Here is a 55,044-nt window from a genome sequence, read left to right as displayed (position 1 = left end):
GGAGGCGTTTTCCGTTCGTTCGTTGTGTCTTAACTCTCTCAGCCGTTCAAGTTCCTGTCAAATTGACCGGACTCGCTCGACCTGCGGGAATTAAGTGCCGCCCCCTTTCGGAGACAACCCCTCTAACTTACCAGCCAATCCGAACCGATGCGAAACCATCGGAGGAGCACCCGGAAGGTAGTGGGATTTGCGGGGTATCTTCGAGGCTCCTTGGGAGCCTCTCGTTCGCCCTGCGGGAAGTAACTCTAGCAGCCTGGCACGGCTGCTCAGGCCCACTCGGGTAATCAGGAGGTTCTTCCCTCACCACCAGACGCTCAAACCTCTCCGAGGAACCCCCTGCATGACACCGGCAGGCAAGCCGACGGCAAGTCATCCGCAATCGTCCCTCGGTACGAAGTACCTACGAGCAATCTGCGCTCTCGGAGGTGTCCGCCATGACCAGGTCGGAGTTCGACGACATCCGCGCTTTTCTCGCCGATGAGGCGACGCACGCTGGTGACCTGTTGCGGATCGCCAGGACTCTGATCGACGACCTTGAGCACGCCCGCATGCGTGAGGCCGTTCTGCGCACCCACTACCTGCGTCTGCTGACGGCCGCGCGGGCGACCGTGGCCTCCGATGCCGTGGACGCGGCCGATCCATTGACCTTCCTCAGGCACGAGCTCGCGGAACGCGGGCAGTTGCCGGCGGACGGCGAGGCCGTGCAGCGCATCCTGTCCGACGCCCGTACGGCGGCCGCGCTGCTCGCCTGCCTGGAGCAGCCGGCCCAGAAGCGCCCGCGCGGCATGCGCCTGCGCCGCTGCGTCGGCACCGGCCGCGCACTCCCCCGCTAAGACCTGCACCGTGCACCCTTCTCGGTAGCACCGGCACCCGCGCACCCTTCTCGGTGACACCGCCGTCCACGCGCCCTTCTCAGTGACACCACCGCCTACGCCCCCCCGGTGACTCCGTCACCCGCGCGCTGACACCTCGCACCCGCCAGGAAGCTCCCACGTCCGCCGCAGAACGCGGCTCCAGCGGGGCTCTGAATTCCGCAGCAACACATTTGTGCCAGCCGTGAATCTCCGCCCCGAAAATGAAGCTTCGCATTCCAGCTGCCAAGCCCTCGCGTCCACAGCCGCAACCGTCCTTGCTGACGGGATGGCGACTTCGGGCATACCCGCCCTTGGCGGGCCGCCTGTAAGACTTCCCATATGTGGCAGCGGGGGCTGAACTGGGCGGCAATCGCCATGGTCGGGGTATTCGGCCTGATGTGGGTCGGCATCGTGATCTATGCGGACCAGGGCTCGTCCCTCTGGATGCGCGTCGTGCAGGTCGTCTTCGGGTTCCTGTTGCTGAGCTGGGCCGTACGCAAGACCTTCTGGATGCTCACCAACAAGGTGTGAACCGCCCCTAAGGCTGGAACCGGTAACCCATCCCCGGCTCGGTCAGCAGGTGAACCGGATGCGCCGGGTCGCGTTCGAGTTTGCGGCGCAACTGGGCCATGTACTGGCGCAGGTAGTGAGTCTCCTTCAGGTAGGCGCTGCCCCACACCTCGGTGAGGAGCTGGCGCTGGCTGATCAGCTTGCCGGGGTTGCGCAGCAGGAGCTCCAGGAAGTGCCATTCCGTGGGCGTCAGGCGTACCCCTTCTGAGATCGTCTTGCGGGCGAGGTCGACGACGTGCTCACCCACCTGCACCGTCAGGTTCTCCTCGTCGTGCTGACCCGTGCGCCGGGTCACCGCGCGCACCCGCGCGAGCAGCTCGTCGATGCTGAACGGCTTGGTGACGTAGTCGTCCGCGCCCGCGTCGAGGGCGTCCACCTTGTCGGTGCTGTCCGCGCGCCCGGACAGGACGATGATCGGTATCGAGGTCCACCCGCGCAGTCCCTGGATGACGTCCACGCCATCGAGGTCGGGCAGGCCGAGGTCGAGGATGACCAGGTCGGGATGCCACTCGGCGGCCTGGCGCAGCGCCGAGCCCCCATCGGGCGCGACCTCCACCTCGTACTGCCTGGCCGCCAGGTTGACCCGTAGGGCCCGCAGGATCTGGGGCTCGTCGTCCACCACGAGTACGCGCGTCATGGGGCCCGCCGCAGCGAGATGGTCATGGTGAGTCCTCCTCCGGGTGTGTCCTCTGGGACGAGCGTGCCGCCCATCGCCTCGGTGAGGCCGCGCGAGAGTGCCAGGCCGAGCCCGACGCCGGTGTGGTTGTCGCGGTCGCCGAGCCGCTGGAAGGGCAGGAACACCCTTTCATGTGCTTCTGCCGGAATGCCGGGGCCCCTGTCGATGACGCGGATCTCGACGTGCTCGCCGTAGCGGCTCGCCCTGACGAGTACGCGCTCACCGTCCGGGCTGTGGCGGACCGCGTTGGCCACCAGGTTGACGAGCACCCGTTCCAGCAGCGCGGGGTCGGCCGAGATCTCGGGTAGTTCGGGCGGTATGTCGCTGGCGAGGCGATCACGCAGGGGGCCGAGGTCGTCCAGCGCGTGCGGCAGTACGTCCTCGATCGCCACCGGTTCGAGCTTGACGCCGAGCACGCCGGCCTGCAGACGGCTCATGTCCAGCAGGTTCGAGATGAGGCGGTTCAGCTTGATCAGCGACTCGTCGGCGGTGGCGAGCAGTTCGGTGCGGTCCTGGTCCGACCAGGTGACGTCGGTGCTGCGCAGGCTGTCCACGGCGGCTTTGGCCGAGGCCAGCGGGGTACGCAGGTCGTGGCCCACGGCGGCGAGCAGCGCCGTACGCATCCTGTCGGCCTCCGCCAGCGGTCCGGCCCGGTCAGCGGCCTCCCGCAACCGCTGTTGCCGCAGCGCCACCGCCGCCTCCGCCGCGAACGCCTCCAGCACGCGGCGGTCGCTGGCTTCCAGCAGGCGCCCGCGCGCGGCCAGCACCAGCCGGTCGTCGATCACGACGTCGGTGTCGGCCAGGCCGGGACGTGTGGCTGGCAGCCCACCGGACGTGGCCACAACCCGCCACTCCCCGGCACCGACGGCCCCCCACGACGCGAAGGACTCACCACCGCGCTCGGACGACTCACCGCCGCCCTCCGACGACTCACCGCGGCCCTCCGACGGCTCGCGGCCGCCCTCCGACAACCCGCCGTCCTTCAAAACCTCGCCGTCCTCCGACGACTCGCCGTCCCGGCCAGGTGGCCCCGGCTCTCCGGGTGTCGGGCCGCGTTCGAGCAGTGTCACCGCCGTCAGTCCGAACGTCTCACGCATCCTGGCCAGCAGCGACGGCAGCGCCGACTCACCACGCAGCACATGACCCGCCAGCGTCGCCAGCACCTCGGCGTCGGCCCGCGACCGCGCCGCCTCCCTGCTGCGCCTGGCCGCCAGGTCCACGACCGTGCTGACCATGGCCGCCACGAGCACGAAGATGACCAGCGCGAGCAGGTTCTCCGGCCTGCCGATCGTGAGCGTGTGCACCGGCGGCGTGAAGAACCAGTTGAGCAGCCCGAACCCGGCGACCGCCGCGGTCAGCGCCGGCCACGTGCCGCCCGCCAGCGCGACCGCCACGACGAGCAGCAGGAAGAGCAGGATCTCGCTGGGCAGCGTCAGCCCCGCCGGCCGGAGTACGGCCGTGAGCAGCGGCATTCCGGCCAGTGCCAGCGCCCACCCGGACAAACGCCGCGTACGGGTCAGCGCGGCCCCGGACCGCTGCCGATAGCGCCCGCCCGTCGTCTCGTGCGGAACCATGTGCACGTCGATCGCCCCGGACAGCGCCGTCGTCGTCACGCCCACGCCCCGCATCAGCAGCCGCCTGCGCCGCGACGCCCCGAGCACGAGCTGGGTGGCGTTCACGCCACGGGCGAACTCGAGCAGCGCCCGCGGCACGTCGTCGCCGATCACCTGGTGGTAGGTCCCGCCCAGGTCCTCGACGAGGGCGCGCTGGCGTACCAGGTCGGCGGGGTCGCCGCCCGAGATCAGCCCGTCGGCGCTGGTGATGTGCACGGCCAGCAGGTCCGCGCCCTTGCTTCTGGCCGCGATGCGCGCGGCCCGCCGTACGAGCGTGTCGCCCTCGGGGCCGCCCGCGAGCGCGACCACCACGCGCTCGCGCGCCTCCCAGGTGCCCGCGATCGCGTGGTCGCTGCGGTAGCGGCCGAGTTGTTCGTCCACCTTGTCCGCCGCCCAGAGCAGCGCGAGCTCGCGCAGCGCGGTCAGGTTGCCGACGCGGAAGTAGTTGGCGAGTGCGGCGTCCACCTGCTCGGGCCCGTAGACGTTGCCGTGGGCCAGGCGCCGGCGCAGCGCCTCGGGTGACATGTCCACCAGCTCGATCTGGTCGGCCCGCCGCACCACCTCATCCGGTACGGTCTCCCGCTGCGGCACCCCGGTGATCTCCTCGACGACGTCGTTCAGCGATTCGAGGTGCTGGACATTGACGGTGGAGACGACGTCGATCCCGGCGTGCAGGATCTCCTCGACGTCCTGCCAGCGTTTGGCGTTGCGCGAGCCGGGCGCGTTGGTGTGGGCCAGCTCGTCGATCAGGACCAGCGCGGGCGCTCGTTCGATGACGGCGTCGGAGTCCAGCTCGGTGAGCGTCACGCCCCGGTAGGTGACGGTTCGTCTCGGCAGGAGCTCCAGCCCTTCGAGAAGGGCGGCGGTACGGGCGCGGCCGTGGGTCTCGACGAGGCCCACGACCACGTCCCTGCCTCGCTCGCGGGCCCGGCGGGCCTCGCTGAGCATGGCGTACGTCTTGCCCACCCCGGGGGCCGCCCCCAGGTAGACCCGCAGCCGCCCTCTGGGCCTGCCTCCCATTCCTCCAGGTTACGGCTGGTACGGCGGCGCGACCCCCCACCCCCAGTGCGGCACCGGAGCCTGCTGCGGAGGCGTCGCGCCCGGCTGGGAGTTGTGCCTGGCCAGCCTGGTGCCCCATTCGATGTAGCCGGCGAACGCGGCCCTGAACTCGGGGTCGTCGGGCAGCCCCACTTCGTCGGCCGCGTCCATGAGCAGGTTCACCCATCTGCGGCGCTGAGGTTCGGTGATGGCCCTGTCCAGGTGGTGGCGGAGCATGCCCGCGTAGCCGCCGCGTTCCCTGGTGTAGCGGTCAGGGCCGCCGAAGACCTCGCCGAGCCACATGGCCACGTGTCTGGGGTGGTCCGGGTCCATGTGCGCGAACAGCGGGCCGATCAGGTCGTCCTTGACGACGCTGCGGTAGAACGCCTCGGTCAGGCGCTCTAAAGCCTCCGTGCCGCCCGCCCATTCGTAGAGCGTCGGCGCTGCGTTATCGGTCATGTAATCATGTAATCATCAGCACCCGAGGCGGACAAGGGGCTCGTGGGAAAACGAAAAAGTCCCCGGCCGCCGGATGATCCGGTGGCCGGGGACTTCTCTTTGGTAGCGGGGACAGGATTTGAACCTGCGACCTCTGGGTTATGAGCCCAGCGAGCTACCGAACTGCTCCACCCCGCGTCGGTGTGTTGATAACTACTCTACAGGCTTCCAACGAGTGCTCGAACCACTTTTACTTGCCACTCACACAAAAGCCCGGGTTCCGTTTCCGAACCCCGGGCCTCTGACCTGGTAGCGGGGGCAGGATTTGAACCTGCGACCTCTGGGTTATGAGCCCAGCGAGCTACCGAACTGCTCCACCCCGCGTCGTCCTTGCTTTTAAAGACTATCGGGCGGCGCGGGGTGGACGCAAACTGAATGGACTAAGAAGTGTTCTCCGTCGGCGACCCGGTCGGGGATGCCGTCGGTGGCGTGGTCGGCGTGACAGCCGGCGACGCCGGTGGTGAGGCCGGCGGCGAAGCTGGTGGCGAGGCCGTCGGTGAGGACGTGGGCGTCGCGGACGGTGCCGGTTGCTGCCGGTTGGCCCCCTCCAGCGCCGTCAGCGCCTCGTCCAGCCGCTTCTGCGCGTCGCCGTAGGCGTCCCAGTCCGGCGGGCTGGCCTGCAGGGCCTTCTCCGCGTCCGCATAGGCCTTCTTGGCGTTGGAGATCGCCGTGTTCAGCGCGGAGCTGGACTGGTTGTCCTGCGTCTGCTCCTGTTCCTGGGTCTGTTCTTGTTCCTGTTGTTGCTGCTCGGTGCCGAAGACCTGTTGCAGTGCCTCTTCCAAGGTCCGCGCCACACCGATCTTGCTGCCGAACGACACCAGGATCCGTTGCAGGATCGGGTACGGTTCCTGCCCGCCGCTGCCCGCGGCCACCTGGATGTACACCGGTTCGATGTAGACCAGGCCGCCCGCGTACGGAAGCGTCAGCAGGTTGCCGTAACGGACCGACGAGGCGCCGACCCCCAGCAGGTTCAGCTCACCCGCGAAACGGCTCTGGAACGCGTTCTGGGCCTGGCCTGGACCTGGGATGGGACTGCTCGACGGCATGCGGAGTATTCGCATCCGCCCGTATTCCCCGTCGGCCGAGGAGTCGACCGCCATGAACGCCGCCAGGTTGGGCCCCTGCCGTGGCACGAACGTCGTCGTCAGCGAGAACGTCGGCTGCCCGCCCGGCATCGTGGTGGTCAGGTAGTAGGGCGGCTGCTTGATGTTCTTGTCGCCCTGGGTCGGGTCGCCGGGGACGTTCCAGAAGTCCTGGCCGCTGTAGAAGGCGGCCGGGGTGGTGATGTGGTAGCGCGACAGGGTGTAGCGCTGCACCTTGAACAGGTCTTCCGGGTAACGCACGTGCTGGCGCAGTTGCGCGCTCATCTCGGTGGCCGGGCGGATGGTGCCGGGGAAGGCGTTGCTCCAGGTCTTGAGCACCGGGTCGTTGTTGTCCCAGGCGTAGAGCTTGACCGTGCCGTCGTAGGCGTCGACCGTGGCCTTGACCGAGTTGCGGATGTAGTTGATCTTGTCGATCGGCTGCTGGGCGATCACCCGGCGGTCGGTCGAGGTGTCCCGCGTCATGTCGCCGAGGCTCTCGCTCTGCGAGTACGGGTAGTCGTTGGACGTCGTGTAGCCGTCCACGATCCACTGCACCCGCCCGTCGATGATCGCCGGGTACGGGTTGCCGTCGAGCGTGAGGAAGGGCGCGACCTTCTGGACCCTGTCGCGCGGGTTGCGCACGTACAGGATCTTGGAGTTGTCGTTGATGTCGCCGGACAGGACGATGTTCGCCTCGCCGTACTTGGCGGCGTACAGCAGCCTGTTGAAGAACGAGCCGACGGGCACTCCGCCCTTGCCGGTGTAAGTGGTGTTCTTCTGGCCCGTGCCGCCCGTTTCCGGATAGTCGAGCTCCTGCGGGTTGTTCGGGTTGCCACCGGCGATCACGTACTCGTCGGCCGCCGCGGTCTCGCTCTCACCGAAGTAGATGCGCGATTCCTTCAGCTTCGTACTGTCCACCAGCGGGCCGATGACCGGCATGTCCTTGGCGTCGTAGGCGGGCAGGCCGCTGGAGTCGACCTTGTTGCCCGGCGCGGCGACGAAACCGTAGCCGTGGGTGTAGACCAGGGCCCGGTTGATCCAGTTGTTCTGGTCGACCGGCGGTCCCGTCAGCTCACGTACGCCGACGATGTGGTCGATCAGCTTGCCGTTGGCGTCGGGGTAGCGGTCCACGTCGAGCGGGTCGCCGAAGCTGTAGAAACCCCTGATGCGCTGCGTCTGCTGGAAGGTCGAGGAGAGCAGCGCCGGGTCGAGCAGGCGTACGCCCGAGACCGAGGTGTCGCCGTTGGCCTGGACCTTGGCCGGGTCGGCCTGCGCGTTGTAGTTCTCGACCTCGACCTTGTCGATGTTGTACGCCTCGCGCGTCGCCTGGATGTTGCGATCGATGTAGGAGGCTTCCTTGCCCTGCTGGTTGGGCTTGACCTGGAACTGCTCGACCAGCGCCGGGTAGACGCCGCCGATCAGGATGGCCGAGAGCACGAGCAGGCCGAAGGAGACCCCGGGCAACATCCCGCCCGGCCGCACCACGCCGGCGAAGAACAGCGCGGCGCAGATCAGCGCGATGATCGCGAGGATGGTCTTGGCCGGGAGCACCGCGTTGACGTCGGTGTAGGAGGCGCCGTGCACGAAGCCCCGGTCGGAGAAGACCAGGCCGTAGCGGTCGATCCAGTAGGCCACGGACTTGAGCAGCACGAAGACGCCCAGCAGCACGGACAGGTGTACGCGGGCCGCCCTGGAGGCGTGCACGCCGGGCGACTGCAGGCGGAAGCCGCCGTACAGGTAGTGCGTGATCGCCGCCAGCACGATCGAGATGATCACGGCAGTGAACAGGAAGTTCAGCACCATCCGGATGAACGGGTAGTCGAACATGAAGAACGAGATGTCCATCCCGAACAACTTGTCCGCCTTGCCGAACGCGGCGCCGTTGTTGAACTTCAGCCACGTCTCCCACTGGCCCGAGAACGAGGAGCCGGAGAAGATCGCGAGCAGCCCCATGCCGACGATGAAGATCAGCTTTCGGTGGGGGTCGAGCGCCATGCGGTAGCGGTCGGCGCCGCTGCCACCGCCGAACATCGCCGGCCCGAACATCGGCCGGGTCTTGAAGGCCAGCAACATGTTGCCGCCGGCAATGCCGACCATGAGCACCGCTCCGACCAGGAACAGCACGATCTGGGTCAGCACCATACCGCTGAAGACCGACGTGAAGCCGGTCGAGTCGTACCACAGGTAATCGGTGAAAATACCGGAGAAAAGGAAGAACAGCGCCACGATCGCCACGAGGGCGATCGCCACAGGCAGAAGCAGTCGCGGTCGGCGGGGCAAGCGCATCGCCCTGCCGGCTCCTGGGGTCCGGAAGCTCAAGGCCAACCCCTCGTCGTAATGAAAAACGGTCCGTGTCTGGCAACCTACACCGCTGTGCCAGCCGTACGGCTAACGCACGACGCTCGCCAGAAGTTTCATCCGGCCTCGCACGCGGGCACTTCACCCTTGCCCGTGCGCAGCGCGTCGAGCGAGGACACCGCCGAGTGCAGCGTGTCGGCCCTGACCAACCGCAGCCCCTCGGGTGCGGCCTTCATGGCCTCCGCGCAGTTGTCGGCCGGGGTCAGGAAGACCGTGGCGCCGGCTGACTTGGCGCCCACCATCTTCTGCGCGATCCCGCCGATCGGGCCGACCTCGCCCGTCGGCTGGATCGTCCCGGTGCCGGCGATCTTCTTGCCGCCGGTGATCTCGCCCGGCGTGAGCTTGTCGAGTATGCCGAGAGAGAACATCAGCCCGGCGCTGGGCCCGCCGACGTCACCCACGTTGATGTCGACCTCGAACGGGAACTTGTACTTGGCCTGCATCGACAGGCCGACGATGGTCTGCTTCTGTGGCCCGGCCACGGTCTGCAGAGGGACGTCGAGCTTCTCCTTGCCGCGCATGATGGTGAGCACGACCTCGTCACCCGGTTTGTGCGCCTTGACCGCGCTCTGCACGGCGGTGACGTCCTTGGTCTCCTTGCCGTCGACCGCGGTGATCTCGTCGTCCTTGCGCACCTTGCCGTCGGCGGGCTTGCCCTTCTCCGTGGACACCACGCCCACGGCCATGGTGTAAGGGATCTTGAGCTCGTTGAGCGCGGCGGCGGTCGCGGAGTCCTGGGAGTTGGTCATCTCCACGACGTTCTCCTCCTCGACCTCCTGGGGTTCGCGGCCGGGAGCGAAGATCGTCTCCTCCGGGACCACCGCCACCGTCGGGTCGAGCCAGCCGCGCAACGCGGTCAGCAGGTCGATCTGCGCGGCGGGGCCGCCCTGGTAGGCCACCGTGACCAGGTGGAGCGCGCCGCTGGTCGGGTAGGTCTGCCTGCCCTTGATCGCGATCACGGGCTTCTTGTCGACCTCGCCGATGGTGTTCTCCGTCGGGCCCGGGCTGAGCACGACGTACGGGACCGGGCGGAACGCGCCGACCACCCCCAGCGCGAGCACGAGGAATCCCGCGAGCAGCAGGGTCAGGGCACGTCGTGACATGTCAATGAGCTTATTCGCCGGCGCCGACCCACTCGGTCTCGCCATCGGCGAACACCTGATGCTTCCAGATGGGGACCTGGGCCTTGAGATCGTCGATCAGGCGGCGTGACGCCCCGAACGCCTCGTCCCTGTGCGGGGCGGCCACCGCGACGATGACGGCTATGTCACCCAGCTCCAGGTCGCCCACCCGGTGCACGGCGGCCAGCGCGGTCACGGGGAAGTCGCCGGCGATCTTCTCCGCCACCTGCCGCAGTTCGGCCTCGGCAGAAGGGTGCGCAGAATAGGACAGCCTGGTCACGGGCTTGCCGTGGTCCTGCTCGCGGACGGTGCCCACGAAGAACGTGGTGCCGCCGGCGGCATGGTCGCCCACGGCGGCCAGCACCTCGTCCACGGAGAGCGGCGTGTCGCGAATGCCGAGCAAACGGATGACGTCCACGGAAAGAGCCTAACCGTTCACCCGCGCCGCTTCTTACGTACCTGACGGACGATCGCGGCGGTGCCGATGACGGCCACCGTGGCGCCGGCGGCGGTGAGCGTGGCCTCCTTGACGGGCAGGCGCCTGCCGACCACGGTCGTCCTGTTCTCGCGCAGTTCGATGAGCTGCTCCAAGGCTGCCTCGTTGGTCCAGGACGGCTTCCAGCCCACCTCGCGCAGCGCCGCGCAGTCGACGACCCAGGGATAGACGACGTAGTGCAGGTCGGTGGCGGGAGCCGGGGTGATGCCGAGCCGGTGCAGGCGCTGGGCCGTGCCGAACGTCAGCCCCGCCGGGAGCTCCAGGCTGCGGATGCCGGACAGCTCCTCGACGTGCTCCTGCTCCAGCCAGCCGTCGGAGCCGACCGCCACGACGCCGCTGACCAGGCCGCGGGCCGCCAGCTCCAGCGCCGAGAGCAGGTCGTCGATGTGGCAGAACTGCCAGTGCGGGCTGCAGCCCTTGACGGTCAGGAGCCTGGGCGACTCGAAATGGCGGGTTATCACCGTGTCCACGCCGGGGCCGACGACCGCGGCCGGGCGCAGCACAGTCACCTCAAGGCCGGGGTGGCTGCGCAGGGACCTGCGTACGAGGGACTCGATCTCCAGGAAGTCACCCACCACGCCGGTGTCGGGCTCGGCCGCCACCGGGGCGTCCTCGGGCAACGGCACCTCGTTGTCGGGCGCGGCGCCGTACACCATCGCGCTTGTGACCAGCACCACACGGCGCACGCGCGCGGCGGCGCAGGCCGTCAGCACCGTCTGGGCGGCGCGCAGGTTGTACGCCCGCCGCTCCCCGGGGTCGGAGTCGACGGCGTAGTCACCGGCCAGATGGACCAGAACGTCGATGTCGGAGATCCGGTTCGCCAAGAGCGGATCTCGTACGTCGATCACTCTCCACGTGGCTTCCTGGACGTCGCCGCGCTCCTCATCGATGGCCACCACTCTGCGGAAATCCGCGGAGGTTACGAGCCTTGCGAGCACTTCGCGGCCCAGGCCGGAGGCTGCGCCCGTTACGGCTACGACGGTTTGGCGCGGGCGTTTCGAGGTAGGCACCAGGTCCTCACTTTGCACTGATCCGCCGTAGGACGACTAACGTGGCGGATGTGGACTCCTCCATCCTGCACGAGGTAGAGCGGTGACTGACCTGCCAGGTCGCGAAAACGACCCCAACGAGAACCCGTTCGCCATGTTCGGCAACCCTGAGCAGATGGCTCAGGCGATGCGCCAGTTCGCCGACATGCTGTCGGCGCCCCAGGGTTCAGGCCCTGTCAACTGGGACATGGCGAAGAACATCGCCAGGCACGCCGTGGTCGCCGAGGGCGACCCGAGCGTCATGGAAGGCGAGCGCCGCCAGATCATCGAGGCGCTCAGCCTGGCCGACCTGTGGCTGAACGAGGCGGCGACGCTGCCCAGCGGCGTGTCGAACCCGGAGGCCTGGAGCCGGTCTGAGTGGATCGAGAACACGATCCCGATCTGGCGCAAGCTGTGCGAGCCGATCGCCGAGCGCATGGTCGACACCATGGGCGGCGCCCTCGGCGGCGCCGGGCTGCCCGCCGAGGCCCAGCAGATGGCCGGGCCGCTGATGGGCATGCTGAAACAGATGGGCGGCATGATGGTCGGCCAGCAGATCGGGCAGGCGCTCGGCTCGCTGGCCCGCGAGGTCATCGGCACCACCGACATCGGGTTGCCGCTGTCCGACACGGCCGCGCTGCTGCCCGGCGGCATCTCCTCCTTCAGCGAGGGCCTGGAGATCCCGGCCGACGAGATCCGGCTCTATCTGGCGCTGCGCGAGGCCGCGCACCACCGGCTGTTCCAGCACGTGCCGTGGTTGCGGTCGAACCTGCTGGGGGCGGTCGAGGAATACGCCAAGGGCATAACGGTCGACACCTCGGCGCTCGAAGAGCAGATCCGCGGGCTCGACATCAACAATCCCCAGGCCATCCAGGAGGCGCTGAGCGGGGGCAACCTGCTCAAGCCCGAGGAGACCGAGCGGCAGAAGGCCGCGCTGGCCCGGCTGGAGACGATGCTCGCCCTGGTCGAGGGGTGGGTGGCCACCGTGGTCGACCGCGCCGCCGAGGGCAAGCTGCCGTCGGCCGTGGCGCTGGCGGAGACCGTACGCCGGCGGCGGGCCACTGGCGGGCCGGCCGAGCTGACGTTCGGCACGCTGGTGGGGCTGGAGTTGCGGCCCAGGAGGCTGCGCGAGGCCGCGGCGTTGTGGCGGGCGCTGGAGAACGAGCGCGGCGTCGAAGGGCGCGACGCGCTGTGGGGTCACCCCGACCTCATGCCGACGGCCGAGGATCTTGAGGATCCCGAGGCGTTCGTACGCGGCGAGGCTGCCTGGGACATCTCCCAGCTGGAGGCCAAGCCGAAGGATCCCGGGCAGGACGGCGAAGGCGAGGGCGGCGAAGGCGAGGGCGGCCGGAGTTGACGCTGCACCGCGACGCGGTGGCGGTGTTGTCCGCCTGGACCGCGCCGACGCCGGAAGAAGAGGCGCTGCGTACGGAGTTCCTCGAGCATCTGCGCGAGCACGACGACGCGATGCTGCGCGAATGCGTGCCCGGGCATCTGACGGCGACCACGGCGGTGTTGTCGCACGACGGCGCCAAAGTGCTGCTCACCCTGCATCCGAAGGCCAAGATGTGGCTGCCCATGGGCGGTCATTGCGAAATTTCCGACACGTCCCTGGCGGCGGTGGCCTGGCGCGAGGCCTGGGAGGAGTCGGGAATTTCCGGCCTTGAGCTGCTGCCCGGGCCGCTCGCGGTCGACAAGCACCAGGTGTGGTGCCATCCTCCGCACAGCTGGCATCTCGACATCGAATACGCCGCCGTGGCGCCTCCCGGCGCGGAGGCCGTGATGAGCGAGGAGTCCCTCGACCTCCGCTGGTTCCCCGTGGACGAGATCCCGGAGCCGTCCGACGAGGCCACCCGGCGACTGGCCGCACGTGGCCAGGCCGCGCTTACCTCATACTCACGCGCGCTTGGCTAGAGTCCAGTTGCGTCGTTCCAAAAGGGGGCTTGCGTGGAGACTTCCGCCGTCGGCGGCACGATTGTGACACCGGTACGCAAGCGCAGGAAGTTCCCCGCCACGGCGCTGACGTGGGCCGCGGTGACCCCGTTCGCCGCGTGGGCGCTGGCCAGGGTGGCCGGGCTTGAGCGGGGGTCGCTGCCCACGCAGCTCATGACCGCCACGCCGTACGCGGCGGCCGGCTCGCTGGTCCCGCTCCTGATCGCCGCGCTCGGGCGCAGGCGCGCCGCCACCGCCGTGGCGCTGCTCTCGGCGGCGGCGCTCGGCGCCAGCGTGCTGCCCAGGGCGCTGGGCACGGCGGAGGCCACGACCGGCAGGCCGTTGAAGGTCATGACGCTCAACATGCTGTTCGGCAGGGCCGACGTCGCGACGGTCATGAAGCTGGTACGCGAGTTCGACCCCGACGTGCTGAGCACCCAGGAGCTGACACCCGGCGCGGTCGCCGACATGGACGCGGCCGGGCTGAAGACGCTGATGCCGCACCGCGTGCTCGAGGACGAGTGGAGCGCCGGCGGGAGCGGAATCTACTCCAAACATCCGGTGCGACCGCTGTGGGACCTGATGCCGGCCGTCGGGCACAAGATGCCGGCCGCGATGATCTCGGTCCCCGGCGGCGAGCCGATCGAGTTCATCGACGCGCATCCGTTCCCGCCGCTGGGACCGCAGGTCAGCGACTGGAACGAGGCCATGGCGGCCTTCCCGTCGGCCTCACCTGACCGCGTACGCATCATCGCGGGCGACTTCAACGCCTCACTCGACCACGCCGCCCTGCGCGGGCTGCTGTCGCGAGGTTACAAGGACGCGGCCGATCAGGTGGGGGCCGGGCTTATCCCGACATGGCCGGCGAACAAGCGGGTGCCGCCGCTCATCACGATCGACCACGTGCTGGTCGATCAGCGGGTGGGGGTGCAGGAGGTCAGCGTGCGCGACGTGCCGGGCACCGACCACCGGGCCGTGCTGGCCCAGCTCACCGTGCCCTGATCAGGTCTCTGGTGTTGTCCCAGCCTTCGAGGCCGGGATCGAGGCGTTCGAGGTCGGCGGGGGTGCGCAGGCGGTGCCAGCCCGGGGTGGTGGCCACCTTGCGGGGGCCGGGCGCCTGGGCGCGCAGGTCCTTGACCACGTCGTGGGCGTTGAGGTCGGGGTCCGCCCAGGCCGGCGCGGGCAGGGCGCAGGCCATCGCCACGGCGCCGCCGTTCGCCGCGGGACAGACCGTGATCTCGGCCCGGCCCAGCTCCCTGAACAGCTTGCCGATCAGGAGCGGGGGCAGGTCCGGGGCGTCGGCGCCGATCACGGCGGCCTGGTCGGCGTGGAGACGTCCGAGCGTGGTCCTCAGGGGTTCGCCCTCGGCGATGGTGATCACTTCGGTGCCCGGCCAGACGATGTCCTCAAGGCCGGGAACGCTGGTGATCAGGACCGGGGTGACGAGCTCCAGGCCCGCGACGATCTCGTACGTGTCCTCCGCCATCGCCTCCAGGAACTTCCCAGGATCGACGCCCGGTGGCGCGGCCCGCGCCATGTGCTGTCGTACCAGGACCGCGGCGATGCGCGTCAACACTCCTCCGGTGCCGTGTGGGCCGCCGCGGAGAAGCCCTCCAGAAACCCGCGGGCCCGCTCCGCCTTCGGATACTGTTCTACCAGCGCCCAGAACTGGGGCCCATGGCTGGGCACCAGCAGGTGCACCAACTCGTGGATGATCACGTAGTTGATGACCCACTCCGGCAGCCCTTTGAGCCTGGTGGAGATCCGGATCGTGCCGGTCTCGGGGGTGCACGAGCCCCAGCGGTGGTGCTGGTTGTCGACCCAGCGCACGCTCACGGGGTCAGGCTCGCCGTCCAGGTATTTCGCCGACAGCTCCTTGGCCCGCTCCAGCAGAGCCTCGTCGGTCGGCCTTCGTTTGCGTTCCTTCGCGGCCAGCCGATCCAGCATGCGGCTCACCCATTCATCCGCGTCTTCGCCGCTCAGCCAGGCGGGCAGGAGCACGATCGTCTTGTCGCCGTCGCGGTAAGCAGAAACCGTACGCCGGCGACGAGAACTGCGACGAACCTCGACTGTCTCGGGGGGCACATATGCACGTTAGCCGAGACTGGCGAAATTCCACAGAGGGTGCACCTTGTTTCTGCTGGTCAGATGATTAAGAGCCGGTGAATTTGGGCATGCGCCTTTCCCGATGTGCGGTCAGGCCCTCCAGCATGTCGGCCGAGGCCATGGTCACGGGCTGAGCCAAGGATTCCCATCTCAGAGCGGCTTTCAGGTCTTGATGGTCTTGGTTCAGCGCCACTTTGGTGAGCCTTGTGGCAATGGGAGCGTTCTGCCCGATCTTCGTCGCGATGCCCCCCACTTCCGACATAAGGTCATTTTTCGGGAATGATTGATTTACTAGCCCTTTAGCCGCCGCTTCCGTCCCGGACACGCTGCGGCCCGCCAGCAGCATCTCCCGTGCGAGCCCCGGCGCCCTTCTGGGGAGCAGGTACGTGGCCGCCATGCCCGGATGCAGTCCCAACGAGGTGAACGGGGCCAGCAGCTTGGCGTCGTCGGCGGCGTACACCAGGTCACAGGCCAGCGCCACGCACAGCCCCGCTCCCACCGCGGGCCCATTGATGGCGGCGATCGTGGGGATTTCGAGCTCTGTGATCAGCAGCCAGGTGCGGTAGAAGGCCAGCATGCGGTCGCGCAGCTGGGGCACCGCCTCCGAGCCGCGCTCGCCGAGCCACGACAGGTCGCCGCCTGAGGAGAACGCCGTTCCCGCGCCCGTGACGACGAGGCAGCGGGCCTCCCGGTCGTTGGCCAGGGCGGACATGGTCTCGCGCCATTCGGAGGTCATGGTGTCGGTCATGGCGTTGCGTAGGTCGGGGCGGTTGAGGGTGATGAATACGACTCCGTCGTCTCTGCGATCAACCAAGAGCTCGTTCATGCGGGGAAGCGTAACGCGACCTTGGAGGGTCAGCTCGGTCGACGGACGGACGATCAGCGTGGAGTCGCAGCCGTTGAAGCGGCAGCCGTTGAAGGGACGGCGGTTGAAGGGACGGCGGTTGAACGGGCACTTGTTGAACGGCGGCTGTTGAACGGACGGCTGTTGAACGGGCAGCACCCTCGCGCTCGCGCCATCTCGGCGCGTCTCATTCCGACATTGCGATCAATCAATCAGCCCAGGACAACCGCAAGTCGCGATCTTCTCGGGCCGCTGAACGTGCCGTCGATGCCACCAACACAGCCGACCCCGATATCCACAGGCGATGCCGATTGCCCGCAGTTATCCACAGCCGACGCGGAACCCTCTCGGGATCTTGCTCCGGCATGGAAACCTTCCGGCCATGAGGCCACGCGTAAAGCCCACTCTCCGCCGCATCCTCCGCGACGAACACACCTTGCAATACGGCGTGCACCCCCTCCGGGCGGTCATGCTGGGCGGCCTGACCGAACCCGTCCGGCGGTGGCTGGAGGGTCTCGACGGCACGCGGGACCTGGAGAGTGTTCTGCACGACGCAGCCCAGGCAGGTCTCGACGAGATCCGTGCCCACTCCTTGCTCAATCAGCTCGCCGCCCAGGGCGCGCTCCACGATGCCGCCATCGGCCCGGGGTCCCTCCGCGACCTCTCACTGGCCGAGAGAGACCGCATGAAACCGGACCTCGACGCCCTCGACCTCGCCTCCACCGACCTTGACGGCATGATGGCCCTCTTCGAACGCCGCCGTCGAGCGCGGGTGCGCGTCTACGGCGCGGGCCGGGTCGGGGCCCAGGTCGTGGCCCTGCTCGCCGCCGGAGGAGTGGGCAACATCCGGGTGCTCGACCCTGGCAAGACTCGGCCGGCTGACATCACACCTGGGGGCCTGACGTGGATGGAGCTGGGCAAGCCCCGCGAGGCCGGAGCCGTGGCCATCGTCAGAAGGCTCACCTCCGGCGGCCTGCCACCGACCGAACCCGACGAACTCAACTCAGCCGAACTCACCGGCTCCTCACCCACATCGACCGAACTCACCAGCACCCCGGGCACATCAGCCGAACTCACCAGCGCCTCTCACACATCAGCCGAACTCACCGGCACCTCTCACACATCAGCTGAGCTCACCGGCACCTCTGACACAGACGACTCAGCCACGAACGACAAACGCACCCACCCCTCCGCCCCACGCAACCATCGGCAAGGCATCTCAACCCCAAACGACAGACCCACCCGCCCCACGACCGGCCTCAACGCACCCCCACCCCCACCCACCGCCGCCCAACCACGACCCCGCACACCCCAATCCCGGACCCCAACTGCCCAGGCACGACCCAACGCCCCACACCCACGATCCAACGCACCCCAACTCCCACCTGGACCCACCACACCCCGCCCCGGCGGCACCGCGTCCCCGGCACAGCCCACCACCCCTCAGCCCCGCAGCACCGGCTCCCCAGCTCAACCCACCGCCCCCCAACGCCGTAATACCGGCTCCCCAGCACGACCCACCCCACCTCAACTCCGCAACACCGGCTCCCCGGCACAACCCGCCACTCCTCAACCCCGCAACACCGGCTCCCCGGCGCAAACAGCCGCCAGGTCCCAGTCCCGAGGCACCGCAAGCCGAGCGCAATCAGGAAGGCGGGCAGCATCGGAAGGCTCGGCAGACTCGAAAGACTCGGGTGCATCGGGAAGGCGGAAGCAGGGCTTCGAGCGGGCGGTGGAGGCCAGTACGCCTGGTGGGTCTTTCAGGCCGACCGTGAATGCGATGGCCGGTGGCTCATACCTGGCCGACAAGTCTGACCGGCCCGATCTGGTCATCCTGGCGCCCGTGATCCCCCTCGACATGTTGCTGGTCAACGAACTGCTCGATCTGCGCATCCCCCATCTCCTGGTCTCCGCCTTCGAGGGCCATGGAACCGTGGGCCCGCTGGTCCTGCCCGAGGACACCGCGTGCCTGCACTGCCTCGATCTGACACGCCGCGATCTCGACGCCAACTGGCCGATCGTCACGGCACGTCTGGGCGGCTATCCGCCCGGCGAGATCGCCTGCGACGCGGCCCTCTCATCACTCGTAGCAGCCGCCGCAGCGGGCCATGCGCTGGCCTTTCTCGACGGCAGGAAGCCCGTTGTGACCAACGGCACAATGGAAGTAACCCCTGATTGGCGCTGGAGAAGGAGGCCCTGGAGCACACACCCGCAATGTCGTTGTATGCGAAACAATCCATATTCGCTAACAATGGTCATGACACCTGACCGCGACTGACGTGCTCAAAGGACCACGAAGGGGGGAAGCGGCATCTCGCTGAGGTTCCGCGCATCAGTGTGAGCGATCTTCCGCGCCGTGCTGTCACGCGTTCGGCCAAACTGGCCACCCTTCCGCTCAGTTTCGCTGGTCGCGCTGCCCTGGGGCTGGGCAAGCGCATCGGCGGAAAGTCGGCGGAGATCGTGGCGCAGGAGGTGCAGCAGCGTACCGCCGAGCAGATCTTCAAGGTGCTCGGCGAGCTCAAGGGCGGCGCGATGAAGGTCGGCCAGGCGCTGTCGATCTTCGAGGCGGCACTACCGCAGGAGATCGCCGGCCCCTATCGCGCCACGCTGACCAAATTGCAGGACGCCGCCCCGCCGCTGCCCGTGTCCACGGTCCACAAGGTCTTGGCCGAGCAGTTGGGCGAAGGCTGGCGTAAGCACTTCCTGTCCTTCGACGACAAGCCGACTGCAGCCGCCTCAATCGGCCAGGTGCACAGAGCCGTGTGGCACGACGGCAGGGAGGTGGCCGTCAAGATCCAGTACCCGGGCGCGGGCAAGGCTCTGCTCGGCGACTTCGCCCAGCTCTCGCGCCTGGGCAAGATGTTCGGCGTACTGCTGCCCGGCCTCGACATGAAGGCGTTGCTGAGCGAGTTGCGCGAGCGGATCGCCGAGGAGCTCGACTACCTGCGGGAGGCCGAGGCCCAGCACGCCTTCGCCCTCGAGTTCAACGAAGATCCCGACTTCCACGTCCCCGACGTGGTGGCGGCCAACGAGATGGTGCTGGTCACCGAATGGATGGACGGCACGCCGTTGTCCCGCATCATCTCCGAGGGCACCAAGGAGCAACGCGATCAAGCGGGCCTGCTCTTCGTACGTTTCCTGTTCTGCTCCCCCGCACGCGTCGGAATGCTGCACGCCGACCCGCACCCGGGCAACTTCCGCATGCTGCCCAACGGCAAGCTCGGCGCCCTCGACTTCGGCGCGGTCAACCGGCTGCCCGACGGCTACCCCATGGCATTCGGCCGACTGATACGCATTTTCAACCAGGGTGACATGGGGACCGTCATGACCGGCCTGCGGCAGGAAGGCTTCATCCGGGAGGACATAGAGATCGATCCGGACGCGCTGCGCGCCTTCCTCGCGCCGTACGTGGAGCCGACGGCGGTTGAGGAGTTCACCTTCAGCCGGGAGTGGCTGCAGACCCAGGCGGCCAGCGTCGCGGACATCCGCCCGACCAACGTGATCCGCCAGCTCAACCTCCCGCCCACGTACGTCCTCATCCACCGGGTCCACGCGGCCGGCATCGGCGTACTCTGCCAACTCGGCGCCACGGCCCACTTCCGGGACGAGGTGATCCGCTGGGTCCCCGGCTTCGCCGACGACCCCGACGACGAACCCCTCCCCATCGGCAGCTAACCAAGTCAACAAGCCGCCAACAGACAGGCGATCCCAAGGCCGACACACGCCACAGCACAGCCCAAGCAACACCCCACGACCAACGCACCGCCACACGACCCGAGCAGTACCCACGGCCGGCACGCCACCTCACGACCCGAGCAGCACCCCACGACCAACGCACCACCGCACGGCCCGGGGCAGTACCCCACGACCAACGCACCACCGCACGGCCCGGGGCAGTACCCCACGACCAACGCACCACCGCACGGCCCGGGGCAGTACCCACGGTCGGCACGGCACTGCATGGTCCCGCAGCGCTCCCGATCGACGCATCGTCTCGCAGTTCGGGCAGCCCTCACAGTCGGCACGCACCACATGATCCGAGCAAGACACCGCGGGCGGCGCAGCACTCCTTCAACGTGTACGAGGGCTGGGGCGGTCAAGGCGAGCTGCCTGTGGCCGTGCGTGACCGTCATGATCGGGGACAGCGGGTCCTCGTGGTCTTCCGGGGATCTTGTCATCGTTTCCCTGCGGGGGTGGAAGCTGTGCTCGTAGATCGTCTCCAGTAGGGCGGCGCGGCCGTCTGAGCAGGTGTAGATATCCGTCGTGGAAGCCCGTCGTGGAAGCCCGTCGTGGAGGTCCGTCGTGGAGGTCCGTCGTGGAAGCCCGTCGTGGAGGTGGGTGCCGTGTCTGCCATGCGGTGGAGGGTGGGGTGGGCGGCACATTCTTCGTGTAGTGCGCGCGGGTCTTGGGGCAGCGCGTACCGAGTTCTTTCGAGGTGCTTACGGGTCTCGGCGCGCTCTCACCATCTCTGGCGATAACGCTCATCATGACGAGTGTTATTGGCCGATCCTCCTGCTGGACGGGATCGGAATCGTCGAACGAGAGAGGGGTTCGTGACATGAGCGTTCATCGGGTCGCTGCGGTGGCCGGGTTCGTTTGTGCTGTGCTGCTCGTCGTCAACTCCGCGCGTCGCGTCGGGTTTCTGCCGGAAACGGCTCTCACTCATGCCATCGCACCATTTGCGGCCCTTACGGGGTTACTCGCGATCACTGGCATCTACCTGGTGATGCGAAGCACGGCGGGCGCGCTCGGGCTCGTGGGCTACATACTCAACTCGGCTGGGCTGGCCGGGGCGTTCGCGATCGAGTACACGCTGCATTTCGTCTTCCCCTACCTCGGCGGCGGGACGGTTAGCGGGCTGCTGGCCGGGGGGACTGGGCGGGCGTTTCTCATCACGTCGGTCGTCCTGCTGGTGGGTGTGGTGACGTTCAGCGCGGCGGCGATCAGGAGCGGGGCCATGCCCGTGGTGGGTGTGCTGCTCTATGCCGTGGGCATGGTGCCCGGGTCGCTGCGGAGCGTGGTGCCGCTGCCGGTCTACCTGATCGGGTTGGTGCTGGCCGGGGTGGGGATCGCATGGATGGCGGCGCGGCTCTGGTCTGCGGAGGAGGAGCCGGTGGTGGCGCGGGTGGCGTCGCAGCGCGGCATGCGACCAGCCGGATAGCGGATAAACCCCCAAGTGCTGGGACCGAAGCCAAGAAGCAGAGCCGAGGGCCGAGGGCCGGAGATCGGGTGCCGGAGGAGGAGCCGGTGGTGGGGGGTGGAGGTGGGTGCTGATTCAGGGACGGGGGTGCTGGGCCGGGAAGCGGCACAGGCCCAGAGACCGGAGTGCTGGGCCGGGAAGCGGCAAAGGCTCAAAGGCCGGAGTGCTGGGCCGGGAAGCGGCAAAGGCTCAAAGGCCGGAGTGCTGGGTTGGGAAGCGGTGCTCGGTCACAGGTCGGGGTGCTGGGTTGGGAAGCGGTGCTGGGTCACAGGTCGGGGTGCTGGGTTGGGGGTGGAGGGGAAGGGAAGAGCCGGGCGCTGGGTTGCGCCCGGCTCTTACTTGAGGCTCCTTGGGGAGATCCTGCGCCGGCGGCAGGATCTCCCCGGTTAGAGTTGGCGGCTCAGGGCCCTGCGGAGGCGGTCGTTCGCCCGCTGGACCTCGCGCCGTGCCCGCTGCACGCGAGTGACGTGCAGGATGAGGCGCTGCTCAGCCGCCTCGCGGTGGAGGGTTTGTATTCGGTCATTTACCAAGTCATGAATAAGATCCGGCACTGCTCGGCTCCTGGTGTGCTGAGTGGTCATTGGCTTCTTCGCTTTCTGGTGTAGGTGCGGTGGTGGTCAGGCAGCGACCGGGTGCTTGCGGGGACGCCCGCGCGGACGCTTGCGGGGAACGATCGTTCCCCTGAGGACCAGTTCGCCGCCCCAGACGCCCCACGGCTCCTCGCGCTCGAGCGCGCGAGCCAGGCAGGCCTTCTGGATCGGGCAGCCGCCGCAGAGTGCCTTGGCGAACTCGACGTCCTCCGGCGACTCGGCGAACCACAGGTCAGGGTCGGTACGACAGGGGATCTTGGCTTCGTCGATCAGGTCCATGATCGTCTTCGCCCCCATCATCTTTCTCCTTCGATCGATCTTTTGATCTTTGGTCGGGCACCTCGTAGGTGGTCGGGAAAGCACGGACAAACAAGAAGGCCGCGGATCCTGTCTGTGGATCCGCGGCCTGGGGGCTGCTGTTGCCGGTCAGGTTATGACCGGAGCATCCCTCCAGGGTTGCGGACCGCACAGTCCACCCTTGGTGAGCTGAATGGCCGGCAGTTCGATACGTCCGTCGAAGACAGGAGCGCCTGGCGAAACGGCCACACGAGCATGTGCGTTCGCATAGAAGGCGGCGGCCTGGCGAGGAGCGGACTTCTCCTGGCGCAGCTTGGCGGGGCTACCAACGAGCCTCACCGAGTCACGGCATGCGGAGGCGAGCCACTTCGTGGCCGGCATCGTGATGCTGATCATCGTGGGACTCACCTCCTTCTGTGATCGTCGGAACATGACGCTCCGACTCGCTTGACCATGACCCTAAACCGGAGAGCCGGGAAGGGGCAACATATTTTCTACCTGCAGTTTCGCCTATTTCAGCTGACGAATCATGGCCTCTTGAACGACCGAGACCACGAGGTCACCCGACGCGGTGAACATCTCACCGCGAGCGAGCCCCCGGGCCCCCGCCGACCACGGCGATTCCTGAGCATAGAGCAACCAGTCGTCGGCCCTGAAGGGGCGGTGGAACCACATCGCATGGTCCAGCGAGGCGCCCATGACGTTGGAGGCGCCCCAGGCCATTCCGTGGGCCAGCAGGATCGTGTCGACCAGGGTGAAGTCGGAGGCGTACGCGGCCAGCACCACGTGCAGGAGCGGGTCGTCCGGCAGGTCGGCGTGGTAGCGGAACCACACGTTCGTCTGGGCGCTGCGCAGCTCCGGGTTCTGGTGGGCCTCCCAGGTCAGCGGCGAGGCATACCTGGCGTCCACCGGCCGGGGGCGCGAGATCCAGTCGCGGAGTTCGGGGTTGTCGCCGACCAGCTCGTACATGCGGTCCTGGAAGGCCGGCAGTGTCTCCGGCCGCGGCACCGACGGCATCTCCGACGCCTGGTGCGCCACGCCCTCCTCGAAGACGTGGAACGACGCGGACATCGTGAAGATCGCCTTGCCGTGCTGGACGGCCACGATGCGGCGGGTGGTGAACGAACGTCCGTCGCGCAGGCGCTCTACGTTGTAGACGATCGGGATGGACGGGTCGCCCGGGCGGATGAAGTACGCGTGCAGGGAGTGCACGTTGCGATCCTTGGGGACCGTACGGCCGGCCGCCACCAGGGCCTGCGCCGCCACCTGGCCGCCGAAGACGCGCTGGATGCGCTCTTCCGGGCTTCTGCCGCGGAAGATGTCGAGCTCGATCTGCTCAAGGTCGAGCAGGTCGAGCAGCTCCTTCAGCGCCTCGTTCACGTGTTGGTCCCCTCCATTCTTCTCTGCGTCCCCGCGGAGCGGGTGTCCGTTCCCGCGGATCTTCTCTGCGTTCCCGTGGAGCCGGTGTCCGTTCCCACAGGACCAGTGTCCCTTGTGCCTTTCGATCCTGGGACAAGTGTGACGTGCCGCCCGTCAACTCCCGCACGGGGGCCAGCGGTTGCCGGGTTGTTACGCGCGGCAGAGGCCGAGCACGGCTTCGCCGTACCGGTCGATCTTGACTTTGCCCACGCCGGCGATCGACGACAGTTCTTGCTCGGTCACCGGCGCGCGTTCGGCGATGGCCTGCAGCGTCACGTCCGTGAAGACGACGTACGGCGGGATCTTGGCCTCCTTGGCGGTGGCCGCGCGCCAGGACTTCAGGCGTTCGAGCAGGGCCTCGTCGTAGTCGGCGTGGCAGGTGGAGCAGCGGCCCAGCTTCTGCTCGGCCGCGTTCGTCAGCGTCTTGGCGCACACGCGGCAGCTCAGCGGCTTGGCCACCTGGCGGCGTTCGCGGCCGGTCGGCGCGATGCGCGGCGGGGACGAGGTGCGGCCGGTGAGGCCGTCGAGGAAGCGGGAGGGGCGGCGGCTCTTGCGGCCGCCCGGCGCGCGGGCCAGGGCCCAGGAGATCGACAGGTGTTCCCTCGCGCGCGTGATGCCCACATAGAGAAGGCGGCGCTCCTCCTCGATCTGCTCGGGGGTCTCGGCGTAGATGATGGGCAACATGCCGTCGGTGAGGCCCACGAGGAACACGGCGTCCCATTCCAGGCCCTTGGCGGCGTGCAGCGAGGCCAGGGTGATGCCCTCCACGGGCGGCGCGTGCTGCTCGGTGGCGCGGCGTTCCAGCTCGGCCACGAAAGCGGGCAGATCAGCCCCTTCCGCCGCCATGTCCTCGGCCAGGTCGGCCAGGGCCTTGAGCGACTCCCACTTCTCCCTGGCCTTGCCGCCGCCGGGCGGTGAGGGGGTCAGGCCGACGCCGCCCAGGATGTGGTGGACCTCGGTGGCCAGGGGTTCGCCCGCCGCCGAACGGGCCGCGCCGCGCAGCAGGACGACCGCGTGGCGTACCTCCGGGCGTTCGAAGAAGCGCTCTGCGCCGCGCAGCAGGAAGGGGATCTCGGCCTTGGCCAGGGCCTCCTCGTAGGCCGCCGACTGGGAGTTGACGCGGAAGAGCACGGCGATCTCGCGCGCGGGCACGTTCTGGTCGAGGAGTCTCCTGATGGCGCGGGCCACGTCGGCGGCCTCGCCCGGCTCGTCGTCGTACTCGCGGAACTGGGGCTTGGGGCCGTCGGGGCGCTGGGCCACCAGCTCCAGCCGGTGAGGGGATTTGCCCTTGGCGATGACGAGGTTGGCCAGGTCGACCACCTGGGGGGTGGAGCGGTAGTCGCGTACCAGTTTGATCACGACCGCCTTCGGGTGCTGCGCCCCGAACCCCGTCAGGTAATGGGGGCTGGCGCCGGTGAAGGAGTAGATCGTCTGGTTGGGGTCGCCGACCACGCAGAGGTCGTCGCGCCCGCCGAGCCAGCTGTCGAGCAACATCTTCTGCAGCGGGTTGACGTCCTGGTACTCGTCGACCACGAAGTAGCGGTACTGCTGGCGGATCTGCCCGGCCACCTCCTGGTGCTCGGCCATCACGGCCGCGGTCAGCTCCAGGATGGTCTCGAAGTCGACCAGGTGGCGTTCGCGCCTGATCTGCTCGTACGCCTCGTAGATGCCGGCCATCTCATCGGCCTTGACCGGCGGCGTGCGGTGGAACTTGGCCTTGGCGTCCTCGTAGTCCTCCGGCGTGACCTGGGAGACCTTGGCCCACTCGACCTCGGAGGCGAGGTCGCGCAGTTTGGCGCGGTCGAGGTTGATGTGCAGGCGGCGGCACGCCTCGCCCAGGACCGGCAGCTTCGACTCGATGACCGACGGCACCGCCCCGCCGATCACGCGCGGCCAGAAGTAGGTGAGCTGGCGCAGCGCGGCGGCGTGGAACGTGCGGGCCTGGACGCCGGGCGCGCCTAGCGCGCGCAGCCGCTGGCGCAGTTCGCCCGCCGCACGTGTGGTGAACGTCACAGCCAGCACGCTCTGCGCGTCGACCACCCCGCTGCGCACCGCGTACGCGATGCGGTGGGTGATCGCCCTGGTCTTGCCCGTTCCCGCTCCGGCCAGCACGCACACCGGCCCGCGTACGGCCTCGGCGACCGCGCGCTGCTCGGGGTCGAGACCGATCAGTACGTCGTCCGCGTTGCTCACCTCTGTATCCTCCCAGCCGCTGGCGGTGACGGACTTTATTCTGGCAACATGCGGCGCGGCCTATGTTCGTGGGCCGGACCTATGGTCCTCGTCATTAAGATGCAAAGATCTGGTCTTTTCCCCCACAATGGGGCCGACCATCTGCATGGGGGAAAGGAAGGCCGTGCGAACTGCGGTTTGCGCGGGCGCTCTTGCGCTCGCTGCCGTTGTGCTCACACCTGTCGCGGCGAGCGCGTCCAAAGATCCGGCAGGCCCCACCCCCGCGGTGGACAGCTCCATCGGTGACGAGGGGATCGGCGGGCTGTCCGTGGAGACCGTCCAGTACGGGAGCCACCGGCGCCAGACCATGGACGTCTGGTGGACGCCCGACGGCCAGGAGCGGCCAGGGATCTTCCTCATTCACGGCGGCTGGTGGTCAAGCGGCGACAAGAGGTACATGAAGGAGATCACCCGCGGCTACGCCGAGCTGGGTTACACGGTCTTCAACCTCAATTACCGCCTTTCCGGCGACGCGGCCTGGCCGGCGCAGCGCACCGACGCGCTCGCGGCGATCGCGGCGGCGCGTAAGCACGCCGACAGGTGGGCCTTCGACGCCGGCAACTACGTGCTGGTGGGTTTCTCCGCCGGCGGTCACATCGCGGCGGCCGTTGGCACGTACGGCGACGGCGTCAACGGGCTCAAGGGCGTCGTCGGCCTGTCGCCGATCATTTCGCCGCTGCTGGCCTACAAGGACGGGGCGAAGGCGGTCGACCCCAACAAGCGCAGGCTGCGTACGGCCGCGATCAAGCTGGCCGGCGGCTGCGCGCCCAAGGGCAAGTGCTCGCGGGTGTGGGCGAGCATGGAGGTGGCCTGGCACGCCAGCCGCAAGGACGCCCCGATGCTGGCCATCCACTCGCAGAACGAGTTCGTGCCGCCCGTGCAGAGCCAGTTACTCAAGCGCACGCTCGGACAGGTGGGTGTGGGGGTGACGGTGTTCTCGATGCCGGGGACCAACCACAGCTCGCCGCTCTTCAGACAGCCGGGCGTGGCCGAGCGGGTGCAGGCGTGGATCGCCGCCCGTATCGGATAAGGCCCCCCGAGTGCTGCCGTATCGGATAAGGCCCCCGGGTGCCGCCCGTATCGGATGAGGCGCCCCCGGTGCCGCCCGTATCGGATGAGCCCCCCGGGTGCCGCCGTATCGGATGAGGCGGCCCGGGTAGAGACCAGGAATGAAGACAGGCACTACGTGTGTTGCACGAATCGCCTGTTTTCCTGACCTCGGAGGGGATTTCCCAACATGGCGCTCACGGTCTACAGCACCACGTGGTGCGGCCCATGCAAGCGGCTCAAGGCCCAGCTCACGCGCGAGGGCATCAGCTTCGACGACATCGACATCGAGCGTGACGAGTCGGCCGCCCAGTTCGTGATGAGCGTCAACAACGGCAACCAGGTCGTCCCGACCGTGGTGATCGAGACGCCGAAGGGCCGCGTCGTACGGACGAACCCCTCGGCGCGCGAGGTCAAGGCCCTGCTCGAAGCCGCTTAGGAGGCCGCGCAGGAGCGGTTACCAGTCGCCGACGAGCTCGCCGCCGTACCAGGTCTCGATGAGGCGGCGGGCTATCGACACGGGAGGCGGCAACCGCAGCTCCCCCGACTCCAGCGCCTCGGTGAGCTCCTGCCTGGAGTACCAGCGCGCCTCGGCGATCTCGTCGAAGTCGGGGGTGAGCGTCGTGGTCAGGGCCTCGGCGAAGAAGCCCAGCATGAGGCTGCGCGGGAACGGCCAGGGCTGGCTGCCCAGGTAGCGCGGGTTGGCGACGACGATGCCGACCTCCTCCGCCACCTCGCGTACGACGGCCGCCTCCAGCGACTCCCCCGGCTCCACGAACCCCGCCAGGATCGACAGGCGCCCCTGCGGCCACGACGGCCCGCGGGCCAGCAGGCAGCGGTCGGCCTCGTCGCGGATCAGCATGATCACGGCCGGGTCGACGCGCGGGAAGTGCTGGCTGGCGTCCTGCGGGCAGACGCGGACGTGCCCGCCGGCCTGGACGGTCGTGCGCGCGCCGCAGCGCGGGCAGAACTCGTGCGTCGAGTGCCAGGCGTCCAGCGCCACGGCGTGCACCAGCAGGCCCGCCTCGCGGTCGCCGAGCAGGCCGCCGACCTGGCGCAGCCCGGCCGCGACGGTCAGGCCCTCGGGCGTCTCCGCCAGGCTCATCGGGACCGTCACGCGGCCGTTGACCTCGCCCTTGGAGCTGCCGGGCAGCGGCGCGGCCACCGCGAAGTAGGCGACCCCGTCCTCCACGCCCAGCAGGTAACGCGTCCCCGGCGGCGCCTCGGCGGGCGGATAGAGCACCGCGTGCACCTCGTCCCCCGACCGCCGCACCAGCGTGTGCCCGTCGTCGATCACCAGCACCCGCGTCGCGGGATCGGACCACGCCCGCTCCAGCCACCCTTCGTCCGTGCGCATCGCCGACGAACGGTCGATGGTCCCCCTCGCGAGCAGCAGCGGTCCGATGAGTTGCTCTTCCGCGGTCTCCACTGGCCGATCCCTCCCCAATCCCATGTCATCCTATGACCTCGCAGTTAGCCCGCGATTAAGGCGTCCGGGCCTCGTGGTGATCTCTATGGGGCTAAGATTCGACGAGTTAGGTTAGCCTTACCTGATTCTTCGGGGGTGCCATCGCGTTGCGGTTCTACCTGACCGCGCTCAAGCCGACCGATTCGGTGACGGACGGCTTCCTGCCGGCGGCGCGGGCGCTGGGTTGCGAAGTGACGATACTGACCGACCGCCCGGAGCGGCATCCGCACGCGGTGGCGTGTGACGTACGGGATCCGCGCGCCCTGATCGACACGATCGAGCACCTCGGCAGGCCGGACGCGATCTTCTCCAACTCCGACCATCTCCAGACGGAGACGGCCATGGCCGCGTCCTACTTCGGGCTGCCCGGCAAGGACTGGCGGGCGTGCGCGGCGGCCAAGAACAAGTTCCTGATGCGGCGCAGGCTCCGGGAGGCCGGGGTCGAGGACGTCTTCTCCCTGCGGCTCGGGCCCGGGGACGCCGTGCCGGGCGACGTGCCGTACCCCGTGGTGCTCAAACCCCGTGAGGGGGTGGCCAGCGAGGACGTCATGCTGGTCGAGCGGGACCTGGCCATGGCCGTGGCGCAGGTCAGGCGGCGGCGGCCGGGCGAAGCGCTGGTCGTGGAGGAGTATCTCGAAGGGCCGCTGCGCACGCTCGAAACGCTCGGGGACGAGGACGGGCTGAAGGTGCTCGGGGGGTTCGAGACCACGCTGGGGCCGTTGCCGTACTTCGTGGAGGAGCGGCTCGACTGGGCGCCCACCCATGACGAGCACGTGCTCGCGGCGCTGCGGGCGCTCGGGGTGGGGTTCGGGGCGTGTCACACCGAGTACGTGCTCACGCCCGCCGGACCCCGGATCATCGAGGTCAACTACCGGGTGATCGGGGACCACTGCGACTTCCTGATGGCGGAGGTCCTCGGGGTGCCGCTGTTCGAGTGGATCCTGCGGGCGCACCTCGGGGAACGGGTGCCCGCCGTACCGGATAAGTCGCGGAATTTCGGGTGTGCGGTGAGCCTCGTCGCGGACCGGTCAGGGACGATCAAGGACGCGCCCGGCCACGAGTCCGTGACGAGCGGCGGCGTACGGCTGTGGCACCGGCCCCTGCGCGCCACCGGCGACGCCGTCACCCTCACCCACACCAACCGCGACTACCTGGGCGTGATCCGGGCGGTCGGGCCGGACAGGGAGCGGGTGCGGGCGGCCGTCGAGGAGTACCGGGCCGCGCGGCCCTGGGTGATCGAATGAGCTCTCGGGAGGCGTACCTGGCCGCCCGGATCCTGAACGCCCTGCTGCGCGAGGACTACGGAGGGATGGCCTCCCGCGTCACCAGGACCAAGGAGGGCGTCGGGCTGCCGCTGGCGGACGGGCGCTGGGTGCGGCTGTCGCCCGGCGTGCTCTTCCAGGACTTCGTGGTCGCGGACGGCGAGCTGCTGGGCCTTGAGCAGGTGCTGGAGACGCTGGTGGAGGTATCGGACCCGGCGGACGCGGAGGGAGTGGCGGCCTTCTTCGAGGAGAGCCTGGCCGCGCTGGCCGCGCTGGAACTGCACGACGAGCGGGCCGGCGCGGTGCTGCGCTCGCGGCCCTCCTACGAGACGCTGGCCGCCTTCGTGGATCATCCCGTCTATCCGACCTCGCGGGCGCGGGTCGGGCTCTCGGAGAGCGAGCTGCTGGCCTACGCGCCGGAGTTCGCTCCCTCCTTCGAGCTGCGCTGGGCGGCGGTTCCGCGCCGCGCGCTCACGCCGGGCTCCGCCGCGCGCCTGCCCGCCGACGTCGCACCCGCCCAGGACGTAAGGGACGACGAGGTGCTCTTCCCCGTGCATCCACTGACCGTGGACGAGGTGCGGAAGATCGACGGGGTACGGGTGCTCGACACGTCCGCCGTCACCGTGCGGCCCACCCTGTCCATGCGGACCGTCGAGGTCGGCCCGCGCCTGCACCTCAAACTGCCCCTGCCGATCAGCACCCTGGGCGCCAGGAACCGGCGCTCGATCAAGGCGGGCACGCTGGAGGACGGGGCCAGGGCCGAGCTGCTGCTGCGCGAACTGGCCGGCCCCGACGTCGTGCTGGCCGACGAGCAGAGTTACGCGCACTCCGGGCACGAGCACCTGGCGTGGATGGTCAGGCGGCTGCCCGAGGGCCGGATCGTGCCGGTCGCCGCCCTGGCCGCGCCCGGGGTGCTCGACGAGGTGGGCGACGTGCTGCCGGACTATCTGCGGCTGCTGCTGCGGTGGAACGTGCGGCTGTTCGTCAGGTACGGCGTCGCGCTCGAAGCCCACCAGCAGAACCTCGCCCTGCTCTTCCGGGGCGAGCGCCCGCGCCTGCTGGTCAAGGACAACGACGGCCTGCTGGCCTCCCCTTCGAGGCTGCGCGCCGCCGGGGTCGAGGTGCCGGGCTTCGCCGACGAGCGCATGCTCAACGACGACCCGCACGCCCTGGCCGACGTCTTCGTGACCATCACGCTGCACCTGGCCGCCGCCGCCGTGACGTTCGGCGCGCTGCCCCACGACCGGGCCGCCGCGCTGCTGCGCGACACCCTGTCCGAGGCCCTCGCCGAGTACGGCGACGACCCCATGGCCAAGATCCTGCGCGCCAGGACGCTCGGCGCGGCCAGGCTGACCGGCAAGTCCATGATCACCGCTGGCACGCTCGTGTCGAAGCAGCGCTCCGGCGCGCGCGACATCAACAAGTTCTACGGCACCAGCGGCCCGAATTACCTGAGGAGAGCTTGATGCCGAGCTCCGGACTGACCATCAAGGCGCCGACCGGCCCGGCCGAACAGGCCACGCTGGCGGCCCTGCTGCGCTGCTGCGTGCGGGAGGTGGCCGGGCCGCGCGGGCTGGTGTGGCCGGCGCCGCCGTACCTGCTGCTGCGGGTGGCGGGCACGCTGCTGCGGGTGCCCACGCACGGCGGCGCGGCACTGCGCTTCGACGGCGCGCCCGAGCGGCTGGAGGCGGGGGCCTGGCTGCCGCTGACGACGGATGAGCTGGTCCGCCTGGTCGAGGACGAGTTGCAGGGGGACAACGGCGAGTTCGCCGGGCAGGTGACGGCCAGCAGGGACGCCGTGGCCGCGATCCTGGCGGCCAGGGCCGAGGCCGTGCCGCCCGCCGACCCGTGGCTGGCCTCCGAGCAGGCGCTGGTGTACGGGCATCCGTTCCACCCCAGCCCCAAGGCGCGCGGCGGGGACGGCTGGCTGGCCTACGCGCCCGAGGCGCACGCCGAGTTCCCGCTCAGGCTGCTCGGGGTGCGGCGGGACGTGCTGGCCGAAGGCGGCGACGCGTCCGCGCTGGACGGCATGGGCCGCGCGCCTGACGGGTACCGGGTGTTGCCCGCGCATCCGTGGCAGCTCGACCTGCTGGGCCCCGCTCTGGGGAAGGAGCTGGTGGATCTGGGCCCGGGGCCGATGGTGGCGCCGACCTCCTCTGTGCGGACGGTCTACGTCCCGGAGGCGGAGGTCTGCCTGAAGTTCTCCCTGGATGTACGGATCACCAACTGTGTACGCAAGAACGCCTGGTACGAGCTGGCCGGCGCCGTCGAGCTGACCGAGCGCCTGGCACCCGTGTTCGACGACATCTCGGCCAGGCACCCGGCCACCCGCTGGCTGCCCGAACCCGGCTACCGCTCGGCCGCCCTCGGCACCAGGCTGCACGAGGGTCTGGGGGTGATCGTCAGGCAGAGCCCGTGGGCCGTCTGCTCCCCCGGGGTGACCCCCGTGCTGGCCGGCGCGCTGGCCGTGGAGGCGAAGGCGCACGATCCGTACGAATGGTGGCGTTCGTATGTGACGGTGGTGGCGCTGCCGGTGCTGGAGCTGTATTTCGCGCACGGCGTGGTGCTGGAGCCCCACCTGCAGAACGTCCTGGTCGGACTGGACTCCTCCGGGACGCCCGTGGAAACGATCTTCCGCGACCTGGAGGGCACCAAGCTCGTCGCCGACCGCCACGACCTGGCGGGGCTGCCTCCCGAGGTGGCCCGCGCGCTCACCTACGACGCCGAGCGCGGCTGGGCCCGGGTGGTCTACTGCCTGCTGGTCAACCACCTCACCGAGATCGCCGCCACGGTGGCGGGCCCTGACGACGAGTTGCTGCGCGAGTTGTGGCGGGTGGCCGGTGAGCTCTTCGCCGGGCAGGCCGCCGAACTGGGCTGGCCGCTGCCCCTTTCCGACCTGCTGGCCGGGGCGCCGCTGCCCGCCAAGGCGAACCTGGGCGTGCGGTGGGCCAGGGCGGCCGACCGGGCGGCCGGTTACGTGCCGATCGCGAACCCGCTCGCATGACCGCCCCCGCTGCCGGCGAGCCCGTTCGCATGACCGCCCCATCCGCTCGCATGATCGTTCCGCGCGTCCAGGAGGCCGCTCTGGGCCTTCCCGACATTCCGGCCTATCTCTATGACCTGCCCGCGCTGGAGGAGCACGTCGCGTCCGTACGGCGCGCGCTGGGGGCCACCGAGCTGTACTACGCCGTCAAGGCCAACCCCGACGCCGAGCTGCTGCGGGTGCTGGCCGGGCACGTGGACGGGTTCGAGGTGTCGTCGGCGGGCGAGCACGCCCACGTCACGAACCTGTTCCCGGGCGCGCGGCTGTCGCTGGGCGGGCCCGGCAAGACCGACGCCGAGGTCCGCCTGCCGCACCACCGCATCCACGTCGAGTCCCCGAACGAGCTGCGCCGCCTGCTGGACACGGGCCTGGAGGCCGACGTGCTGCTCAGGCTCAACCCGGACCTGCGGGTCGAGGGCGCCGCGCTGACCATGAGCGGGCCGTTCGGGATGGACGAGGACGGCGTGGCCGAATGCCTGCCGCTGTTCGGCGACCGGGTACGGCTGCGCGGCCTGCACGCCCACCTGGCCAGCGGGCTCGAAGCGGAACAACTGCTCGGGCTGGCCGGCCGGCTGCTGGAGCACCCGTACGAGGAGGTCAATCTCGGCGGCGGGATGGCGGTCTCGTACGAGTCGCCCGACTCACGCTTCGACTGGGCCGCCTACGGGACGGGGCTGGCCGGGCTGAGCCGGGGCAGGCGGCTGCGGATCGAGCCCGGCCGGGCGCTGACCGTCTACTGCGGCTACTACGTGACCAAGGTCGTGGACGTCAAGCGGGTGCGCGGCCGGGCGTACGCGATCCTGCTCGGCGGCACACACCACCTGCGCACCCCGGCGACCAAGGGCCACGACCAGCCGCTCACCGTCCTGCCGAACGGCAGACCGGACGTGACCGGCGAACCGGTCACGTTCGTCGGCCAGTTGTGCACGCCGAAGGACGTCTTCGCGCAGAACGTCGTGACCTCGGTCGGTGTCGGGGACACCGTGGTGTTCGAGATGGCCGGGGCCTACGCCTGGAACATCTCGCACCACGACTTCCTCATGCATCCGAAGCCGGCCTTCCACTATCTAAGAGCTTGACGCCCTCGATCAGCGCGACCAGGCCGTCGGCGTCGAGCAGGTCCACCGGGCGCACGGTGCGGTTGGCGCGTACGTAGTGGAAGGCCGCCCCCACCCGCTCCAGCGGCACGTCCGCCAGGTGTGACCAGGCCAGCCGGTAGGCGGCCAGCTGCACGCTCGCGGCCTTGGTGGCCTTCTTACCCCTCGGCGGTTGCCCCGTCTTCCAGTCCACGACCTCGTAACCGCCGTCGGGCCGCTCGAAGACGGCGTCCATGCGCCCGCGCACCAGCCGATCGGCGATCATGGTCTCGAACGGCACCTCCAGATCGACGGGCCGCCGGTCGGCCCACTCGCTGTCCTCGAAGCGCTCCTGCAGCTCCGCCAGCCGCACGTCGGCCTCTTCGAGCTCCTCGTCGTACAGCTCCAGGTCGTCGATCAGGCGCTGCTGGTCCCACCGGGTCTCCAGCCACTTGTGGAACGAGGTACCCCGGCGGGCCAGCGGCGCGGGCTTGGTCGGGACGGGACGGCGGATCCTGCGGGCCAGCTCGCGCGGATCCTCGGCCAGCGTGACCAGCGAGGACACGGTCAGCTTGCGCGGCAGCTCCACCGTGGTCGCGGGCCTGCGCCGGTGCAGCTCGCGCTCGCGCAACAACAGGTCGGTGTCGCGTTCCCAGGCCCGCAGGCGCTCCTCCTCGTACGTCTTCAGCGTCTCCTCATCGTCGTCGTCCTCCTCCTCGGGCCCGAGCACGCCGGCCAGGGCGTCCTCGACCAGGCGGGCGCCGTCGAGCACGGACTCGTAGCGCAGTCCCTCGGGCGTGACCGGCCAGATGGCCTCGGCCGGCTCGGCGAGCAGCGGGTTGGCGGCGCCCTCCGCGAGCTCGTCGGCCCAGAAGGAGATCCGGTCGGCGGTGTCGCGGATCTCCAGCAGGAAGTCCGACGGCTCCAGCGGCTTGGTCGCGCTGCCCCAGCGGTAGCCGGAGGCGATCAGGTGGTAGTGGGCGCGGGTCACGGCCACGTACGCCAGCCTGCGCTCCTCCATCAGGTCGCGCTCGCGGCAGTGATCGTCGAAGGCCGCCAGCTCCTCCTTGCTCAGGCCGCCCAGCCTGGGCAGGTCGGCGGCGTCGCCGCGCAGGGCGTACGGGAGCTTGCGCGGGTTCTCCGTCCAGCGGCTGTTCATCACCGGCGTGGCCGGGAACATGCTGCCGGTCGCGATCGTCCCCTTCGAGCTGATGAGCTGCGACAACCCCGGCACCACCACGACCGGCCACTCCAGGCCCTTCGAGGCGTGCACGGTCATCAGCTTGACGCTGTTGCTCTCGCCGACCCGGCCGGCCTCCAGCCCGAACTCCTCGCTCTCCGCCGCCTGCAAATAGGCCAGGAACGCCCCCAGCGTCGGATCCTCCGCGTCACCCGCGAACCTGGAGGCCGCGTCGAGGAAGGCGTCGAGGTCGGCCCGCGCCGCGAACGCCCCCACCGCGCCGCTGCGCGCGGCCACCTCGATGTCCAGGCCGAGCCTGCGCTCGACCTCCGAGATGAGGTCGGGCAGCGGCTGCGCGGTGTGCGCGCGCAGGTGCCGCAACTCGTGCGCGAGCGCCACGAGCCTGGTACGCGCCAGCGGCGAGTACGCCTCCAGCCACTCCTCCCGGTCGGGCAGCTCGTCCAGCGCGTCCACCAGGCTGCCGCGCTCCTCGGCCAGGTCGGCCACCACCTGGTCGAGCGGGTCCTCCTCGCGGTGGCTCTCGCTCAGCTCGCGGGCCAGCGTCCTGGCCTGCTCACCGAGCACCCGCAGGTCGGCGGGGCCGATCCGCCAGCGGGGCCCGGCCATCAGCCTGGCCAGGGCGTCGCCGGCCGTGGGGTCGTACAGGACGCGGAGGGTGGCGACGATGTCGTTGACCTCGGGCACCGTCAGCAGGCCGCCCAGACCCACCACCTCGACCGGGATGTCGCGCTCCTCCAGCGCCCTGCGCAGCGCAGGGAACTGCGAGCGCTTGCGGGCCAGGATGGCGACGTCCTGCGGCTGGATGGCCAGCGTCTTCTTGCGCTCCTTCTCGCCCCAGGGCAGGCCGTCGGGGGCGGTCTCCTGCCCGAGGATCTTGGCGATGCCGTCGGCGATCCACTTCGCCTCGTCCTCGGCCGTCTCGTGGAAGGCGCAGGTGACGCGGCCCCGATCGACCCGGTTGGGCCCCGGGACCAGCACGGGCACCTCACGGGCCTCCATGCGCAGCGCGAGTTGTACGCGGGCGGCCACGTCGAGCACCCGGTCACCGTTGCGGAAACTGACGCTGAGCTGGCGGACCGGCGCGGCGTCGCCCGTGGCCGTGCGGAAGTCCCTGGGGAAGCGGCGCAGGTTGCCCGCCGACGCGCCCCGCCAGCCGTAGATCGACTGGCACGGGTCGCCCACTGCGGTCACCGGATGGCCGCCGCCGTAGAGCGAGCGCAGCAGGACGAGCTGGGCGTGGCTGGTGTCCTGGTACTCGTCCAGCAGGACCACGGAGTAACGGCCCCGCTCGATCTCGCCGACCTCCTTGTGATTGGCGGCGATCCTGGCGGCCAGCGACATCTGGTCGCCGTAGTCGATGACCTCGCGGGCACGCTTGAGCCGCTCGTACGCCGCCACCAGCGGCAACAACTGCTCCCTGGCCGCCTGCACGCTCAGCGGCTTGCGCTGGGCCAGCGTCGTCCTGCCCGGCAGCACCGCGAGCCGCTCCTCCAACCACCGCCCCACCTCGCGCACGTCCTTCTGCGCACGCAGGTGCTCCGACAACTCGCCCGCCAGCTCCAGCAGGGCCGCCGTGACCGAGGGCGGGCCCAGCTCGATCCGGTCCATCGGGCCGTCGTACATCGCCACCACGCGCGAGGCGAGCTGCCACGACACGGCCGGCGTGACCAGCCGCATGGTCGGCTCCAGCCCCTCGCGCAGCGCGTGGTCGGTGACCAGGCGGGCGGCGTAGGCGTGGTAGGTGGACACGGTCGGCTCGTTGTCCAGCGCGCCCGGCTCCACCAGCCCGGCCTCCGCCAGCCCGTTCAGCCGTTCCCTGACCCTGGTGGCCAGCTCGGCGGCGGCCTTGCGGGTGAACGTCAGCCCCAGCACGTTCTCCGGCCTGACCAGGCCGTTGGCGACCAGCCAGACCACCCGGCCCGCCATGGTCTCGCTCTTGCCCGAGCCGGCCCCGGCCATGACCACCATGGGTTCCAGCGGCGACTCGATGACATCCGCCTGCTCCGGGGTGGGCGGCAGGATGCCGAGCTTGCCGGCGAGCTCGACGGGGTTCAGCACACCTGGCCCCCGTTGTCGTTGACCGGGCAGCTCGCCCTGGCCGCGCACGTACGGCAGCCGTCGTTGACCTTGGCCTGGAAGAACGGGCCCGACATGCCGATCGCCACCGTGTCGACCAGGTCCTTGGCCCAGCCGGGGTCCCTGTCCTCGCCCAGCGCCTCCTGTGACTGCTCCAGCGCGTCGTTCTTGCCCGCCGCCTTGCCCACCTGCACCAGCGCCGCCCCGCCGGGCTCGGTCATGCCGTGCCTGGCGAACGCGCCGAGCAGCGCGGCGAGCTGGTAGACGCCGAGCTGCGGATGGCGGTCGAGGTCGCCCGCCTTGGGCTTCGAGCCGCCCGTCTTGAGGTCGATGATCACCGCACGGTTCTCCGAGTCGCGCTCCACGCGGTCCACCCGGCCCTTGATCTGGACGCCCTCCGACACCATCGCCGTGAACGCCTCCTCCAGGGCCACCAGCTCGCGCGGGTTCTCCTTGTGCCAGCGCAGGAACTTGCCGATCATCTGCTCGGCCACCTGGCGCTGCTTGCGGTTGTACCAGACGCCGCCGAAGTCGAGGTCGCCCCAGATCTGGTCCAGGCGGTCGCCCAGCAGGTCCTCGCTGGGCAGGTCGGTGGCCGCCAGGACGGCCAGGGCGTGGATGATGTTGCCGAGGCCCTGGGCGGTGCTGGTGCCCGCCGCGCCGACCGAGGTCTCCAGGAGCCAGCGCAGGCCGCACTTGGTGAAGCTCTCGACCGCCGACGGCGAGATGTTCACGACGCCGTCGGGCCAGCTCAGGGGGCGGTCGTCGGAGATGGGGGTCAGGGCGTACCAGTCGTTGGGATGCGCGCCCTGGACCCCGGCGGCGGCCAGGCGGGCCAGTTGCCTGGCCGCCTTGCGCCGCAGCTTGCGGGGCTTGGTGGGGTCGGTGACCGCGCTGCGCAGGTCGGCCACCAGGGCGGACATGTTCAGCCAGCGGGCCCGGTCGTCCACCGTGGCCGACTCCACCGCGCCCGGCATCAGCTCCGACAGGAACCTCGACGGGCGCTCGTCGGTGTCCTCGCCGCCCACCGCCGTGACCACCAGCCTGTGCCTGGCCCTGGTGGCGGCCACGTAGAACAGCCTGCGCTCCTCCGCCAGCATCTTGGAGACCAGCGAGGTCTTGTTCGGCTCGCCGCCCTCCACCACCTCGATGAGGTCCTCGACGCCCAGCAGGGAGCCGCGCAGCCGCAGGTCCGGCCAGACCCCCTCCTGTACGCCCGCCACGACCACGACGTCCCATTCCAGGCCCTTGGCGCGGTGGGCGGTCAGCACGCGCACGGCGTCGCCGTCCGGGGCGCGGTCGGCCAGCGTGTCGCCCGGGATCTCCTGGGCCGCCAGGTCGTCGATGAACACCTCGGGGCCCGCCATCGGCATCCGGTCCACGAACCTGGCCGCGTGGTCGAACAGGGCCACCACGGCGTCGAGGTCGCGGTCGGCCTGCGCGCCTCTGGGGCCGCCTGCCAGGCTCAGCTCGCTCCAGCGCGGGCCGAGGCCGCTCTCGTGCCAGATCGTCCACAGGAGGTCTTCCGCTGTGCCGTTGTGGCGTGCGGCCTCTCGGGCCGCGGCGAGGAGCTTGGCGACGCGTTCTGCGGGGAGGGCTATGTGGGGCTCTACGCGGATCAGCTCGCGCAGGTCCTTGACGGCGGCGACAAGCAACTCACCGGACGAACGCGCCTTAAACGGCAACGCCACCGCCTCCCCATTAGCGGCCTCCCCGCCCACGGCCTCGCCGTCCACCGCCCGCCCATCCGCCGCCCCGCCGTCGGGCACTTCCCCAACGGCCGTCTCCCTGGCTGCGTCCGGCTCCTCTGCGCCCGTTTCTTCCCCGAGCGGCTCCTGCGTGTCTGTGCCCTGCGTGTGGGTGTCGTCGCCGTCTGTCTTTGTGGCCGTGATCCCGTTTACGGCCTCGTTCTCGGCGATCTTGAGGGCGCGGCGGAGGCGGCGTACACCGATCATGTCGGTGCCGCCGAGCGGCCCTGTCAGCAGTTCCTCGGCCACCCCCTCGTCGAGCTGGGACGCGTCCAGCGCCATGCGCAACATCGTGAGCAGCGGGCGCACGCCGGGCTCCTGGGCGATCGGCACCTCGTCGCCCGCGATCATCGTCGGCACCCCGGCGTTGACCAGCGCCCGCCGCAGCAGCGGCACCTGGCGCCTGGCCGAGCGCACCAGCACCGCCATCCGGTGCCACGGCACTCCGTCGATCAGGTGCGCGCGACGCAGCGTGTCGGCCACGATCGCGGCCTCCTGGCTGGTGCTGTCGGCCAGCAGCACCCGCACATCCCCTGGATCCGCGTCCGGCAGCGCGGTGAGGTCGCGGTGGCCATGACGGTGATCGGGCCGATGGTCGGGCAACTGGTCGGGCCAGTCGTCCAGGCTCGGACCGGGCTCGTGCGCAGGCGAATGTGCCGACCCAGGAGTCGGCGCGGGTGCCGACCCAGGAGCCGTGGCGGGTGCCGGCTCCTGTGACGGCGCGGGTGCCGACTCGTGAGTCGGCGCGGATGCGGGCTCCTGTGGCGGTGTGGGTGCCGGCTCCTGGGTCGGTGCCGGGGCGACCGGCAGCTTGGCCGCCACCCGCCGGGACGCCTCCAGCAACTCGGCCCCGCTCCTGCGGCACACCCGCAGCGCCAGTACCGGGGCCTCGCGGCCGCCGAGGGTTTTGAAGCGCTCGGGGAACTTCATGATGCCCTGCACGTCGGCGCCCCTGAAGCCGTAGATCGACTGGTCGGGGTCGCCCACCGCGACCAGGTCGCGGCCGTCGCCGGCGAGCTGGGTCAGCAGCAGTTCCTGCGCCGGGTCGGTGTCCTGGTACTCGTCCACGAACACCACGTCGTGCGCCGCCCGCTCGCGCTCGCGCACCCCCGGGTCGGCCAGCAGCGCGGTGGCGGCCCCGACCAGCTCGGCGTAGTCATAGGTCTCCTCTGGGGCCAGGTCGAACCGGTCCTGGTAGCGCTCGGCGAAGCGCCCGGCCGCCGCCCAGTCGGGGCGCCCGTGCATCCTGCCGAGCGCCACCAGCCGCTCGCCGTCGAGCCCGCGCTCGTAGGCCCGCGACAGGAAGTCGCGCAGTTCCTCGGAGAAGCCGCGCGTCTTGAGCGGCTCGCGCAGCGACGAGGGCCAGTCGGGCGCGCCGTTCTCCAGCTCGCCGTGGAGCAGCCGGCGGATCTCCAGCAGTTGCTCGGGGCCGGTGAGCAGGCGCGGCGGCGGGTTGCCCGCCAGGACGCACTCACGGCGCAGCAGCGCGTAGGCGTAGGAGTGGAAGGTCATGGCCAGCGGAGAACGGGTGGTACGGCGCAGCCGGCCGGTGACGCGCTGCCGCAGTTCCTCGGCGGCCTTGCGGCTGAAGGTGAGGATGAGCACGCGTTCGGGGTCGACGCCGCGCCGCTCGATCCTGTCCACGACGCTCTCGACGATCGTGGTCGTCTTACCGGTGCCAGGACCTGCGAGAACGAGCAGGGGCCCGCTCCGATGCCCGACCACGGCACGCTGGTGCTCATCGAGCACAGGAGGCGCACCGGTCCCCTCGCTGCCTCTACGCACCAACCGCCAGGTCTGAGCACTCACAGCACTAGATTCCACCAGACCACAGGGACAGATCGTGCCGACTTGCCCGCTCTCCTGTCGCGAACCGCCCACGGTATCGAGGCAAATACCGGTATTTCTCGCGACACGCCGGGCGTGTGTTCGCCAGGAGCGTCACCAAATACGCGATATATCTTGACAAGCAATCAACGCGATATAACGTGTTTTTCATGACAAAGGGATACAAGGGCATCGGCATGGAGGGCGTCATCGCCCGCTGGTACGACACCAACAACGGCAAGGAGACCGCCAGGCACGAGGAAGGGGTCGCCCTGGTACGACGGCACGCGGCACCGGGATCAGAGATCTTGGAGATCGCCCCCGGCCCCGGATACCTGTCCATCGCCCTGGCCAGGACGGGCGACTACACGGTCACGGGCCTCGACGTCAGCCGGACGTTCGTCGAGATCGCCCGCACCAAGGCCGCCGAGGCGGGCGTGCAGGTGGACTTCCGGCTCGGCAACGCCTCCGAGATGCCGTTCGACGACGCCGCCTTCGACCTCCTCATCTGCTGCGCGGCGTTCAAGAACTTCGCCGACCCGGCGGGAGCCCTGCGCGAGATGCGCAGAGTGCTGCGGCCCGGCGGTCGCGGGCTCGTCGTCGACCTGCGCAAGGACGTGTCCAAGCAGGCCGTCGACGAGGACGTGGCGCGGATGGGGCTCGGCCCGATGTCGAAGGTGTTCACCAGGTTCGCGCTGCGGTCGTTCCTGCCGCGCCGGGCGTACACGAAGGCGCAGTTCGAGGCGCTCGTGGCGGGGGCGGGCTTCAGCTCATACGACATCAGGCAGTCGCCGCTGTCGCTGGAAGTGGAGTTGCGCAATTGACATCCTCCCTCGCCCTGAAGGGACGGGGGATTTCAACAGCAACCATCACCCCGTTGAGGAGGAGGGCGTGTTGAGGTTCACGGTTCGCAGGCTCGCCCAACGGCGGGCCTCCCCGTGCAGACACGGCAGGCCCTGCCGCGTGAGCGATGTTCCGTGCCGCGTTCACATCAGCGTTGCCCGCGTATCCGCACGACCTGCACCGGAAACGCGCTTGGCTCTCACGCGCCCGCCGATCCACGATCCCGCACGCCGAACACCGCTGACTCGTGAACGCGGCCTTGACTTTGACCACCCGGCCGGGCGCCTTGTGCTCCAACCGGGCCACCAGCAACCCCCACCCGGCCGCCAGGATGCCCCGGTTCAACCCGGCTTTCTGCGCCACCCTGCTGCCCGGTGCCGCCACCGTGCCCCGCGCCGACCGCGATCTTCAGATCCTCCACACCGATCACATCGAACCGGCGGGCAAGGTCCGTGCTGGTTCTTCTCCACCCAGTCCTTACGCCGGTCCACCTCGCGCGCCTTCAACCGGGCGATCGCCACCTTGACCCGGCCCCGCCGCTGCGATCCCCGTCGTGCCCGCGCCAACCGGCGCAGCAGCAGCCCCAACCGCACCCGCTCCGCCTCCCGCAGGCCAGGGACCGACAGTGGCTCGCCGGTGGACAGCGCCGCGCTCACCACCACGCCCCGATCCACCCCCACCACCCCGCCAGTGCCCGGGGCGGGAAGCGGCACCGGAACGGCGGCAAAGGCGACATGCCAGCGCCCGGCCCGATCCCGCGTGATCCGAAACGACTTCACCCCCGGCGGGAGCGCGCGCGACCAGCGGAACCGCACCCACCCCACCTTCGGGACCTTCACCTCGCCCACCCGGCGCGACAGGCGGCGCACATCACCGGGCTTGACCGCGACGATCCGAAAACCCTCGTGCCGCTCCCGCTTACGCCAGGACGGGCGACGGGGGTCGGAGCCAGCCGGTAACGCGACACACCGAACATACTACCGAACGTCACCGACAGAAGATGGGGAGAATCATGACCCGCCGTGCCGCGTTTCCTCCCCGCCCTGAAGAACGGGTCCTCCACGCTGTAGGCGCATGGTGAGTTCGGCGATTGGCCCACGTACGGAGCGTTCGCTCTTGTAACGTTGGGTCAACATTTCCCTTGTGCGGGGGTTGATCGCATGCGATGGCACGTCCATTCGGAGAAGTCGCTCTACGTCGACCGGTGGGTGGACGTCCGGGTCGCGGATGTGGAGCTGCCCGACGGCCGCCATCTCGATCACCGGCTCGTCCGTACGGCACCGGCGGCGGGGGCCGTCGTCACCGACGGCAAGGGCCACGTCCTGCTGATCTGGCGGCACCGCTTCATCACCGACTGCTGGGGCTGGGAGCTGCCGCTCGGCCAGGTGGACGACGGCGAGGCGCCGGTGGCCGCGGCGGCGCGCGAGGCCGAGGAGGAGACCGGCTGGCGTCCGGGCCCCCTGCGTCCGATGTTGTCGATCCAGCCCAGCAACGGCTTCTCCGACAGTACGCACCACATCTACCGCGCCGAGTCCGCCACGCACATCGGGCCGCCCACCGACCCCTGGGAGGCGGAGCGGGTGGAGTGGGTGCACCTGTCGGGCGTACGCAAGCTCATCGACAACGGGGAGATCGTCTGCGCGACCAGCATCTCGGCCCTGCTGTACCTGCTCCTGGAGGAGTTGCCGGAGCAGGGCAGGGATCAGGACCGCGGGCTGGGCTACGACCCGGGCAGGGCCTATCCCCTGCCCGAGGGCCTGCGCCACTTCTTCTGACCCAGAAGAGCCTGGGTCAGGAGAAGAGGTGGTCCACCACCCTGGCCGTGGCCTTGCCGTCGTCGCGGGGCGCGAACGTGGCGCGGAAGGCGTCGTAGCGGTCCGCGTGTGCCGCCGCGACCTCGTCGATCGAGCGCAGGGCCTCGACCACCTCGGCCGACGTCGACAGCAGCGGTCCCGGCGACTGCTCGGGCAGGTCGAAGTACAGGCCCCGCTTCGAGGAGTATTTCGCCAGGTCGTAGCCGTAGAACACGATCGGCTTGCCCGTACAGGCGAAGTCGAACATGACCGAGGAGTAGTCGGTCACCAGCACGTCGGCCACCAGCAGCAGGTCGGCGATGTCGGGATAGGTGGTGACGTCGCGGGCGATGTCGGGGACGGCCGGCGCGGCCTGCATCGGGTGGGCGCGCACCAGGATCTCGTGGTCGGCGCCGAGCGCCTCGCGGGCCTTGGCGAGGTCGAGTTTGACCATGGCGTTCTTGCGGTCGTAGTCGCGCCACGTGGGCGCGTACAGGATCACGCGCTTGCCGGCGGCCAGCCCCAGGCGCTCGCGCACGGCCGCCGCCAGGGCGTCGGCGTCGGGCGAGTTGAGCACGTCGTTGCGGGGCAGGCCGCTCTCCAGGATCTCGCCCTTGTAGCCGAACGCCTTGCGCAACACGGGCGTGGCCCAGGGCGACTGCGACAGCAGCAGGTCCCAGCCGCGTACCTCGGCCGCCTGGCGGTGCCAGATCGGCGGCCTCGGGTCGCGGTTCATGTGGGGCTGGTCGTTGCCGATGAACTTGGCCGGCGTGCCGTGCCACGTCTGCACCACCACCTGGTCCTCGCGGGCCCTGAACCAGGCCGGCAGGAAGGAGTTGGTGACGATGTGGCGGGACCTGGCCAGCACTTCGTGGTGCTCGCGGCTGCCCGCGCGGACGACGGTCGCGCCGCCCGGCGGCACGAAGGCGCCGTCCTTGACGATCCAGATGTGCTCGCGGTCGTCGCCCCTGCGCAGCCGCTCCTCGTAGATGGCGCGCACGCTGTCGGCGTAGAGGCGGCCGTCGTTGACGACGTAGACCGTGGAGTCGCGCAGCGGCTCGGTGCGCTGGGCCGGGTAGAAGACCCGGCGCAGCACGTGCGTGCCCGCCACGCCGCGCTCCTGCGCGGGCCTGGCCTCCTCCACCACGATCACCGGCACGTCGAAGCGGGTGGAGATCATGCGGTAGAGGTGGCCGCCGAGCGTGCGGGGCTCCTCGTCCAGGCCGGCCAGCGCCGCGTGGTCCATCCGCAGCGGGACGATCTCGCCGGACGGATGACGCAGCGACATGTTCCAGGTGCCGGAGGCCAGCGGCACGGGTTCGCCGAAGCGGTCCATGGACGCGGGCTCCACGCGTACGGAGAAGTCCTCGCCGGAGCGCTCCATGGGCAGCAGGTACGACAGCCCGGACCGGTGCCGCAGCGTGAGCGTGCGGGGGCCGGGGGCGTCGGGATAGTGGCCGCGCAGCGTCAGCGCGGAGCCCTCCCAGACCGCCGAGGTGATGACCGGGCGGATGCGGTGGGCGGAGACGACGACGCGGTCGCGGCGGTCGCCGAGCACGGTGATCTCGCGGTCGCCCACGGGCGTGCGCGTCTCCACCAGGTCTCCCAGCATGACGGAGGCCGCGGGGTCGCCCTTGGGCTCGACCCACAGGCGCCGCCCGTCCTTCTCCTGCAGCAGGGCGGGCACGGCCAGCCCGACCACGACCTGCGTGCCGTCACCGGATGAGGTGAAGTCGGCGGCGATGCGGTGGCCGCCCAGCCTGGCGTGGCCCTTGGTGACCTGCCTGCCGGGCAGGGAGATCTTCAGCTCCAGCCGGTCGCCGTCCACGGTCACGCCGGTCAGCTCGGCCCTGTTGGGCTGGAGCACGACCTGCAGCGCACGGTCGGAGGTCCAGACCGGCCTGACCCACCAGCCGGGCTTCAGCTTGAGCCCGGCAGGACGCTCGGGACGGCCGATGCCGGAGCCGCGCAGCAGGCCCGTCGCCCGCGCGCCACGGCTCCAGAAGACGATCTCGGCCCGCCACGTCGTGGCGTCGGGCACGGAGGGACGATGGCGCATGCGGCGGCGCACGCCGTGCACCACGGCGCGCACGGCGCCGCGCCAGCGCAGCGGCCACGGGCTGAGCTCGGCGGTGAAGCCGGACCAGTCGTAGTTGCAGCCGGGCTCGCGCGCGCCGTGAGTGGCCTCGGGGGCCAGGACGCGGCGGGTACGCATCCGGATCGGCGGCAACCAACGCGGCCCGCGCAGGACCACGGTGGCCCAGTTGAACCTGCGGCTGCGGACGGACAGGCCCGCCAGGTAGGCGAAGCCGGTCACGCGCAGCCTGCCGTCCACCCAGACGATGTCGTCAATGTGGGTCACCGGCACCAGGTCGGCGCGCCGCAGGCGGTAGAGCGCGGGCGGCAGTTCGTCGCGGAAGGGCAGGTCGGCGTACCAGCTCAGGCCCTTGCGGATGCGCTTGGACGGCTCCGCCGCCGCGGTGACCACCGTGGTGAGCGTCTCGCCGTCCACGAGTTCCGCGTCGGGGCGGTGCTCGATCAGGTGGCAGATGACGCGGCGCGCCACCGGCAGGTCGCGTTTGACGTTCGCGTCCACGCCCGCGAGGTACGGGCGCACGAGGTCGAGCATTTCGCGCCGTCGCGCCGCGCCGCGTTTGACCGCCAGGTCCATGCGCGCCCCGAGTGGGCCGCTGAGCACTTCGGTGTCGAACGCCGCGTCGCGACCGCCGGGGCCGACCGCGCGCATGACCGCTTCGAGAGGTTCCCCACGATCGCAGAGATCCTGGACAGCCTTCAGGCGGTCGGCGAGCGAATCGCCGCCCTGGCTTTGGGCTGTGACGCCGGTGGCCATAGGGAAGGCACCGCCTTTCGGGCCGCCATCGATGTTTTGCCCATGGTAATGGGAGTCACATGTCACCAAATCGCACGTTCGGCGAAACCGCAGGTCAGATGCGTTACTGCAAATCTACTGAACGCCCGTCCCAGCGTGCCCGGCGCATGTCGGCCCGCTCGCCGCGCAGCGGAGTGCCCTCCTCGCGCCAGTGGCTCAGGCAGCGTTGCAGGTGGTCAGGGGCCGCGGCGGTGCCGTCCGCGTGTACGACGCGCCACCACGGCACGCCGCCTCCCCAGGTGGACATCACCTTGCCGACCTGGCGTGGGCCGCCCTCGCCGAGGTATTCGGCGATGTCGCCGTAGGCCATGACCTTGCCGGGCGGGATGCGTTCGACGAGGTCGAGCACCCGCTCGGCGAAGGGGTTCACGGACTCCATGCGGCCGGACCAGCGTTGACGATCTCCTCGAACTTGCCGATCTCCACCACGCTGCCGGCCTGCGCGACCTCGATGAGGCCGTCGCGCAGGACGTACACCTCGCCGTCCTCGCCCACGAGCCGGGCGCCGAGCGCGGTGGCCAGGCGCAGGAGCTGGGCCACCTGCCAGTCCGAGCCGGGCTCGCCGACGAGCTGGCCCTGCCAGCGCGCCACCGGGTGCATGCCGCCTCCGTGGCCGATCACGATCTCCTCAGAACCGCGCAGCTCGAAACCGGCCGGCGCGATCGCCTTCGCGAGCTCCGCGAAGGCGAGTGGCGACTCGCGCACCACCCGCAGCTCGTATCCCATGACGCGCGACCATAGCGGATGTTCCGGCCAACCAGAAACCTGTTCGCGTACACCCGGTAACGCCTGGTCGGGTCCGCCATTCCGGCTCGCGCTGGTGCGACACGACGCTGTCATTCCGGCTTGCGCTGGTGCAACACGACGATCGCGCCGCAGAAGATGACCAGTGCCAGCAGCACCCCGCCCCCGTACAACCACAACCGCAGCGGGTCGGCCCCGGGACGCGTCGGCACGGGTGAGTCCTCGCCCTGGCCGAAGTGCTGCATGCCGGGCGTGACGCCGCGTTTGGCGCTGGTGAGCCGCTCGGCGGCGTTCAGCGCGGCGGCGGCGTCCACCACGCCGAACCCGGTCTGGTCGTCGTACCCGCTGGCGGGCCTGCCCCTGGCGCTGGACGACAGCGCCTGGGCGACCTGCTCGGGCGGCAGGTCCGGGTAACGCGACTTGATCAGCGCGGCCACGCCCGCCACCAGCGCGCCGGCCGAGCTGGTGCCCTCGGAGAGCTCGTAGCCGTTGCCGCGCTTGAGCACGGGCACCTGCACGCCGGGCGCGGAGACCTGAACGGACAGGTTGTCGCTGCTGAACGTGGCCCGCCTGCCCTGTTTGTCGGTGGCCGCGACGCCAATGACGCCGGGGTAGCCGGCCGGGAAGCTCCAGTAGGAGGTGCCCTTCTCCTTGGCGTACTGGGTCTGGCCGTCGTTGCCCACGGCGGCGACCAGGACGACGCCCTTGCTCAGGGCGTAGGAGACGGCCTCGCGCTCGGACCGCACGGGCCCGTAGGAGCCGATCGACATGCTGATGACCTGGGCGCCCTGGTTGGCGGCGTACCGCAGCGCGCGGGCCAGCGGGCTCTCCGCGGTGGACCCCTCTTCCTCCAGGGGCGGGATGGAGACGCCCGGCTCGTCGTCGATCACCAGGGGCAGGGACAGGATGCGCGCGCCCGGTGCGACGCCGATGAGGCCGTCGTCCTCGCCGGAGCCGGCGATCAGCCCGGCCATGGCGGTGCCGTGCCTGCCGGGCGGCAGCTCGCGGGTGACCGTGGAGGAGGTCATGTCCGGGCCGGCGCTGACGCGGCCCTTCAGCTCTTTGACCTTGGTGTCCACGGCGCTGTCCACGACGGCGACGGTGACGTTCTCGCCCTTGGTGACCGACCACGCCTGCTCGACGTTGAGCGCGTCGAGCACCCACTGCTGCTGCTCCCTGACGGGGTCGGCGGCCGGGGTGGCGAAGGTGAGCAGTGCGGCGGTGAGCACGCGTACGGACGTCAGCACACGTTCCCCTGGGTACAGGGCGGCACCTTGGGCGGGTCCGCCAGGAAGTAGGCGATCTGGTTGCCGATGGACTTGCCCGCCGGCCACAACTCGCTGTGCAGGATCTCCTCCGGCGGGATCGAGGCTCTGGTCCGCCCGTCGCTGTAGCCGCCCGTGGAGAACACGATGTACGGCCCCGCCCCCACCCATCCGGTGCGCTGGCGCTGGTCGGGCCCGAACCGTTCGGTCACCGTGCCGGGGAAGGCCACCGGCAGCACGCCCACGCGGTCGTCCTGGGTGAGCTCCTCGCCCGCCGAGATCCTGGACTCCTCGTCCTTCAGCACGGCCACGCCGACGGTGAAGACGAAGGAGGCCGTCTGGTCGATGTAGGTGGCGCGCAACATCGTGACGCAGCCGTGGTTCTGCAGCACCCCGGCGACGGAGGCGTCCACGCCCTTGCCGCACTCGGTCTCGGGGGCGATCCCGACGCGCCTGGCGTACTGCTGGGCCCGGTCCAGCCCGAGATACTTGACCTCTTCGGGGAAGACCCCGGTGGCCGGCCACGCCTGCCAGCGGCGGGCGATCTCCTCCTGCTTGTACTGGTTCTGCTCGTCGGGGGTCAGCGGGCGCGAGCGCGTCTCGGCGAACAGCCCGACCGTGCCCAGCAGCACGACGACGGCGGAGACGGCGATGATGACGCCGAGCAGCGCCACGAAGATCCGCCGGTAGCGGATGCCCTGCTGCAACGTGTGCAGTTCGGCCCGCTCCTTGGCGGCGGTGCGCCTGCGCGAGTCCGCCGCCGGCCACGAGCGCACGCGTGACCGGCGGCCGGCGGGGGCCCCGAGCGGATTGCTCCGCCCCTGCGTGGCTTCTCCCCCGGCGCGCGGTAGCCCTGAGGTCGACCTACGTGCCTTCACCACCGCCTCGTTCCCGCATTCGCTCCGTGTCTATTTCGTCCCCCTAAGTGGGCGGATCATGCGTCTTGTGAGATGTGCGCCCGTCGCACGCGTCTGACCAGGATGAATATGACCGCCAGGGACGCGAGCGCTCCGGCGGCCGCCGCGGCGGCGACGGCCGCGTAGATCGTGACCCGCCGCTCGTCCCGCGCGATGACCGCGACCGGGCCCGCCTGCCCGCCGGCCAGCGGCTGGGCGGGATCGTGCGCCTGGCCGCCCGCGGCGATCTCGGTGTGCCCGGCCAGCCTGGCCGCCTCGGTCAGTGCCCGCGCGGCGTTGACGACGCCGAATCCGGTGGCGGTGTCGTAACCGCCCGGAGGCCGGTCGATGGCGCTGCCTGCCAGGGCCCGCGCCACCAATGGCGGCGACATGCCCGGATATTTGGCTTTTATTAGGGCGGCGATGCCCGACACGAGCGCGGTCGCCTGCGAGGTGCCCCTGCCGACCCAGTACTCGTCGCCCGGCCCCGCGCCCATGATGTCCACACCGGGCGCGGCCACCAGCACCGAGGAGTTCCAGTTGGAGAAGGTGGCCCGCCGCAGCAGCCGGTCGGTCGCCCCGACCGAGACGACGCCGGGGAAGGCCGCGGGGTAGGAGTAGGGCGCGAAGTCACCGTCGGCCTTCCTGTCGCCGTCGTTGCCGGCGGCGGCGACGAGCACGACGTTCCTGGAGATGGCGTAGCGGATGGCCGCCCGTTCCTCCCTGGTCGCCAGCTCCTTGGAGATCGACATGTTGATGACGTCTGCCCCCTTGTCCACGGCGTGACGGATGCCCCGGGCCACCACGTTCTCGAAGCGCTCGGCCGAGTTGAACTTCCTGAACCCCGGCTCCTCGTCCTCAAGGATGACCCTTACCGACAGTACGTCCGCTTCGGGCGCGACGCCGATGATCCCCCGCTTTCCGCCTGGGCCGTGACCGTGCCCGGCGATCAGCGAGGCCATGTACGTGCCGTGCAACCTGCTCGGACGGGTCCCTGGCGGGTTCGCGCCCGCGGTGAAGTCCTTGCCCGCGCGTACCGAGCCGATCAGGTCCCGGTGGCGCGGATCGACGCCCGAGTCCAGCACGGCGACCGTCACGCCCCTGCCCTTGCTGACCTGCCACGCCTGAGTCAGCGCCAGCGTCTTGATCACCGCCTGCTGCCCGCCGCGTACGTCGTCGGCCAGCGCCGGCGAACCCGTGAACAGCAGCGCCGCGCCGGCCGCCACGACCACCGCGCCGCGCCTCAGCATCGCCATTCCCGGGCGCCGCAGTCGGGCATCTTGGGGGTGCTCAGGTCGGTCAGCACGTGTTCGGAGATCTCGGTGGCGAAGGCGAAGATGGCCGGCCGCTGCTCACCCGCCGCGTCCGCCGGTCGCCCGTCCACCTGTCCCGCGGTGGTCAGCACCAGGTACGGGCCCGCCTGCCGGACCGACCCCGCCTGCCGGACGCCGGGGGTGAACCGGTCGGCCACCGTGCCTCGGAAGGCCAGCGGGCGCACCCCTGGAGAGGGCTTGCCGGTGTCGGCGAAGGCGGACTTGGCGCGTACGGCGCCCGGCTCGTCGCGCAGCGCCACCACGCCGATCGTGACCAGCACGCCGCGCAGCGCATCGATGTAGGTGGCCCGCAACACACCCTGGCAGCCCTGCTCACGCAGCGCCTCGGCCGCCTTGGCGTCCACGGCGCCGCCGCCGCACGCGGTCCCCGGTGAGATGCCGATCCTGCGGGCGTTCTCCTGGCCGCCCTGCTCGGCGGCGTACGGCAACGTGGCGGGGAAGATGCGTCCCGTGGGCCAGGTACGCCAGCGCTCGGCGACCTCCCGCTTGGCCGCCGCCTGCAACTCGGCCGTGGTCGGCCCGCGCGTCAGCTCCGTGCCCGCCGCACCGCCCGCGACCCCGGCGGCCACCGCGCAGATCAGCGTCAGCGCGGAGGCCACCACGAGTGTGGGCCAGGGGCGGGCGGAGTTCACGGCATCGACCTTAACCGGGGTGTCCCGGCGCAAACCCCTTAATAGCTGGGCAGGCTCGGGTCGACGGTCTTGACCCAGCTCAGCACGCCACCGCCGACGTGCACGGCGTCGGAGAAGCCGGCGTTCTTGACGACCGCGAGCGCCTCGGCGGAGCGCGCCCCGGACTTGCAGTGCAACACGATCTTCTTGTCCTGCGGCAGCTTCTCCAGGGCCGAGCCGTTGAGGAACTCGCCCTTGGGGATCAGCGTGGCGCCGGGGATGGAGACGATCTCGTACTCGTTGATCTCGCGGACGTCCACGACGTAGATGTTCTCGCCGCGGTCCATCATGCCCTTGAGCTCCAGCGCGGTGATCGTGGAGCCGCTGGCGGCCTCGGCGGCCTCGTCGGAGACCGCGCCGCAGAACGCCTCGTAGTCCTCCAGCAGCTCGGTGACCGTGGGGTTCTTGCCGCACAACACGCACTCGGGGTCCTTGCGGACCTTGACGTCGCGGTACTTCATCTCCAGGGCGTCGTAGATCATCAGTCGGCCGACCAGCGGGTCGCCGATGCCGGTCAGCAGCTTGATGGCCTCGTTGACCTGGATGGAGCCGATCGAGGCGCACAACACGCCGAGCACGCCGCCCTCGGCGCACGACGGCACCATGCCGGGAGGCGGGGGCTCCGGGTAGAGGCAGCGGTAGCACGGGCCGTGCTCGGCCCAGAACACGCTGGCCTGGCCGTCGAAGCGGTAGATCGAGCCCCAGACGTACGGCTTGCCGAGCAGCACCGCGGCGTCGTTGACCATGTAACGCGTGGCGAAGTTGTCGGTGCCGTCGACGATGAGGTCGTAGCCGGAGAAGATCTCCATGACGTTCTCGGTGGTCAGGGCCGTGTTGTGGATCACGACCTCGACCAGCGGGTTGATCTCGCTTACCGAAGCGGCGGCGCTCTCGGCCTTCAGCCTGCCCACGTCGGACTGACCGTGGATGATCTGGCGCTGCAGGTTGGACTCATCGACCACGTCGAAGTCGATGATGCCGAGGGTGCCGACGCCGGCCGCCGCGAGGTACATCAGCGCGGGCGAGCCCAGGCCGCCGGCGCCCACACACAGCACCTTGGCGTTCTTCAGCCGCTTCTGCCCCGCCATGCCCACATCGGGAATGATCAGGTGGCGCGAGTAGCGGCGCACTTCGTCGACGGACAGCTCTGCGGCCGGCTCGACCAGCGGTGGCAACGACACTTTCTACACTCCCGTTTTCAGGGGCCTTATCCCACAGTGAAACCTAGCTGGGCAGTCGGGCATTCCCCAACCGGGTCTCACCGATCAGACGGCGCGCCTCCGCCGCCACCACCTGCGGCATCTCCATCATCGCCACGTGCCCCGCCGTCGGCAGCAGCACGATCCTGATCTGCCGGAACGTACGGTACGCCTTCCTGGCCATGGCGGGACGCACCAGGCGGTCGTGACGGCCATGGATGATCAAAGTACGGGCCGTGACGTGGGCGGCCTGCTGCCAGAGGGTGTCCTTGCCGCGCCGGAAGTACTCGGCCACGATGCCCCGGGCCGAGCCGATCATGGCCTCACCCGCGTAGGGCAGGTCGTCGCGCCTGCGCTGCTCCTCGATGGCCTCGCGCAGCCGCAGCGGATGCACGGAGTCCGCGTTGGCCCAGACCATGGCCATGGAGGAGGTGATGCGCTGCTCGGCGGGAATCAGGCGCAACCTGCTCGCCACCCATTCGCCCAGCAGGGGCACCGCGGCGGCGGCGACCCGGACCGGGCCGAACCTGGGCAGCAGGTCGGGCAGGGCCGGTGAGATGAGCGTGAGGCTACGGACCAGATCGGGACGGCTGGCCGCGACCTTGACGGCGATGGCGCCGCCGAGCGAGTTGCCGAACAGGTGGGCAGGCCCGGTGTGCTCCAGCAGGCCGATCACGGAGCCGGCGTGGCCCGCGACCGTGTAGTCGCCGTCCGCGGCCTCGGGCGAGTAGCCCGACCCCGGCAGGTCGATGGCGTGGCCGGTGACCGTGTCCTGCAAGTCGGCCATGAGATCGGTCCAGTTCGCGGCGGACCCTGCCAGGCCGTGCACGAAAACCGCCTGCTCGGCCGGGCCCCGCGGGGTGGACCGCACGTGCACCGACCCGATCATTCGTCCCGGCCAGTGCGGGATCGGCTCCGAGGTCATCGTTGCCCCCTCATCCCTCGAATGCTTCGTTGCCGTCCTTCAACGATAACCATCGCCTCCGCATGGGGTCTGGATTCCGTACAGGGCGGTTAATCGCCCACCCTTCCTGGACAGCAGGGCGTATACGTCCCATTACGGACAGGGAGTACGTCATGCACATCAGCCACCTGCCCACCAGCCGTATCGCCGCAGCCCTGACCGCCGCGGCCCTCGCCGCCGCCGGGCTCACCGCCGTGAGCGGCACGAGTCAGGCGAGCGCCACCGCCTCTACCCGAGACGGCTGCAAGTACCGCGTGGTGCGCATCAAGACCCGGCTCAATGTACGGACGCAGCCTCGGGGGCAGATCGTGGACAAGCTGTACCCCGGGGACCACACGTGGGGCAGTTGCAAGAAGGCCGGCAAGTGGCGGCGGATCCACGGGACCGAGGTGGGCCTGCGCGGCTTCGCGTGGAACCGGCACCTGAAGAAGATCGGCAAGCGCTGATTCGGACAAATACGGACGAGTTAACCCCTCAACGCCTAGTCGATCTCATGACACCCCAAGAGATCGGCAAAGGTTGCTGATTGCCGTTTGCGGACCTCACGCTCGGAAAGCATGGAGATACCCAGCGTGACATCGAAGGCACCCACCGGGCGAGCCGGAAGACGTCACCCACGGGACTTCACGAAAGCAGCGGACATTCAACGGGGGCGCACAAAACCGCCCTCCACATATTGATGGCCATCACCGCGCCCAATAACGCATCGGATATTGGAGCCGGCGAGGCGCCATTCATGTGTCCGCGTATTTCACCGCCAGAGGGCGGCCCATCACGCGTCTCACGTCATCACGGCGGCGCGCGAAGCGTGCCCTCAATCCGTCCACGGCCCCGCTACCGACCGAGATCCGAACTCCATATGCATCGCAATCGGACATATCCTCTCATTTCATTGGATAAATGTTTAATGCGAGCAATAAGATTGTTAATGCAGAGCAAAATGGAGTCGTAACTGTTTGCCCGTCCACCGGCCCGGAAATGACAGTCCGTGGATGCGCCTTCAAGCAGTCGTCCAAGAGCTGTTTCCTGACAAACCGGAAACGCCGAGAACGGGGCAATCGATCCTTTAGGGGGAAACACAATGCCCAAGCTCAAGAGTGTTATCGCAGGCCTCGCCATCACCACGGCGCTGACCGGCGGCGCGATCGCCACCGGCTCGGCCACGTCCGCCGCCGACGCCGCCACCCAGGTCACCACCGGCACGTCTGTGCTCGCGAACGACGGCTGGGGCTGGGGCTGGGGCCACCGGCGCCACCACCGCAGGCACAGCTGCGGCAAGAACCGTAACCACGGTGGCGGCTGGGGCTGGGGCTGGGGCCGGGGCAACCGGCGCCACAACCGCGGCCAGATCTGCATCGTCATCCGCAACGACAACCACAACGACAACGGCCACCGTGACAACCACAACGGGCGCTGATAACTGACCGTGCGTTGATGGCGCAGGATGTACTCGGGGCGGCCTCGTTCTTTCGGTCGCGGCCGTCCTGAGTTTCAATTCTCCTCGTCTCCACGGCACTTCTGGTGAGGGTCCTCCCGGCATCGGCCGGGGGGCCCTCGCTGCTTCGTCTTCCCGGTCGTGCTCATGCCGGGATTTTCTGCTTTCCGCGATCGATTTCACGGCGTTTGATACGCCGACCTTGCGCTGGGCAAAAGTGGACAATTCCGGTTTGTTGGTCTTTAGGTCGGATATATGGATGGTGCGGGTGATTGCTTTCTGTCATCCGTAGGGGGCAAATCGAATCC

General features: G+C 69.7%; 46 protein-coding genes and 2 tRNA genes. 18 read left to right on the top strand and 30 right to left on the bottom strand.

The genetic code is table 11. The features are described from left to right. The first annotated feature begins 434 nt into the window (after window positions 1-434). Window positions 435-833 carry a hypothetical protein gene (locus AB0I81_RS61855; protein WP_360679599.1) on the top strand — a complete coding sequence of 133 codons (399 nt, stop codon included), beginning with the start codon at window positions 435-437 and terminating at the stop codon, window positions 831-833. Window positions 834-1,193: 360 nt separating this feature from the next. After that, window positions 1,194-1,385, top strand: coding sequence for a hypothetical protein (locus AB0I81_RS61850; RefSeq protein WP_360679596.1), 192 nt, complete (start codon window positions 1,194-1,196; stop codon window positions 1,383-1,385). Window positions 1,386-1,392: 7 nt separating this feature from the next. On the opposite strand, the gene AB0I81_RS61845 is transcribed toward AB0I81_RS61850, so the two are convergent. The 9 genes from AB0I81_RS61845 to AB0I81_RS61805 all read right to left on the bottom strand — a co-directional run bounded on the left by AB0I81_RS61845 (window position 1,393) and on the right by AB0I81_RS61805 (window position 11,319). Next, complete coding sequence (locus tag AB0I81_RS61845; protein ID WP_360679593.1) at window positions 1,393-2,061, bottom strand: response regulator; 669 nt, start codon at window positions 2,059-2,061, stop codon at window positions 1,393-1,395. Next, window positions 2,058-4,733 carry a DUF4118 domain-containing protein gene (locus AB0I81_RS61840; protein ID WP_360679590.1) on the bottom strand — a complete coding sequence of 892 codons (2,676 nt, stop codon included), beginning with the start codon at window positions 4,731-4,733 and terminating at the stop codon, window positions 2,058-2,060. The genes AB0I81_RS61845 and AB0I81_RS61840 overlap by 4 nt, the downstream gene beginning before the upstream one ends. Before the next feature lie 9 nt (window positions 4,734-4,742). Next, window positions 4,743-5,210, bottom strand: coding sequence for a group II truncated hemoglobin (locus tag AB0I81_RS61835; protein ID WP_360679587.1), 468 nt, complete (start codon window positions 5,208-5,210; stop codon window positions 4,743-4,745). Between the two features lie 100 nt (window positions 5,211-5,310). Then, window positions 5,311-5,387 (bottom strand) — tRNA-Met (locus AB0I81_RS61830). A gap of 109 nt (window positions 5,388-5,496) precedes the next feature. Then, window positions 5,497-5,573: transfer RNA gene (locus AB0I81_RS61825), tRNA-Met, on the bottom strand. A 56-nt stretch (window positions 5,574-5,629) separates the two neighbouring features. After that, window positions 5,630-8,581, bottom strand: coding sequence for a UPF0182 family protein (locus AB0I81_RS61820; protein ID WP_360679584.1), 2,952 nt, complete (start codon window positions 8,579-8,581; stop codon window positions 5,630-5,632). Window positions 8,582-8,745: 164 nt separating this feature from the next. After that, complete coding sequence (locus tag AB0I81_RS61815; protein ID WP_360679581.1) at window positions 8,746-9,792, bottom strand: PDZ domain-containing protein; 1,047 nt, start codon at window positions 9,790-9,792, stop codon at window positions 8,746-8,748. 10 nt (window positions 9,793-9,802) lie between these two features. Beyond that, entirely contained in the window at window positions 9,803-10,228 is a 426-nt protein-coding gene (locus tag AB0I81_RS61810; RefSeq protein ID WP_360679579.1) for a molybdenum cofactor biosynthesis protein MoaE, read from the bottom strand. Between the two features lie 17 nt (window positions 10,229-10,245). Beyond that, window positions 10,246-11,319, bottom strand: coding sequence for an NAD-dependent epimerase/dehydratase family protein (locus AB0I81_RS61805; RefSeq protein ID WP_360679608.1), 1,074 nt, complete (start codon window positions 11,317-11,319; stop codon window positions 10,246-10,248). A 130-nt stretch (window positions 11,320-11,449) separates the two neighbouring features. On the opposite strand from AB0I81_RS61805, the gene AB0I81_RS61800 reads away from it, so the two are divergent. From AB0I81_RS61800 to AB0I81_RS61790, 3 genes are read left to right on the top strand one after another with little or no spacing between them, the layout of a single operon-like run. After that, window positions 11,450-12,691 carry a zinc-dependent metalloprotease gene (locus AB0I81_RS61800; RefSeq protein ID WP_360679606.1) on the top strand — a complete coding sequence of 414 codons (1,242 nt, stop codon included), beginning with the start codon at window positions 11,450-11,452 and terminating at the stop codon, window positions 12,689-12,691. Further along, window positions 12,688-13,248: an NUDIX domain-containing protein gene (locus AB0I81_RS61795; protein ID WP_360679576.1), complete on the top strand. Its 561-nt coding sequence runs from the start codon at window positions 12,688-12,690 to the stop codon at window positions 13,246-13,248. The genes AB0I81_RS61800 and AB0I81_RS61795 overlap by 4 nt, the downstream gene beginning before the upstream one ends. Before the next feature lie 33 nt (window positions 13,249-13,281). Continuing rightward, complete coding sequence (locus AB0I81_RS61790) at window positions 13,282-14,268, top strand: endonuclease/exonuclease/phosphatase family protein (protein ID WP_360679574.1); 987 nt, start codon at window positions 13,282-13,284, stop codon at window positions 14,266-14,268. On the opposite strand, the gene AB0I81_RS61785 is transcribed toward AB0I81_RS61790, so the two are convergent. The 4 genes from AB0I81_RS61785 to AB0I81_RS61770 form a co-directional block, all read right to left on the bottom strand. Continuing rightward, on the bottom strand, window positions 14,255-14,839 hold the full coding sequence (locus tag AB0I81_RS61785; RefSeq protein WP_360679571.1) for a hypothetical protein: 585 nt from the start codon (window positions 14,837-14,839) through the stop codon (window positions 14,255-14,257). The genes AB0I81_RS61790 and AB0I81_RS61785 overlap by 14 nt on opposite strands. Then, entirely contained in the window at window positions 14,836-15,351 is a 516-nt protein-coding gene (locus tag AB0I81_RS61780; protein WP_360679569.1) for a M48 family metallopeptidase, read from the bottom strand. Before AB0I81_RS61780 ends, AB0I81_RS61785 begins: the two co-directional genes overlap by 4 nt. 67 nt (window positions 15,352-15,418) lie before the next feature. Continuing rightward, window positions 15,419-16,375, bottom strand: coding sequence for an enoyl-CoA hydratase-related protein (locus tag AB0I81_RS61775; protein ID WP_360679566.1), 957 nt, complete (start codon window positions 16,373-16,375; stop codon window positions 15,419-15,421). A gap of 49 nt (window positions 16,376-16,424) precedes the next feature. Further along, a complete protein-coding gene (locus AB0I81_RS61770) occupies window positions 16,425-16,844 on the bottom strand; it encodes a hypothetical protein (RefSeq protein WP_360679563.1) in 420 nt (139 codons plus the stop codon). Window positions 16,845-18,059: 1,215 nt separating this feature from the next. Between AB0I81_RS61770 and AB0I81_RS61765 the strand changes: the two genes are divergently transcribed. The 3 genes from AB0I81_RS61765 to AB0I81_RS61755 all read left to right on the top strand — a co-directional run bounded on the left by AB0I81_RS61765 (window position 18,060) and on the right by AB0I81_RS61755 (window position 21,377). Beyond that, window positions 18,060-18,494 carry a hypothetical protein gene (locus tag AB0I81_RS61765; protein WP_360679560.1) on the top strand — a complete coding sequence of 145 codons (435 nt, stop codon included), beginning with the start codon at window positions 18,060-18,062 and terminating at the stop codon, window positions 18,492-18,494. 59 nt (window positions 18,495-18,553) lie between these two features. Beyond that, a complete protein-coding gene (locus AB0I81_RS61760; RefSeq protein WP_360679558.1) occupies window positions 18,554-19,891 on the top strand; it encodes an AarF/UbiB family protein in 1,338 nt (445 codons plus the stop codon). 1,048 nt (window positions 19,892-20,939) lie between these two features. After that, the gene (locus AB0I81_RS61755) at window positions 20,940-21,377 is read left to right on the top strand and encodes a hypothetical protein (protein ID WP_360679555.1); all 438 of its coding nucleotides are present in this window, start codon (window positions 20,940-20,942) and stop codon (window positions 21,375-21,377) included. Window positions 21,378-22,033: 656 nt separating this feature from the next. Here AB0I81_RS61755 and AB0I81_RS61750 read toward each other — a convergent pair. The 4 genes from AB0I81_RS61750 to AB0I81_RS61735 all read right to left on the bottom strand — a co-directional run bounded on the left by AB0I81_RS61750 (window position 22,034) and on the right by AB0I81_RS61735 (window position 25,915). Next, window positions 22,034-22,303: a WhiB family transcriptional regulator gene (locus tag AB0I81_RS61750; RefSeq protein ID WP_344883713.1), complete on the bottom strand. Its 270-nt coding sequence runs from the start codon at window positions 22,301-22,303 to the stop codon at window positions 22,034-22,036. Between the two features lie 129 nt (window positions 22,304-22,432). Continuing rightward, window positions 22,433-22,699: a hypothetical protein gene (locus AB0I81_RS61745; RefSeq protein WP_360679552.1), complete on the bottom strand. Its 267-nt coding sequence runs from the start codon at window positions 22,697-22,699 to the stop codon at window positions 22,433-22,435. A gap of 114 nt (window positions 22,700-22,813) precedes the next feature. Then, on the bottom strand, window positions 22,814-23,683 hold the full coding sequence (gene tesB / locus AB0I81_RS61740) for an acyl-CoA thioesterase II (protein WP_360679549.1): 870 nt from the start codon (window positions 23,681-23,683) through the stop codon (window positions 22,814-22,816). Between the two features lie 189 nt (window positions 23,684-23,872). Then, the gene (locus AB0I81_RS61735; RefSeq protein ID WP_360679546.1) at window positions 23,873-25,915 is read right to left on the bottom strand and encodes an ATP-dependent DNA helicase UvrD2; all 2,043 of its coding nucleotides are present in this window, start codon (window positions 25,913-25,915) and stop codon (window positions 23,873-23,875) included. Window positions 25,916-26,123: 208 nt separating this feature from the next. Between AB0I81_RS61735 and AB0I81_RS61730 the strand changes: the two genes are divergently transcribed. Continuing rightward, window positions 26,124-26,984: an alpha/beta hydrolase gene (locus tag AB0I81_RS61730; RefSeq protein ID WP_360679543.1), complete on the top strand. Its 861-nt coding sequence runs from the start codon at window positions 26,124-26,126 to the stop codon at window positions 26,982-26,984. 207 nt (window positions 26,985-27,191) lie between these two features. Beyond that, window positions 27,192-27,440, top strand: a complete 249-nt coding sequence (locus AB0I81_RS61725; RefSeq protein WP_360679540.1) for a mycoredoxin — start codon at window positions 27,192-27,194, stop codon at window positions 27,438-27,440. An 18-nt stretch (window positions 27,441-27,458) separates the two neighbouring features. On the opposite strand, the gene nudC is transcribed toward AB0I81_RS61725, so the two are convergent. Beyond that, on the bottom strand, window positions 27,459-28,454 hold the full coding sequence (gene nudC, locus AB0I81_RS61720) for an NAD(+) diphosphatase (protein ID WP_360679537.1): 996 nt from the start codon (window positions 28,452-28,454) through the stop codon (window positions 27,459-27,461). Between the two features lie 122 nt (window positions 28,455-28,576). On the opposite strand from nudC, the gene AB0I81_RS61715 reads away from it, so the two are divergent. Genes AB0I81_RS61715 through AB0I81_RS61700 form a run of 4 tightly spaced genes read left to right on the top strand, consistent with a single transcriptional unit; the run spans window position 28,577 to window position 33,853 of the window. After that, window positions 28,577-29,713: a siderophore biosynthesis protein gene (locus AB0I81_RS61715; RefSeq protein ID WP_360679535.1), complete on the top strand. Its 1,137-nt coding sequence runs from the start codon at window positions 28,577-28,579 to the stop codon at window positions 29,711-29,713. Beyond that, the gene (locus tag AB0I81_RS61710) at window positions 29,710-31,197 is read left to right on the top strand and encodes an IucA/IucC family protein (RefSeq protein WP_360679532.1); all 1,488 of its coding nucleotides are present in this window, start codon (window positions 29,710-29,712) and stop codon (window positions 31,195-31,197) included. Before AB0I81_RS61715 ends, AB0I81_RS61710 begins: the two co-directional genes overlap by 4 nt. Beyond that, on the top strand, window positions 31,197-32,735 hold the full coding sequence (locus tag AB0I81_RS61705) for an IucA/IucC family protein (protein WP_360679529.1): 1,539 nt from the start codon (window positions 31,197-31,199) through the stop codon (window positions 32,733-32,735). The genes AB0I81_RS61710 and AB0I81_RS61705 overlap by 1 nt, the downstream gene beginning before the upstream one ends. Window positions 32,736-32,785: 50 nt before the next feature. Continuing rightward, window positions 32,786-33,853 carry a type III PLP-dependent enzyme gene (locus AB0I81_RS61700; protein ID WP_360679526.1) on the top strand — a complete coding sequence of 356 codons (1,068 nt, stop codon included), beginning with the start codon at window positions 32,786-32,788 and terminating at the stop codon, window positions 33,851-33,853. Here AB0I81_RS61700 and AB0I81_RS61695 read toward each other — a convergent pair. Both AB0I81_RS61695 and AB0I81_RS61690 read right to left on the bottom strand, forming a co-directional pair. Continuing rightward, on the bottom strand, window positions 33,813-37,109 hold the full coding sequence (locus AB0I81_RS61695) for an ATP-dependent DNA helicase (RefSeq protein WP_360679523.1): 3,297 nt from the start codon (window positions 37,107-37,109) through the stop codon (window positions 33,813-33,815). The genes AB0I81_RS61700 and AB0I81_RS61695 overlap by 41 nt on opposite strands. Beyond that, window positions 37,103-40,624 (bottom strand): UvrD-helicase domain-containing protein, encoded by a 3,522-nt coding sequence (locus AB0I81_RS61690; RefSeq protein WP_360679520.1) that lies wholly within the window; start codon window positions 40,622-40,624, stop codon window positions 37,103-37,105. The genes AB0I81_RS61695 and AB0I81_RS61690 overlap by 7 nt, the downstream gene beginning before the upstream one ends. A 248-nt stretch (window positions 40,625-40,872) precedes the next feature. On the opposite strand from AB0I81_RS61690, the gene AB0I81_RS61685 reads away from it, so the two are divergent. Then, entirely contained in the window at window positions 40,873-41,526 is a 654-nt protein-coding gene (locus tag AB0I81_RS61685) for a class I SAM-dependent methyltransferase (RefSeq protein WP_360679517.1), read from the top strand. On the opposite strand, the gene AB0I81_RS61680 is transcribed toward AB0I81_RS61685, so the two are convergent. Further along, window positions 41,483-41,851 (bottom strand): zinc ribbon domain-containing protein, encoded by a 369-nt coding sequence (locus tag AB0I81_RS61680; protein ID WP_360679602.1) that lies wholly within the window; start codon window positions 41,849-41,851, stop codon window positions 41,483-41,485. The genes AB0I81_RS61685 and AB0I81_RS61680 overlap by 44 nt on opposite strands. 854 nt (window positions 41,852-42,705) lie before the next feature. On the opposite strand from AB0I81_RS61680, the gene AB0I81_RS61675 reads away from it, so the two are divergent. Next, window positions 42,706-43,320, top strand: a complete 615-nt coding sequence (locus tag AB0I81_RS61675; RefSeq protein WP_360679514.1) for an NUDIX domain-containing protein — start codon at window positions 42,706-42,708, stop codon at window positions 43,318-43,320. A gap of 16 nt (window positions 43,321-43,336) precedes the next feature. On the opposite strand, the gene AB0I81_RS61670 is transcribed toward AB0I81_RS61675, so the two are convergent. The 9 genes from AB0I81_RS61670 to AB0I81_RS61630 form a co-directional block, all read right to left on the bottom strand. After that, entirely contained in the window at window positions 43,337-46,084 is a 2,748-nt protein-coding gene (locus tag AB0I81_RS61670; RefSeq protein ID WP_360679511.1) for a CDP-glycerol glycerophosphotransferase family protein, read from the bottom strand. A gap of 208 nt (window positions 46,085-46,292) precedes the next feature. Further along, window positions 46,293-46,607: an MGMT family protein gene (locus tag AB0I81_RS61665; protein WP_360679506.1), complete on the bottom strand. Its 315-nt coding sequence runs from the start codon at window positions 46,605-46,607 to the stop codon at window positions 46,293-46,295. Further along, window positions 46,595-46,954, bottom strand: coding sequence for a hypothetical protein (locus AB0I81_RS61660; protein ID WP_360679503.1), 360 nt, complete (start codon window positions 46,952-46,954; stop codon window positions 46,595-46,597). The genes AB0I81_RS61665 and AB0I81_RS61660 overlap by 13 nt, the downstream gene beginning before the upstream one ends. 110 nt (window positions 46,955-47,064) lie before the next feature. After that, the gene (locus AB0I81_RS61655) at window positions 47,065-48,219 is read right to left on the bottom strand and encodes a S8 family serine peptidase (protein WP_360679500.1); all 1,155 of its coding nucleotides are present in this window, start codon (window positions 48,217-48,219) and stop codon (window positions 47,065-47,067) included. Next, window positions 48,213-49,013, bottom strand: coding sequence for a hypothetical protein (locus AB0I81_RS61650; protein ID WP_360679497.1), 801 nt, complete (start codon window positions 49,011-49,013; stop codon window positions 48,213-48,215). Before AB0I81_RS61650 ends, AB0I81_RS61655 begins: the two co-directional genes overlap by 7 nt. Window positions 49,014-49,171: 158 nt before the next feature. Beyond that, window positions 49,172-50,383, bottom strand: coding sequence for a S8 family serine peptidase (locus AB0I81_RS61645; RefSeq protein WP_360679494.1), 1,212 nt, complete (start codon window positions 50,381-50,383; stop codon window positions 49,172-49,174). Further along, window positions 50,377-51,099 (bottom strand): hypothetical protein, encoded by a 723-nt coding sequence (locus AB0I81_RS61640; protein WP_360679491.1) that lies wholly within the window; start codon window positions 51,097-51,099, stop codon window positions 50,377-50,379. Before AB0I81_RS61640 ends, AB0I81_RS61645 begins: the two co-directional genes overlap by 7 nt. A gap of 38 nt (window positions 51,100-51,137) precedes the next feature. Continuing rightward, on the bottom strand, window positions 51,138-52,319 hold the full coding sequence (gene moeZ / locus AB0I81_RS61635; RefSeq protein ID WP_360679488.1) for an adenylyltransferase/sulfurtransferase MoeZ: 1,182 nt from the start codon (window positions 52,317-52,319) through the stop codon (window positions 51,138-51,140). 43 nt (window positions 52,320-52,362) lie between these two features. Beyond that, the gene (locus AB0I81_RS61630) at window positions 52,363-53,262 is read right to left on the bottom strand and encodes an alpha/beta hydrolase (protein ID WP_360679485.1); all 900 of its coding nucleotides are present in this window, start codon (window positions 53,260-53,262) and stop codon (window positions 52,363-52,365) included. A 152-nt stretch (window positions 53,263-53,414) separates the two neighbouring features. Here AB0I81_RS61630 and AB0I81_RS61625 point away from each other — a divergent pair, with 152 nt between their 5' ends. Together AB0I81_RS61625 and AB0I81_RS61620 are read left to right on the top strand one after the other, a co-directional pair. Beyond that, entirely contained in the window at window positions 53,415-53,747 is a 333-nt protein-coding gene (locus AB0I81_RS61625; RefSeq protein WP_360679482.1) for a hypothetical protein, read from the top strand. A gap of 635 nt (window positions 53,748-54,382) precedes the next feature. Continuing rightward, window positions 54,383-54,718, top strand: coding sequence for a hypothetical protein (locus AB0I81_RS61620; RefSeq protein WP_360679479.1), 336 nt, complete (start codon window positions 54,383-54,385; stop codon window positions 54,716-54,718). Window positions 54,719-55,044 lie beyond the last annotated feature (326 nt).

Origin of the sequence: Nonomuraea sp. NPDC050404 (assembly GCF_040655495.1) — a bacterium.
In the GTDB taxonomy this organism is placed as follows: domain Bacteria; phylum Actinomycetota; class Actinomycetes; order Streptosporangiales; family Streptosporangiaceae; genus Nonomuraea.
Note: the sequence above shows the minus strand (reverse complement) of the source record. Positions and strands in the feature narration are given on the sequence as shown.

Bases quoted from the DNA above. Each gene is read 5' to 3' on its own strand.
- AB0I81_RS61800 (WP_360679606.1), top strand. From the start codon at position 11,450: ATGTTCGGCAACCCTGAGCAGATGGCTCAGGCGATGCGCCAGTTCGCC.
- AB0I81_RS61855 (WP_360679599.1), top strand. From the start codon at position 435: ATGACCAGGTCGGAGTTCGACGACATCCGCGCTTTTCTCGCCGATGAG.
- AB0I81_RS61625 (WP_360679482.1), top strand. From the start codon at position 53,415: ATGCACATCAGCCACCTGCCCACCAGCCGTATCGCCGCAGCCCTGACC.
- AB0I81_RS61845 (WP_360679593.1), bottom strand. From the start codon at position 2,061: ATGACGCGCGTACTCGTGGTGGACGACGAGCCCCAGATCCTGCGGGCC.
- AB0I81_RS61645 (WP_360679494.1), bottom strand. From the start codon at position 50,383: ATGCTGAGGCGCGGCGCGGTGGTCGTGGCGGCCGGCGCGGCGCTGCTG.
- AB0I81_RS61620 (WP_360679479.1), top strand. From the start codon at position 54,383: ATGCCCAAGCTCAAGAGTGTTATCGCAGGCCTCGCCATCACCACGGCG.
- AB0I81_RS61815 (WP_360679581.1), bottom strand. From the start codon at position 9,792: ATGTCACGACGTGCCCTGACCCTGCTGCTCGCGGGATTCCTCGTGCTC.
- AB0I81_RS61705 (WP_360679529.1), top strand. From the start codon at position 31,197: ATGCCGAGCTCCGGACTGACCATCAAGGCGCCGACCGGCCCGGCCGAA.
- AB0I81_RS61700 (WP_360679526.1), top strand. From the start codon at position 32,786: ATGATCGTTCCGCGCGTCCAGGAGGCCGCTCTGGGCCTTCCCGACATT.
- AB0I81_RS61750 (WP_344883713.1), bottom strand. From the start codon at position 22,303: ATGGGGGCGAAGACGATCATGGACCTGATCGACGAAGCCAAGATCCCC.
- nudC (WP_360679537.1), bottom strand. From the start codon at position 28,454: ATGGGATTGGGGAGGGATCGGCCAGTGGAGACCGCGGAAGAGCAACTC.
- AB0I81_RS61745 (WP_360679552.1), bottom strand. From the start codon at position 22,699: ATGATCAGCATCACGATGCCGGCCACGAAGTGGCTCGCCTCCGCATGC.
- AB0I81_RS61665 (WP_360679506.1), bottom strand. From the start codon at position 46,607: ATGGAGTCCGTGAACCCCTTCGCCGAGCGGGTGCTCGACCTCGTCGAA.
- AB0I81_RS61685 (WP_360679517.1), top strand. From the start codon at position 40,873: ATGACAAAGGGATACAAGGGCATCGGCATGGAGGGCGTCATCGCCCGC.
- AB0I81_RS61850 (WP_360679596.1), top strand. From the start codon at position 1,194: ATGTGGCAGCGGGGGCTGAACTGGGCGGCAATCGCCATGGTCGGGGTA.
- AB0I81_RS61675 (WP_360679514.1), top strand. From the start codon at position 42,706: ATGCGATGGCACGTCCATTCGGAGAAGTCGCTCTACGTCGACCGGTGG.
- AB0I81_RS61840 (WP_360679590.1), bottom strand. From the start codon at position 4,733: ATGGGAGGCAGGCCCAGAGGGCGGCTGCGGGTCTACCTGGGGGCGGCC.
- AB0I81_RS61710 (WP_360679532.1), top strand. From the start codon at position 29,710: ATGAGCTCTCGGGAGGCGTACCTGGCCGCCCGGATCCTGAACGCCCTG.
- AB0I81_RS61670 (WP_360679511.1), bottom strand. From the start codon at position 46,084: ATGCGCGCGGTCGGCCCCGGCGGTCGCGACGCGGCGTTCGACACCGAA.
- AB0I81_RS61630 (WP_360679485.1), bottom strand. From the start codon at position 53,262: ATGACCTCGGAGCCGATCCCGCACTGGCCGGGACGAATGATCGGGTCG.
- AB0I81_RS61725 (WP_360679540.1), top strand. From the start codon at position 27,192: ATGGCGCTCACGGTCTACAGCACCACGTGGTGCGGCCCATGCAAGCGG.
- AB0I81_RS61835 (WP_360679587.1), bottom strand. From the start codon at position 5,210: ATGACCGATAACGCAGCGCCGACGCTCTACGAATGGGCGGGCGGCACG.
- AB0I81_RS61660 (WP_360679503.1), bottom strand. From the start codon at position 46,954: ATGGGATACGAGCTGCGGGTGGTGCGCGAGTCGCCACTCGCCTTCGCG.